The 55,172-nt window shown below is 70.8% G+C and carries 52 protein-coding genes and 2 pseudogenes (1 of these 54 only partly in view); 28 read left to right on the forward strand and 26 right to left on the reverse strand.

The features are described from left to right. Positions 1–314: pseudogene (locus ACFONC_RS07855) on the reverse strand (thymidine kinase); the annotation flags it as partial. Between the two features lie 323 nt (positions 315–637). Here ACFONC_RS07855 and ACFONC_RS07860 point away from each other — a divergent pair. Further along, positions 638–2,389: a YadA-like family protein gene (locus ACFONC_RS07860; RefSeq protein WP_386743180.1), complete on the forward strand. Its 1,752-nt coding sequence runs from the start codon at positions 638–640 to the stop codon at positions 2,387–2,389. 68 nt (positions 2,390–2,457) lie between these two features. Here ACFONC_RS07860 and ACFONC_RS07865 read toward each other — a convergent pair whose 3' ends face one another. Together ACFONC_RS07865 and ACFONC_RS07870 are read right to left on the reverse strand one after the other, a co-directional pair. Then, positions 2,458–3,273 (reverse strand): hypothetical protein, encoded by an 816-nt coding sequence (locus tag ACFONC_RS07865; RefSeq protein WP_386743181.1) that lies wholly within the window; start codon positions 3,271–3,273, stop codon positions 2,458–2,460. Between the two features lie 210 nt (positions 3,274–3,483). Further along, entirely contained in the window at positions 3,484–4,299 is an 816-nt protein-coding gene (locus ACFONC_RS07870) for a hypothetical protein (RefSeq protein WP_386743182.1), read from the reverse strand. Positions 4,300–4,421: 122 nt separating this feature from the next. On the opposite strand from ACFONC_RS07870, the gene ACFONC_RS07875 reads away from it, so the two are divergent. Continuing rightward, positions 4,422–6,401 carry a UvrD-helicase domain-containing protein gene (locus ACFONC_RS07875; RefSeq protein ID WP_386743183.1) on the forward strand — a complete coding sequence of 660 codons (1,980 nt, stop codon included), beginning with the start codon at positions 4,422–4,424 and terminating at the stop codon, positions 6,399–6,401. 106 nt (positions 6,402–6,507) lie between these two features. Beyond that, the gene (locus tag ACFONC_RS07880) at positions 6,508–7,422 is read left to right on the forward strand and encodes a 5'-nucleotidase, lipoprotein e(P4) family (protein ID WP_386743184.1); all 915 of its coding nucleotides are present in this window, start codon (positions 6,508–6,510) and stop codon (positions 7,420–7,422) included. Positions 7,423–7,864: 442 nt separating this feature from the next. Here ACFONC_RS07880 and ACFONC_RS07885 read toward each other — a convergent pair whose 3' ends face one another. Further along, complete coding sequence (locus ACFONC_RS07885) at positions 7,865–8,188, reverse strand: hypothetical protein (RefSeq protein WP_386743185.1); 324 nt, start codon at positions 8,186–8,188, stop codon at positions 7,865–7,867. Positions 8,189–8,197: 9 nt separating this feature from the next. Between ACFONC_RS07885 and ACFONC_RS07890 the strand changes: the two genes are divergently transcribed. Further along, positions 8,198–9,322, forward strand: coding sequence for a hypothetical protein (locus ACFONC_RS07890; protein WP_386743186.1), 1,125 nt, complete (start codon positions 8,198–8,200; stop codon positions 9,320–9,322). A 36-nt stretch (positions 9,323–9,358) separates the two neighbouring features. Here ACFONC_RS07890 and ACFONC_RS07895 read toward each other — a convergent pair whose 3' ends face one another. The 16 genes from ACFONC_RS07895 to ACFONC_RS07970 form a co-directional block, all read right to left on the reverse strand. After that, positions 9,359–10,237 carry a hypothetical protein gene (locus ACFONC_RS07895; RefSeq protein WP_386743187.1) on the reverse strand — a complete coding sequence of 293 codons (879 nt, stop codon included), beginning with the start codon at positions 10,235–10,237 and terminating at the stop codon, positions 9,359–9,361. A 121-nt stretch (positions 10,238–10,358) separates the two neighbouring features. After that, on the reverse strand, positions 10,359–10,667 hold the full coding sequence (locus ACFONC_RS07900; RefSeq protein WP_386743188.1) for a hypothetical protein: 309 nt from the start codon (positions 10,665–10,667) through the stop codon (positions 10,359–10,361). Positions 10,668–10,847: 180 nt separating this feature from the next. Then, complete coding sequence (locus ACFONC_RS07905; RefSeq protein ID WP_386743189.1) at positions 10,848–11,330, reverse strand: hypothetical protein; 483 nt, start codon at positions 11,328–11,330, stop codon at positions 10,848–10,850. A gap of 218 nt (positions 11,331–11,548) precedes the next feature. Next, complete coding sequence (locus tag ACFONC_RS07910) at positions 11,549–11,833, reverse strand: hypothetical protein (RefSeq protein WP_386743190.1); 285 nt, start codon at positions 11,831–11,833, stop codon at positions 11,549–11,551. A gap of 3 nt (positions 11,834–11,836) precedes the next feature. After that, positions 11,837–12,067: a hypothetical protein gene (locus ACFONC_RS07915; protein ID WP_386743191.1), complete on the reverse strand. Its 231-nt coding sequence runs from the start codon at positions 12,065–12,067 to the stop codon at positions 11,837–11,839. Between the two features lie 141 nt (positions 12,068–12,208). After that, positions 12,209–12,928 (reverse strand): hypothetical protein, encoded by a 720-nt coding sequence (locus ACFONC_RS07920; protein ID WP_386743192.1) that lies wholly within the window; start codon positions 12,926–12,928, stop codon positions 12,209–12,211. A gap of 11 nt (positions 12,929–12,939) precedes the next feature. Continuing rightward, positions 12,940–13,431, reverse strand: a complete 492-nt coding sequence (locus ACFONC_RS07925) for a hypothetical protein (protein ID WP_386743193.1) — start codon at positions 13,429–13,431, stop codon at positions 12,940–12,942. Then, on the reverse strand, positions 13,428–14,792 hold the full coding sequence (locus tag ACFONC_RS07930) for a FliI/YscN family ATPase (protein WP_386743194.1): 1,365 nt from the start codon (positions 14,790–14,792) through the stop codon (positions 13,428–13,430). The genes ACFONC_RS07925 and ACFONC_RS07930 overlap by 4 nt, the downstream gene beginning before the upstream one ends. After that, positions 14,789–15,457: a FliH/SctL family protein gene (locus ACFONC_RS07935; RefSeq protein ID WP_386743195.1), complete on the reverse strand. Its 669-nt coding sequence runs from the start codon at positions 15,455–15,457 to the stop codon at positions 14,789–14,791. Before ACFONC_RS07935 ends, ACFONC_RS07930 begins: the two co-directional genes overlap by 4 nt. A gap of 18 nt (positions 15,458–15,475) precedes the next feature. Further along, on the reverse strand, positions 15,476–16,117 hold the full coding sequence (locus ACFONC_RS07940) for a hypothetical protein (protein WP_386743196.1): 642 nt from the start codon (positions 16,115–16,117) through the stop codon (positions 15,476–15,478). Positions 16,118–16,130: 13 nt separating this feature from the next. Next, a complete protein-coding gene (locus tag ACFONC_RS07945) occupies positions 16,131–16,922 on the reverse strand; it encodes a hypothetical protein (protein WP_386743197.1) in 792 nt (263 codons plus the stop codon). Between the two features lie 11 nt (positions 16,923–16,933). After that, entirely contained in the window at positions 16,934–17,335 is a 402-nt protein-coding gene (locus ACFONC_RS07950) for a hypothetical protein (protein WP_386743198.1), read from the reverse strand. A gap of 99 nt (positions 17,336–17,434) precedes the next feature. Further along, on the reverse strand, positions 17,435–17,752 hold the full coding sequence (locus ACFONC_RS07955; RefSeq protein ID WP_386743199.1) for a hypothetical protein: 318 nt from the start codon (positions 17,750–17,752) through the stop codon (positions 17,435–17,437). A gap of 117 nt (positions 17,753–17,869) precedes the next feature. Further along, positions 17,870–19,156, reverse strand: a complete 1,287-nt coding sequence (locus tag ACFONC_RS07960) for an FHA domain-containing protein (RefSeq protein ID WP_386743200.1) — start codon at positions 19,154–19,156, stop codon at positions 17,870–17,872. A gap of 44 nt (positions 19,157–19,200) precedes the next feature. Next, entirely contained in the window at positions 19,201–21,255 is a 2,055-nt protein-coding gene (sctV, locus tag ACFONC_RS07965; protein ID WP_386743201.1) for a type III secretion system export apparatus subunit SctV, read from the reverse strand. A 312-nt stretch (positions 21,256–21,567) separates the two neighbouring features. After that, a complete protein-coding gene (locus tag ACFONC_RS07970) occupies positions 21,568–22,005 on the reverse strand; it encodes a FliO/MopB family protein (RefSeq protein WP_386743202.1) in 438 nt (145 codons plus the stop codon). Between the two features lie 93 nt (positions 22,006–22,098). Between ACFONC_RS07970 and ACFONC_RS07975 the strand changes: the two genes are divergently transcribed. From ACFONC_RS07975 to sctT, 6 genes are all read left to right on the forward strand, one after another. Beyond that, on the forward strand, positions 22,099–23,223 hold the full coding sequence (locus ACFONC_RS07975) for a sensor histidine kinase (RefSeq protein WP_386743203.1): 1,125 nt from the start codon (positions 22,099–22,101) through the stop codon (positions 23,221–23,223). Continuing rightward, entirely contained in the window at positions 23,220–23,846 is a 627-nt protein-coding gene (locus ACFONC_RS07980) for a response regulator transcription factor (protein WP_386743204.1), read from the forward strand. Before ACFONC_RS07975 ends, ACFONC_RS07980 begins: the two co-directional genes overlap by 4 nt. After that, positions 23,839–24,990, forward strand: a complete 1,152-nt coding sequence (sctQ, locus tag ACFONC_RS07985; RefSeq protein WP_386743205.1) for a type III secretion system cytoplasmic ring protein SctQ — start codon at positions 23,839–23,841, stop codon at positions 24,988–24,990. Before ACFONC_RS07980 ends, sctQ begins: the two co-directional genes overlap by 8 nt. 137 nt (positions 24,991–25,127) lie before the next feature. Continuing rightward, the gene (locus ACFONC_RS07990; protein WP_386743206.1) at positions 25,128–26,081 is read left to right on the forward strand and encodes an EscR/YscR/HrcR family type III secretion system export apparatus protein; all 954 of its coding nucleotides are present in this window, start codon (positions 25,128–25,130) and stop codon (positions 26,079–26,081) included. A 10-nt stretch (positions 26,082–26,091) separates the two neighbouring features. Further along, positions 26,092–26,358 (forward strand): type III secretion system export apparatus subunit SctS, encoded by a 267-nt coding sequence (sctS, locus tag ACFONC_RS07995; RefSeq protein WP_386743207.1) that lies wholly within the window; start codon positions 26,092–26,094, stop codon positions 26,356–26,358. Between the two features lie 30 nt (positions 26,359–26,388). Continuing rightward, positions 26,389–27,177 carry a type III secretion system export apparatus subunit SctT gene (sctT, locus tag ACFONC_RS08000; RefSeq protein ID WP_386743208.1) on the forward strand — a complete coding sequence of 263 codons (789 nt, stop codon included), beginning with the start codon at positions 26,389–26,391 and terminating at the stop codon, positions 27,175–27,177. Between the two features lie 596 nt (positions 27,178–27,773). Here the strand turns inward: sctT and sctU are convergent. After that, on the reverse strand, positions 27,774–28,862 hold the full coding sequence (sctU, locus tag ACFONC_RS08005) for a type III secretion system export apparatus subunit SctU (RefSeq protein WP_386743209.1): 1,089 nt from the start codon (positions 28,860–28,862) through the stop codon (positions 27,774–27,776). 222 nt (positions 28,863–29,084) lie between these two features. On the opposite strand from sctU, the gene ACFONC_RS08010 reads away from it, so the two are divergent. From ACFONC_RS08010 to plsB, 4 genes and pseudogenes are all read left to right on the forward strand, one after another. Next, positions 29,085–29,423: a hypothetical protein gene (locus tag ACFONC_RS08010; RefSeq protein ID WP_386743210.1), complete on the forward strand. Its 339-nt coding sequence runs from the start codon at positions 29,085–29,087 to the stop codon at positions 29,421–29,423. A 73-nt stretch (positions 29,424–29,496) separates the two neighbouring features. Further along, the gene (locus ACFONC_RS08015; RefSeq protein WP_386743211.1) at positions 29,497–30,192 is read left to right on the forward strand and encodes a hypothetical protein; all 696 of its coding nucleotides are present in this window, start codon (positions 29,497–29,499) and stop codon (positions 30,190–30,192) included. 125 nt (positions 30,193–30,317) lie between these two features. After that, positions 30,318–31,271 (forward strand): hypothetical protein, encoded by a 954-nt coding sequence (locus tag ACFONC_RS08020; protein WP_386743212.1) that lies wholly within the window; start codon positions 30,318–30,320, stop codon positions 31,269–31,271. Positions 31,272–31,492: 221 nt separating this feature from the next. Then, positions 31,493–34,015, forward strand: a pseudogene (gene plsB / locus ACFONC_RS08025) (glycerol-3-phosphate 1-O-acyltransferase PlsB); the annotation flags it as partial. A gap of 387 nt (positions 34,016–34,402) precedes the next feature. Here plsB and ACFONC_RS08030 read toward each other — a convergent pair. Further along, positions 34,403–34,585, reverse strand: a complete 183-nt coding sequence (locus tag ACFONC_RS08030) for a YdcH family protein (RefSeq protein ID WP_386743213.1) — start codon at positions 34,583–34,585, stop codon at positions 34,403–34,405. Positions 34,586–34,688: 103 nt separating this feature from the next. Between ACFONC_RS08030 and ttcA the strand changes: the two genes are divergently transcribed. From ttcA to ACFONC_RS08055, 5 genes are all read left to right on the forward strand, one after another. Then, on the forward strand, positions 34,689–35,606 hold the full coding sequence (gene ttcA / locus ACFONC_RS08035) for a tRNA 2-thiocytidine(32) synthetase TtcA (protein WP_386743214.1): 918 nt from the start codon (positions 34,689–34,691) through the stop codon (positions 35,604–35,606). A 165-nt stretch (positions 35,607–35,771) separates the two neighbouring features. After that, on the forward strand, positions 35,772–36,677 hold the full coding sequence (locus tag ACFONC_RS08040) for a recombination-associated protein RdgC (protein WP_386743215.1): 906 nt from the start codon (positions 35,772–35,774) through the stop codon (positions 36,675–36,677). Between the two features lie 80 nt (positions 36,678–36,757). Further along, positions 36,758–37,102, forward strand: a complete 345-nt coding sequence (locus tag ACFONC_RS08045) for a hypothetical protein (RefSeq protein ID WP_386743216.1) — start codon at positions 36,758–36,760, stop codon at positions 37,100–37,102. A gap of 102 nt (positions 37,103–37,204) precedes the next feature. Continuing rightward, complete coding sequence (locus ACFONC_RS08050) at positions 37,205–37,987, forward strand: M48 family metallopeptidase (RefSeq protein WP_386743217.1); 783 nt, start codon at positions 37,205–37,207, stop codon at positions 37,985–37,987. 61 nt (positions 37,988–38,048) lie between these two features. Further along, a complete protein-coding gene (locus ACFONC_RS08055) occupies positions 38,049–38,546 on the forward strand; it encodes a hypothetical protein (protein ID WP_386743218.1) in 498 nt (165 codons plus the stop codon). Between the two features lie 92 nt (positions 38,547–38,638). On the opposite strand, the gene ACFONC_RS08060 is transcribed toward ACFONC_RS08055, so the two are convergent. Then, positions 38,639–39,508, reverse strand: a complete 870-nt coding sequence (locus ACFONC_RS08060) for an alpha/beta fold hydrolase (RefSeq protein WP_386744609.1) — start codon at positions 39,506–39,508, stop codon at positions 38,639–38,641. Further along, entirely contained in the window at positions 39,508–40,530 is a 1,023-nt protein-coding gene (gene hemH, locus ACFONC_RS08065; RefSeq protein ID WP_386743219.1) for a ferrochelatase, read from the reverse strand. Before hemH ends, ACFONC_RS08060 begins: the two co-directional genes overlap by 1 nt. Positions 40,531–40,726: 196 nt before the next feature. Here hemH and ACFONC_RS08070 point away from each other — a divergent pair, with 196 nt between their 5' ends. From ACFONC_RS08070 to ACFONC_RS08090, 5 genes are all read left to right on the forward strand, one after another. Beyond that, complete coding sequence (locus ACFONC_RS08070) at positions 40,727–41,635, forward strand: YSC84-related protein (protein WP_386743220.1); 909 nt, start codon at positions 40,727–40,729, stop codon at positions 41,633–41,635. Between the two features lie 78 nt (positions 41,636–41,713). After that, the gene (gene tatA / locus ACFONC_RS08075; RefSeq protein ID WP_386743221.1) at positions 41,714–41,944 is read left to right on the forward strand and encodes a Sec-independent protein translocase subunit TatA; all 231 of its coding nucleotides are present in this window, start codon (positions 41,714–41,716) and stop codon (positions 41,942–41,944) included. Positions 41,945–41,968: 24 nt separating this feature from the next. Beyond that, on the forward strand, positions 41,969–42,394 hold the full coding sequence (gene tatB / locus ACFONC_RS08080) for a Sec-independent protein translocase protein TatB (protein ID WP_386743222.1): 426 nt from the start codon (positions 41,969–41,971) through the stop codon (positions 42,392–42,394). Continuing rightward, positions 42,381–43,148, forward strand: coding sequence for a twin-arginine translocase subunit TatC (tatC, locus tag ACFONC_RS08085; protein WP_386743223.1), 768 nt, complete (start codon positions 42,381–42,383; stop codon positions 43,146–43,148). The genes tatB and tatC overlap by 14 nt, the downstream gene beginning before the upstream one ends. After that, on the forward strand, positions 43,145–43,837 hold the full coding sequence (locus ACFONC_RS08090) for an RDD family protein (RefSeq protein ID WP_386743224.1): 693 nt from the start codon (positions 43,145–43,147) through the stop codon (positions 43,835–43,837). Before tatC ends, ACFONC_RS08090 begins: the two co-directional genes overlap by 4 nt. Before the next feature lie 102 nt (positions 43,838–43,939). Here the strand turns inward: ACFONC_RS08090 and ACFONC_RS08095 are convergent, their stop codons facing one another. After that, positions 43,940–44,854, reverse strand: coding sequence for a hypothetical protein (locus ACFONC_RS08095; RefSeq protein ID WP_386743225.1), 915 nt, complete (start codon positions 44,852–44,854; stop codon positions 43,940–43,942). Between the two features lie 310 nt (positions 44,855–45,164). Beyond that, positions 45,165–45,902 carry a glutamine amidotransferase gene (locus ACFONC_RS08100; protein WP_386743226.1) on the reverse strand — a complete coding sequence of 246 codons (738 nt, stop codon included), beginning with the start codon at positions 45,900–45,902 and terminating at the stop codon, positions 45,165–45,167. 103 nt (positions 45,903–46,005) lie between these two features. On the opposite strand from ACFONC_RS08100, the gene glyQ reads away from it, so the two are divergent. The 4 genes from glyQ to ACFONC_RS08120 form a co-directional block, all read left to right on the forward strand. Next, entirely contained in the window at positions 46,006–46,914 is a 909-nt protein-coding gene (glyQ, locus tag ACFONC_RS08105; protein WP_386743227.1) for a glycine--tRNA ligase subunit alpha, read from the forward strand. Positions 46,915–47,057: 143 nt separating this feature from the next. Beyond that, positions 47,058–49,208, forward strand: a complete 2,151-nt coding sequence (glyS, locus tag ACFONC_RS08110; protein ID WP_386743228.1) for a glycine--tRNA ligase subunit beta — start codon at positions 47,058–47,060, stop codon at positions 49,206–49,208. 183 nt (positions 49,209–49,391) lie between these two features. Continuing rightward, on the forward strand, positions 49,392–51,167 hold the full coding sequence (locus ACFONC_RS08115) for an autotransporter assembly complex protein TamA (RefSeq protein ID WP_386743229.1): 1,776 nt from the start codon (positions 49,392–49,394) through the stop codon (positions 51,165–51,167). Between the two features lies 1 nt (position 51,168). Beyond that, positions 51,169–55,172, forward strand: the 5' portion of a protein-coding gene (locus ACFONC_RS08120) for a translocation/assembly module TamB domain-containing protein (RefSeq protein WP_386743230.1). 262 nt of this gene lie beyond the right edge of the window; 4,004 of the gene's 4,266 nt are visible here — the first part of the coding sequence; it begins with the start codon at positions 51,169–51,171; the stop codon falls past the right edge of the window.

Here is a 55,172-nt window from a genome sequence, read left to right on the forward strand (position 1 = left end):
ACGACCTCGCTCAACTGCCACACCTGCGGCTTGCGCAGGAACTGCGCCTCGTCCACCAGCAGGCAGTCCAGGCGGCCGTGCGCGGCGATGTCGGCGTTGGTCCACGCCAGCAGGTCGTCGTCCACGCCGAAACCGGCCGCATCGGCGCTCAGGCCGATCCGCGAAGCGACCCGGCCGCTACCGGCGCGATCATCCAGGCGCGGCGACAGGATCGCCACCCGCATCCCGCGCTCGCGGTAATTGTGCGCGCTCTGCAGCAGCGTGGTGGTCTTTCCGGCGTTCATCGCCGAGTAGTAGAAATAGAGCTTGGCCATGCGCGCAGTTTATGCGCGAACCGTGCACTGCATCCGGATCTCGGACGGGCGCACGCGTCATAGTGCGCGGGCAGCGAGGCGATCGGCAGGTTCGGGGAGGAACGACAGACCAGTTCGGCGCGCGCACCCGCCACGGCGGGCCTCCACCCTTCGCGTCACCACGCGGCGTCGGCAATGCTTTCGGCCTCGGCGACGCAGCCGGGATTCCATCCCGCCCCCACGATCAAGCCGGTTCCCCGCCGCCTGCCCGATGTCGCTGCGCAATCCACGTGCAGGGACGCCACGTTGTGCTCCTTGCCTTTTCCAGACCAAGGAGCATCGCCATGCACAACCCGCGTTTCCCACGGATCCGTCCCCTCGCCCTGTCGCTGCTGCTCGCCTGCGGCGCCGGCGCCAGCCTGCCGGCGATGGCCGGCATCACCTGCATCGTGGAAGACAGCGAAACAGGAACCCAGGACAACGGAGGCGCCGACACCGGCACCGAGGACGAGAGAGCCACAGCCTGCGGAAAGGACGCCGTCGCAGGTCTCGTCGCCACCGCACTGGGCACGAACGCGGAGGCCACGGGCAGGGGAGCCGTGGCATTGGGTTACGACTCCCATGCCACTGGCAGCGACACGATCGCGATCGGGGTCGACTCGAACGCCAGCGGCTCCTGGGCGCTCGCCCTGGGCGGCGGCTCGCGGGGCAGCGCCTTCGGCGCGATCGCGCTGGGCGTCTACAGCAGCGCCTCGGGCCAGTTCAGCACCGCCAGCGGCGTGAACAGCCTGGCCAGCGGCGAGAACAGTCTGGCGCTGGGCGGCTTCCTCGGCCTGTCGAGCACCAACGTCGAGCCCGCCCGCTACACCCAGGCCACCGCGGCGCGCGCGATCGCCCTCGGCAACGCCGCGCAGGCCCATGCCGAGGAAGGCGTGGCGCTGGGCGTCAAGACCCGGGTGCTGGCCGGCGCCGACCGGGCGGTGGCCATCGGCAGCGATTCGGTCGCCTCGGAAGCCGACACCGTCTCCTTCGGCCACCTGGCCACGGACCTGGACGAGGTCAACGGCGACGTCTACGGCAGCGACCTGCAGCGGCGGCTGGTCAACATCGCCGACGGCATCGGCGACCACGACGCGGCCACCATGGGCCAGCTGGGCAGCGCCGTCGCCGCGCTCGGCGGCGGCGCCGCCTTCAGCGGCGGCGTGTTCACCGCGCCCAGCTACGTCATCCAGGGCAGCAGCTACGACAACGTCGGCGCCGCCTTTGCCGCGGTCGACGGCCGCCTGGACTCGCTGCAGGACAGCATCGACGCGATCCCGGCCGGGCCGCAGGGGCCGGCGGGGCCCGAGGGTCCGCAAGGGCCGGAAGGCCCAACGGGTCCGCAAGGGCCGCAAGGCCCCACGGGACCGCAGGGGCCGGACGGTCCGCAGGGTCCCGAGGGCCCCACGGGACCGCAAGGGCCGCAGGGCCCTGAAGGTCCCACGGGTCCACAGGGTCCCGAAGGTCCGCCCGGTTCGGGCAGCGAACTCGCGGTGGAATACGACGACGCCGGCAACGCGGCCATCACCCTGGGCGGCGACGACGGCACGGTGATCTCGAACGTGGCCGACGGCGTGGCCGCGGGCGACGCGGTCAACAGGGGCCAGCTTGACGCCACTGCGACTGCAACGCTGGATTCGGCCAATGCCCACGCCGACGCCGGCGACGCGGCCACCCTCGCCTCGGCCAACGGCTACACCGACACCGTCGCGGTGCAGACGCTGGACGCGGCCAACACCTACACCGACGCCGTATTCGCGCAGTTCAACACCGAGCTCGACACATTCCGCGACGAAGTGGACCAGCGCTTCCGCGAACAGGACCGCCGGATCGACAAGCTCGCGGCGATGAGCGGCGCCTATGCCGGCATGGCGATGAACACCGCCGGGCTGGCGGGCGCCAACCGCATCGGCGTGGGCGTGGGCGGCCAGAACGGCGAGTCGGCGCTGGCCGTGGGCTACCAGCGCGCGATCGGCAACCGCGCCAGCATCTCGATCGGCGCGGCCTTCGGCGGCGGCGAGTCGAGCGTGATGGGCGGCGCCGGCTTCAGCTGGTAACCGGCCGGGCTTGCACCGCGCGGTCGCCGGGCTCCGGCGGCCGCGCGGGCGGCATCCCGGTGCCGCGGCTAGTTCCCCGCGGCTTCGCCCGCCTTGACCGGGGCCACCTCGCCGACATGCACGGTGCCGTTCGGCGGCGGCACGCCCCAGGCCTCGGCCTGGCGCCGCCAGTAGGCGGTGACGTCCCAGTTCTGCGCGGCGTAGTAGTCGTCCGCCGATGCTTGGATGCCCGCGCTGGCCAACGGCCCGGTCCCCGGCGCCACGCCCTTGTTGCGGGCGAACAGGCCCGGGCGGTCGTTCTCGATGTGGCCGACGAAGCCCAGCCGGCTGCCGGTGGCCACGTGCTGGTTGCGTCGCATCACCTTGGCCAGGCGCAGCCGCGCCCGGACGTCGCCGTATTCGTCCATCAGCGGGCGGCCGATGTCGATGGCCCGTTCGCGCTCGCGCGCGTCGAGGCTGCTCCAGTAGCGTTCGCGCAGGATCAGGAAGTTCGGAAACCTGCGCTCGGCCGCGATATCCATCCACGCATAGCCGCGCGGCCGGTCGCGGGTGACGCCAATCCCCTTCCAGTACATCTCCGCCAGCATCGCCTGCGCCGGCTTGTCGCCGTAGCGCGCGGCGCGCAGGAACTGGTCGATCGCGATGTCGTACTCGCCGCGGCTGTACGAGTGCTGCCCCTCCCGCCGCCAGCGCACGTCCGGATGGCCGGCGAGGAAGCCGGCGGTCATCATTTCCGGCGGGATGCCGGGCTCGCCGACGAAATTGCCCCAGACCGGGCGTTCGACCGGTGGCTGCAGCTCCACCGCGGCGGTTGCCTGCTGTGCAAGCGCCGGGGCGGCGACCACGGCGACGGCCAGCAGCAGGGTGTGCGCGTGGATCTTCATGTCGTCCTCCGTCAGGCCCGGTGCAGCGGTTTCCGGATCGGTGTGCGGCCCCGCCACGTACCTGTTTCCTTCAATACGTTGCAGCCAGGCCATCCGTCGCAACCCCGGGCAAACGCGCACATGACCGCCGGCCCGCGTGCGCGCCCGACCAGGGATTGACGGCCCGGCGGCAGCGCCGGGCTGGCGGGCGCTGACCCGCCGGACCGGGGCCTATTCCTCCGGTGGCGGAAGCGTCGTTCCCGGAATGGCGTCTGCCGGGACGTCCGGCGCCTCCGGCGCGGCGGCATCCATGTCGGGAGCGGTCGCCGGCACCCGCGACTCCACGGCCGATCCCTCGGCCTGCTCGACCTCGCCGACGGTCACCCGCCCGATGCGCGGCTTGAGCCAGATCGCGTCGTGCCACTGCTGGTACTTCTCGGGTTCCCAGTAGCGCGGATCGTAGAACTTGCTGCCGTCGATCTGCTGGAAACCGCCGGGGCCGGGCACGTAGATCTTCAAGCTGCCGACCATGCCGGTGCGGCTGCCGGTCATCTGCCGCAGGCCGCGCCGCAGCTGGATGGCAATGCGTGGCTTGGCGGCGGCATCGCCGTAGTGCGCATAGACCTCCTGCCCCACTTCCAGTGCGCGTGCGCGCTCGGCCTCGTCGAGTGCGCTCCAGTAGCGCTCGCGCAGGCCGAGGAAACCGGCATAGCCGCGCTCGGCGGCCAAGTCCATCCACGCATAGGCCAGCGCGCGGTCCTGCGCGACACCGTCCCCGTTCCACAGCATCTCCGCCACCATGCCCTGCGACGGCTTGTCGGCGAAGTGCGCCGCGCGGCGGAAGAACTTGAACGCATCCTCATGCCGGTCCTCGCGCATCGCCTCCATGCCCAGCAGGCGATAGCGCAGGTCGGGGTGGCTGTTGAGGAATCCCGACGTCACCATGACCGGGTCCTCGGTCGGGTCGGGCGGCAGCGGCGGCTTGTCGGCCAGGCTCGCGAAAGCGGTCGACAGCAACACGGGCAGGCACCACCAGGTCTTTCGCATCGGTAATCCGGCTTCTTCCAGGGATGAGAACGACATCCTAGACAGGCCGCGCGGCGGTGTCTGCAAACCGATGGCATTCCATGCGCCGGGTAAGATGCGCGTCCGCCTACCCAGCTTTCCCGATGCACGGCCTCAACCCCCAACAATCCGCCGCGGTCGCCCACGTCGAGGGCCCGCTGCTGGTGCTCGCCGGCGCGGGCAGCGGCAAGACCCGGGTGATCGTGGAGAAGATCGCGCACCTGATCCAGTCCGGCCGCCATCCTGCCAGGCGCATCGCCGCGATCACCTTCACCAACAAGTCGGCGAAGGAAATGCGCGAGCGCGTCGCCAAGCGCATCCGCGGCGACGGCGCGGAGGGGCTGACGGTCTGCACCTTCCACGCGCTGGGCCTGAAGCTGCTGCAGATCGAGCACGCCAAGGCCGGGCTGCGGCGCGGCTTTTCGATCTTCGACGCCGACGACACCGCGAGCCAGCTCAAGGACCTGCTGCCCGGCGCCAAGCCCGACGCGGTGCAGGCCGCGCATGCGCTGATTTCTCGCGCCAAGAACGCCGGGCTGTCGCCGGAACAGGCGCTGGAGGCCGCGCGCTCGACGCGCGAACGCGAAGCCGCGGCGCTGTACGCGAAGTACCAGGCGCGCCTGTCGGCGTTCAACGCGGTGGACTTCGACGACCTGATCCGGCTGCCGGTGCAACTGCTGGAGAACGATGCCGACGTCGCCCTGGGTTGGCGCGAACGCATCGGCTACCTGCTGGTCGACGAGTGCCAGGACACCAACGACGCGCAGTACCGGATGCTCAAGGCGCTGGCCGGCGACAAGGGCCACTTCACCTGCGTGGGCGACGACGACCAGAGCATCTACGCCTGGCGCGGCGCCAATCCCGAGAACCTGTCGCAGCTGGCGCAGGACTACCCGGCGCTGAAGGTGGTCAAGCTCGAACAGAACTACCGCTGCAGCAACCGCGTGCTGCGCGCGGCCAACGCGCTGATCGCCAACAACCCGCACGAACACCCCAAGACGCTATGGAGCGCGCAGGCCGAAGGCGAGCGCATCCGCGTGTGGGAATGCCGCGACTCCGCGCACGAAGCCGAGCGCGTGGCCGGCGAGATCCACTTCATCAACCAGGCCCGCGGCGCGCCGTGGAGCGACTTCTGCATCCTGTTCCGCGGCAACCACCAGTCGCGCGCGCTGGAGAAGGCGCTGCAGCTGCTGCGGGTGCCGTACCACCTGTCCGGCGGCACCGCCTTCCTCGACCGCGGCGAGGTCAAGGACGCGCTGTCGTGGCTGCGGCTGGTGGCCAATCCCGAGGACGACGCGGCCTTCCTGCGCGCGGTGCAGTCGCCGACGCGCGGCGTTGGCGCGACCTCGCTGGCGAAGCTGGCCGAACTCGCGCAGCACGCGCACCTGCCGCTGTCGCGCGCGGCCGAATCGATCAGCCTGCTCAAGCAGCTGCCGCCGCGGGCGGCGAATGCACTGAGCGGCTTCGCCGACATCGTCCGCGGCCTGCGCGCCGACGCCATGCACCTGCCGCCGGCCGAGCTGGTGCGCAAGCTCAACGAACGATCCGGCCTGCTCGCCGCGCTGCGCGCGCAGTGCAAGACCGAACAACTGTTCAAGATCCGCCGCGGCAACCTGGACGAACTGGCCGACTGGTTCGACGGCGCGCGCGGCGGCGCCGGACCGGGCGAACTGGCCGCTTCGCTCGCCCTGCTCACCCACGCCGACAAGAACGAGGCCGGCAACCAGGTGCGGCTGATGAGCCTGCACGCGGCCAAGGGGCTGGAGTTCCGCTACGTGTTCATCGTCGGCGTCGAGGACGGCACTCTGCCGCACGAGGCGAGCCTCGACGAGGGTCGTCTGGACGAAGAGCGGCGCCTGCTCTACGTCGGCATCACCCGCGCCAAGGAGCAGCTGTGGCTGTCGCACTCGCGCGAGGCGCAGCGCTGGGGATCGAAGCTGCGGCTGGCGCCCAGCCGCTTCCTAGACGAATTGCCGGCCGCGGAGCTGCAGCGCGATGGCGCAGACCCGGTCGCCGACGCCGCGCGCAAGAAGGAACGCGCCGACGTCGGCTTCGCCGCGATCAAGGCGATGCTGGAAGGCTGAGCGGCGGCCGGACGCGCCCTGGTTCGCGCGCACCGGCGCCGGCCGGCGATTGCCGACCGCCTGACTTCGCTAGACTCGGCGACCTCTCCGCTGCCGGTCGCCCGCCATGCGCCACTCGCTCCTCGCCACCTCCCTGCTTGCCGCCGCGCTGTCGCTGGCGGGCTGCAAGTCCATGCCGCCGGAAGCGCCTCAAGCCGACGCGCGCGCTACGTCGGTGGAAGCAGGCGCGGCCGACAGCCCCGCCGACGACAACCTCAATGCCGTGCTCTGGGTGCAGACTTCGGCCGAGTACAGGGCGGCGGCCGAAACGGTCTACCGCGCCGCCGCCGACCAGCTCGATGCGGCGCTGGCCGACGTGCGCCGCGACGCGCTGGTGCCTTCCGAACGCGACAACGCCGGCGACACCGCGCACCTGAAGCCGGCGGTGATCATGGATATCGACGAAACCGTGCTCGACAACTCGCCCTACCAGGCGCGTCTGGTCCGCGACCAGGCCCAGTACAGCGATCCGAGCTGGGACCTGTGGGTGGCCGAGAAGAAAGCCAGGGCGGTCCCCGGCGTGATCGACTTCGCGAAGGCCGCTGCGGCGAAGGGGGTGACCATCCTCTACATTTCCAACCGCGCCGTGCACCTCAAGGACGCCACCCTGGCCAACCTGAAGGCGGTGGGGATGCCCGTGGCCAATGACGAGGTCTTCCTCGGCCTGGGCACGACGGTGCCGGGCTGCGAGCAGCACGGCAGCGAGAAGAACTGCCGTCGCCGCCTGGCCGGGCGCGAATACCGCGTACTGATGCAGTTCGGCGACCAGCTCGGCGATTTCGTCGAGGTCGCCGACAACACCCCGACCGCTCGCACCGCGCTGCTCGAGGAGTACGGCGACTGGTTCGGCGAGCGCTGGTGGATGCTGCCCAACCCCACCTACGGCGGCTGGGAGCCGGCCCTGTTCGACAACGACTGGGCCCTGCCCCGGTCCGAGCGCCGGGAGATCAAGCGCGAGGCCCTGGATTATGCGAATCAGTAATATCAATAAGTTACAGCATTTTATTTCAGGTGTTGCATTAACTTCTGGCGAACGTTAGCCTGTCTGCATCCGGCCCGCGCCGGAGCCATGCCACAACCGAGAGTCCACCGGCCCCGGCCGGACATTTCCAGGGGAAGGCCCAGCGCCTTCCCTTTTTTTTGGTTCTTCTCCCAACCGAGGGACGTGAAGATCCAGGTAGACCAAGAGCCGTCGGGGGCGTAACCCTGACCTACGTGGTTTCAACCGAAGCGACGAAGGTCACGTCAAGGTGAGCCATGTCCCTTGGATGAAGGGACTTCTTGCGCGTTTCGTGCCCGACCGCACACACGGTTCCGGAAGCCGGTCGCCAACCTGGGGTTTGCCCTAGGTGATGGGCCCCGCGCCCTTGCCATACGCTGGAATCGGGTGCCTGCGTCGGAAGTCCCGGGAGGGCCGCACAATGTCAGTTGGGCCAGTCAATAACGGACCGGGCTTCGTCCATCAGGGAACCCCGCCGGGGAACGAGGGCGAGCCGCAGGCTCCCCGCGGCGACGGTCCGCGCAACGACAGGGCAAACGGGAACGGCAACAACGGCAATGGCAACGGCGGCCATCACGGTGGCGTCCACGGCAATGAAGGCAACGGCCCACGCACCGGGGGAAACAACCCCGCGTCGGTTGAAGGCGGCAACCAGGGGAACCAGGGCACGCATGGGAACCATGGAAATCATGGCAACCAGGGCACGCAGGGCAGCAACGGGCACCACGGCGGCGGCGATTACGGCCATCCCGGCAACATGAACACCGGCGGCCCCGCGGCGCGCGGCCTCGTGGACGTCCCCGGCGTCGTCCACCAGCTTGGCAACAGCCTGTTCTCGGTGGCCAACGGCGTGCAGAACCTGCTGGGTGGCGATGGCCACGCAGAGCATCGCAACGCCTCGGGACCACCGGCCCACGCCAATGCCAATGCCAATGCGAACACAGCCGCAGGCACGCACGCACCCCCGGCGCACGCGAACGCCAACGCCAATGCACACCTGAACCCCGGCCACGAAGCCTCCCTGCGGGGGGACGCGCGTGCACAGATGGCGACGACGATGGCGCCGCCCGGAACCAACGCGCCGCAATCGGGCGTCCGTGCCGAAGGCGCGACTCCGAACAACGCCGCCACCGGAACGACGACGATGGCCCAGACGGCCAACGCCGTTCCGCAGCAGCGTGCGCTCGGCGATCCCGCGCTGCTGGCGCAGGGTCGGCCCGCGGACGCGGCTGCACTCGCGCAGGGCCGCGCCGCCGACGCCGCGCTCGCGGCCCGTCCCGACGCGGCCGCACTGGTCGCGGCCGCACGCAACGCAGCCGCCACCACGGCGCCGGCGCCGGCCACCACCGCGCCGCCCGCCCTGGCCAATACCGCGATGCCGCCCCCCGGCAACACCGCCGCGCTGGCCGCGGCCGGACTGACCGTGGCGACGATCGCCGGCAACCCGGCCGCGGATGCGCGCGGCGTCATCCTTCCGGCCAACGACGCGGCCGCGCTGCGCGGCGAACAGATGCTCAACCCGGCCGGGCACACGGTCGACGGCGCGCAGCGCCGCAGCCTGCGCAGCCGGATGGCGGGCATGCCCCAGGGCGGACTGGCACGACTGCTCTGGGCGATGGGCGCCACGGGCCACACCGGCGAGGCCGGCGAGGCGGGTTCGGAGCGCGAGATCCAGCGCGCCCTGCAGTGGCTGTTCTGGATGCTGGCGATCATCGCCTACGGCTGCGTGGCCGTGGCCATCGTCGCCTTCGTCGGCAGCGACGGACGCCTCATGGACTCGATCAACGACCGCAACTACACCGCCTGGCTGGCCGTGCTCGGAGTGGCCACCGGCGTGGGCGCCTGGGGCGTGGCGCGCTGGATGTCGCATCGCCGTCGCTGAGCTTCCCGCCTGCGATCGCGTACTGCCGGTGTCCGCTCAGCGCGACTCGAAACCGTCTTCCGTCAGCGTGACCGCCGCATAATCGATCCCGATGCGCCGCCCGAGCGCACTGACGCCGTTGGCCAGCACGATCTTCTCGCGCGCATCCGCGTCCGCCCAGGCCGACACCAGCAATGCGGTCAGCAGCGCGAAACTCTGCGCCTCCTCCTGCTTGCGCGCATCGCTGCGCGACAGCGTCCTGGGCGCGTCGGCGCCCGCCTGCAACTCGGCCAGCTCTTCGCGCACGGCGCCGAACGCGGCCTTGCTGTCGCGGGTCATGACGCCGTTGTTGGCGATCGCCCACGAATGCATGAGGAAGGCGGCGTGGACATCGAACAGGTTGCGGTCCGTGTACCCCATCGACGAGAGCCACTGTGCGTAGCCGTGCTGCAGTTCGCCGCGCTGCAGCGCTGCGCGCAGGGCGTCGCGGTCGCCGCCGCCCAGCCCGCCAGCGAGCAGGTCAAGGAAGGGTGAGCCGGCCGGGTTGTCCTCGGCCAGCGCGCGCAGCAGGCCGGGCGACGAGGCGTCCGGGCGCTGCCCGGCCAGGAAACCGGCGAAGGCATCGTCCAGCGTCGCTTCGACCTTGGCCGAAGGCACGTACGCGGCCTGCCGCAGGATCGTTTCGGCATCGGGGGCAGGCGGCTTCGCGGCCGCCTGCCTGTCGGGCTGTTCCACCTTGCGTTCCTCCTGCCTGTCCTTGCGCGACGTTTCCTCCGGGTCCCTGCCGCGTCGCTGCATGAGGTCAGCCATGAGCCAGGCGCCGGTGTAATCGGGAAGGTTGTTGATCATGTCCTGCGCGTGCGCCGCGCGGGCCGGGAACAGCGACGCTCCCAGTCCGGACACCAGCGCCGCGAGCACAAGCAGCAAACGCATCATCTGATGATCGCCTCGCATTGGACGGACGGCGGACGCCGTGCGTCCTCGCATCGCGTCCACCCCGGAAACAGGAAAGCCAGGCGCATGCGCCTGGCTTCCCCTTGACCGGCTTGCTTGCCGGTTACTGCTTGCGGGCCATGCCGGCGTTGGCTTCGCCCATCGCCTTGAGCGCGGTGCTCACGGCATTCATGAACATCTGGAACATCTGGGTCATGGCGGTGAGCTTGGTCGAATCCGACGGCGTCGGCTTGTCGCCGATGCTGTCGGCGAAGTCCTGGATCTTCTCGACCTGCTTCTGCATCAGCTTGCCCATCGCTTCGGCGAAGGCCATCAGCCAGCCGCCGTCGCCACCCTTTGCCTTGCCCTTGGCCTCACCGACGCCACTGTCGGTGACCTGGTACTGGACGCTGAAATCGAAACTTGCGGTCATGTTCGTTCTCCCGGAAATGTGAGTGATCGTCGCTTTGCTCGGATGCTTCCTGTCCGGAAGCGGGTGAAGTCCTACCGTGGGCATAGAGTGGACGATCCGGAACCTCGAAAACAGCTGGGGCGTACCCTAGTGGGGTGAACCCGGGGTTCCGGAACACCCCGGATGCACCGCCGGCAGCCCTCAGCGGAGCTTGCGCGGCTTGCCCGTGTCGAGCGCGCTGGCCACGTGCGCGGGAATCGATTGCGACGCCGGTGGCGCCGGCGATTGCGCACCGGCGGACTGCGCGGCAAGCCACTGGTTGGCGCTTTCCTGGCCGTCCTCGCGGACGCGCCGCGCGAACTCGGTGGCGCGCTGCAGGGTTTCGTCCTGCAGCGGCTGCAGGGCCTTGGCGAAGGCCTCGCCCATGTCCGCGCTGTCCTGCGAATCGATCAGCCCGTGCTGCTGCATCAGGTCCAGCGTCTGGGCGACGTCGGCCCGCATCTTGTCCACGTCCACCGGCTCGCTGGCCGCGGACTGTTCGTCGAGCGCGTCGCGGAAGTGGCGCAGCAGGCTGTCACGGTCGGCGGCATCGATGTTGCCCTGGCTGCCGAGCATTTCCTCGAAGTCCCCGAACAACTGCTTGCGCATCTGCTCCAGGTCGTCGGTTGCGGCATTCGATGACATGGCTGTACTCCTCTTGGTGAACTGCACCGGTCGCGTCGGCGACGGCGCTTGCATGGCCGTGAGTATGCTTGATAGCAGCTCGCGCCCCATCTGGGGTTAACCCGAGGTGATGGCATCACTCCGACGTCACGCGCGCCGCTTCGACGTGCCAGCGCGAATACGACGACACCCGCGAAGCGTGGCTTCGCGGGTGCCTGGTTGCCTGCGAGCGGGGCAGGTCAGGAGGACTGGTTTTCCACCGTGGACAGCGAATCGACCACGCGTCGCGTCTTGTCGCCATCGCGTTCGCCCAGCTCACGCGCCTTGGCGGCAAGCCATTCGTCGGCGCTGGACTGCCCGTCCCGCGTGATGCGCTCCTTGTACTCGGGCACGATCAGCGCGAGCTCTTCCTGCAACGAACGACGCTGATCCTCCACGTGGCGGATCAGCGTGTTCTGGTCGTCGCCGTCGATGAGGCCTTCCTGGTGGAGGCGCTCGACGTCTTCGACCCAACCCCGGTTCACGGCTCAGCCCCCGGCGTTGAGCGCGAGGTTGAAGGCGCCCTGGTAGTTGCCCTGGAACAGGTCGATCGCCGCCTCGGCCAGGCCGGAATCGCCCAGCAGGTCGATGGACTGTCCCTCGATCGCCTGGCCGATCATGTCGCCGATCATGCTGCCGATCATCGCGCCGGCCGGACCGCCGACCATGCCGCCAATGACTTGCCCTGCGAGTTTCGCGATATCTCCAAGATCAAACATTGTCGTTCTCCCTTCTGGATTGGATTCGGAATGCCGCGCCGTGGCGCACTGTTCCCTCAACGCAATGCCAGTTTCGGAGGATGTGGAGCCGGGCCCAAGCTAGGACGTGCCCGATCTGGGGTCGACCCTAGGCGCCGGCCGTCAGCCGTGGAAATGCGGGTCGATGCTGAGCGTGCCCAGGTTGCGCTCGGCGAAGCGGCGGGCGAGCGCAGGCGCGGCTTCGCGGATGGCATCGAAGCTGCTGCGCGAGCGCACGTCGGCGCGCAGCACCCAGCCCTCGGGCGTGCGGCTGAGCAGCAGGTCGGTGCCCGGCAGGGTGGCATCGGCCATGCGCAGCAGCACGCGGCCGTCGCCGGCACCGGCCGCGGCGCCGCGATCGGTGGCCATCTGCTTGAGGTGGCGTTCGACCATGTCGGCGAACGCGTTCGGGTTCAGCGGCGTCGGCGTGGTCGCCTGCGGCAGTCCGTCGCGCATCGCCATCTGCGCCTGGTACAGCGCGGCGGGGTCGAGGGTCTGCTGCGCCTGCGTGCCGCCGGCATCGTCGCGGTGGTGGCGCAGCATCGGGTCGTCGTCGTAACGCTCGGACGCCTGCTGGTGGCCGGCGATGGCCGCCTCGTCCTGCTGCCGCGTCGGCGCCTGCTGGCCTTCGCGCCGCGCGGCCTGCTGTGGCTGCCTGCCATCGTCGCCGGACTGCGCCGGCAGGCGCGGATCACGCTGCTCGCGCTTGCCCTGCAGCAGGCGCTGGAAATCGTCGACCTTCTCGCGCGGCGCCGGCTCGCGCGGGCGGATGTCGGCCTTGTCGCGGCCGACGTCCCGGGCCGGGTCCGCCTGGGTGGATGACTGGCTGCGTTCGATGCTCATGATCGTCCCTCTCAGTGCGGTGGCCGCGCGCCGTGGCTGCGCGCCATCAACAGGTCCGCGGTGATGTCCTCTTCCTGCCGTGCCTCGAGCGCGCGCTGTTCGCCGCGCCAGCTGTCGCGCCGCTTCTCCAGCGCCTCCTGCCGGGCCTTGGCGCGGAAGAATGCCTCGCGCGCCTGCGCCAGTTCGTTCTCGGCCGCCTGCAGCGCCTTGTGCGCCTGCGCCAGGCGCTGCTGCGCGGCCTGGATCTGCCCGCCCAGCCAGTCGATGTGCGATTCGCGCTGCGCAAGCACGCTCGACCAGTCCGCGCCCGGCGGCGGCGCGTCGAGCAGGCGCGCGCGCTGGCCGGCGCGCTCGTTGCCCAGGTCCACGATCTCCTGCTCGATCCGCGTGCACGCATCGCGGCAGGCCTGCACCGCGCGCTGCTTCTGCAGCACCACCTGCCGCGCCGCGTCGGTGCGGTGCTCGCGCAGGCGCAGCAGGGTGTGGAGGGGATAGCGCTTCATCCGAACAACTTCCGCAGCGCGTCGGCGGATTGCTCGAACGGCACCAGCTCGTCGGCCGACTGCTGCAGCAGCTTGCGCATCGGGCCGATCTTCTCGATCGCGACGTCGGCGTCGGGGTCGGTGCCGCGCTTGTACTCGCCCAGCTGCAGCAGCAGTTCGATGTCCTGGTACTTGGCCAGGTACTTGCGCAGCTGGCCGGCCGCGCGCTGGTGCGCCGGCTCGGCCACGCGCGGCATCACGCGGCTGAGGCTGGTGAGCACGTCGATGGCCGGATAGTGGTAGGCCGCGGCGAGCTTGCGCGACAGCACGATGTGGCCATCGAGGATCGAGCGCACTTCCTCGACGATCGGGTCGCCGCCGTCCTCGTCCTCGGCCAGCACGGTGTAGAACGCGGTGATCGAGCCCTTGTCGTTGTTGCCGGCGCGCTCGAACAGCCGCGGCAGCGCGCTGAACACCGACGGCGGGAAGCCGCGCCGCGCCGGCGGCTCGCCGACCGCAAGGCCCACGTCGCGCAGCGCGCGGGCGAAGCGCGTGACCGAGTCGAGCAGCAGCAGCACGCGCTTGCCCTTGTCGCGGAAGTGTTCGGCGATGGCGGTGCCGACCCACGCCGCGCGGCTGCGCTCAAGCGCGGGCCGGTCGGAAGTGGCGACCACGACCACCGACCTGGCCAGGCCGGCATCGCCGAGGTTGTCGTGGATGAATTCGTTGACCTCGCGCCCGCGCTCGCCGACCAGGACGATGACGTTGACGTCGGCGTCACCGCCGCGCGCGAGCATGCCCAGCAAGGTGCTCTTGCCGCCGCCGGCGACGGCGAAGATGCCGACGCGCTGGCCTTCGCCGGTGGTCATCGTCGCGTCGATGGCGCGCACGCCGGTGGCGAACGGACGCTCGATCAGGCTGCGCGCGAGCGGGTTGGGCGAGGCGGCGTAGATCGGCGCCTCGACGCTGTCGCCGATCGGACCCTTGCCGTCGATCGGCTCGCCGTGCGCGTCGAGGATGCGGCCGAGCAGGCCGTCGCCGGCGCGCACCGCGGCCTGGCGGCCGGTCGCATGCACGGCGGTGGTGGCCGAGATGCCGTCGAGCGCGCCCAGCGGCGTGAGCAGGGTCATCTGCCTGGAGACGCCGACCACTTCGGCCGACAGCCGGAAATTCGGATCGCCTTCGCCGGGCGGGTTGCGCAGCACGCACAGTTCGCCGATCGCGGCCTTCAGGCCGGTCGCGCGGATCAGGGTGCCGTGCGCTTCGGCGACACGGCCGACGCGCTCGATCGACTGCACCTTCGCCAGCGCGCCCAGCAACGGGTCGGGCGCGCCCGGCACGGTCCTGACCGCGTCGGCCGGCGAGGCGAACGGCAGGTTCATTCGCGCGCTCCCACGCCCGCGAGCGCGGTGCGGATCGCCTCGATCTGCTGGGCCACGCCGGCGCGCACTTCGCCGGCCTCGGACACCACCACGCAGCTCATCGGGTCGAGGCTGACGTCCTCGACCAACTCGATCACGCCCACCGCCGGATGCGCCTGGCGCACCGCGCCCAAGCCGGCGGCGACTTCCTCGCGCACCGACGGATGCACGCGCAGCATCAGGAACTGTTCGGCCTGCGCGGCCTCGACGGCCTGCATCACCAGCGGCGGCACCACGCTGCGCGCGTCGAAGTCCGGCGCGATGCGCGCGACGATGGCGCAGGCCAGGTCGGTGACCCGGGCGCTGGCCTCGGCCAGCACGCGGGCGCGGCGTTCGTTGAGCGCGGCCAGGTGCTCGGTCATCTGCTGCTGCACGCGCGCCAGGCCTTCGGCGAAGCCGGCCGAGTAACCCTGTTCGCGCGCCTGTTCGATTTCCTTGCCGGCCTGCGCGTACAGGGTGTTGATCTGCTCGAGCAGGGCGTCGAGCTCATCGATCCGCTGCCACTGCTTCGCCGGCACCACGCTGCCGGCCAGCGCGCGGTCGAACCGGCGCGCTTCGAACACCGCAACCGTCGCCGGCGTTGCGGAGGCCGTGGGAGCAGTTCGGGCGGCGGATTCGGCGGGCATGGCCTCGTGTTCCGGTTGTCAGTCCGCGCGGGCGCGGGCGAGGTGGTGGTCGTGCAGGAACCGCACCTGCGGCTGCGGCAGGTGGGCTTCGGCGGGCGTTTCCGGCGGGTATTGCAGGCGCAGCCATTCGGCGAGCGCGGGATCGGTCTGCATGGCCCAGGCCTGCAGCTCGCCGCGGCCGTGGCGGTCGAGCAGCGCGTGCAGCGCGGCGTCGTCCTGGTCGCCGGGCAGGGCGTCGGCCAGCGCCGCGCGCAGCCGCGCGACGACCGGCGGCGCCACATTGCCGTCCCAGACCTGCTTGTCCAGCGCCAGCAAGTAGCCGTTGCCGAGCGCGCGACGCAGCTGGCGCACCGGTTCGCGCCGGACTTCGGCGCGGATCGCCGGCGCGAACGCCAGCGCGCCGAGGTCGCGCAGCAGCCCGGCCAGGCGTGCGCGCGGCCAGCGCACGACGGGCGCCGCGGTCGCGCCGTCCGGGCGCGGCGCCAGCAGTTCGCCGCCGATGTCGCGCAGCAGCCAGCGCGCCAGCATCCGGCGCCCGAGCGCGCTGTCGCGCGCCTGCTGCAGCAGCGCATCGTCGAACGGCGCGGCCTCGCGCCCGTCCACCGACGCCCGACGGTACCAGTCGGGGTGGATCTCGGCGAACACCGCCTGCAGGCTCATCGCGACGCCCGGGTCATCCGTTCCACACGCGCGGCGGCTGCTTGGCCTGCGCCAGGCGCGCGCGGACGCGTCCGCCGAAGGCGATCGCCAGCGCAAGCAAGACCGCCACGGCAATGGTGATCGCGATCGCCAGCGGGCTGATCGACGCCAGCACCGCGGGCATCGTCTTCGACTGCCCCGCCACGGCCTTACCGGCCGGCAGTGCGCCGCCGACGGTGAAGAACTTGATCGTGACCTTGTTGACGTCGTCCAGGCCCTCGATGCTGTCCTTGACGCCCACCTTCAGGTCGGTCTCGCGGTCGCGCAGGTCGACGCCCGGTGCCTGGTAGATGAACACCGAGGCCGAGGAGTCGACGGTGTCGCCGCCGAGCGGGTCGCGATCGGGCAGCGCGATCGAGACCGCGGCGTCGACCACGCCGTCGATCTTGAGCAGCTTCTGCCGCATCGACTCCTCCAGGCCGAAGACGTACAGCGCCTTCTGCTGGGTGGCCGAAGTGGCGAAGCCCTCGCGCTTGAAGATCTCGCCCATCGTGAGCGATGCCCGGCGCGGAAGCCCGCGCGATTCCAGGATCGCCATCGCCCGCGGGAAGTCGTTCTCGGCGATCCGCACTTCCCAGCCCTTCTTGTCCGCCGACAGGTTCTTGTCGGCCTTGATCCCCGAGCCGAGCAACGCGGCCATCACCTGGTTGGCCTGCTGCTCCTCGAGGTGGCTGTACAACGCCGAACCGCTGCAGCCCGCCAGCGCAAGGCAGGCCAGCAACAGGGCCATGAACACCAGGCGCTTGTTTGCGTTCGACGCATTCATGCCGGTCACCGTCAGGACTGCTGCTTGAACAGCTGCTGGACGCCATCGGAGGTGCGGTTGGCGACGTTGGAGGTCAGTTCGGCCTTGAACAGGAACTTGTGCGCTTCCATCGTCACCTGCAGCAGCTGGCCGGGCGTTGGATCGCTGCCGCTGCTGGTGAGCGCCTGCGACATGGCGCTGATCTTGTCGGCGCCGGCGTTGAGGTTCTCGAACGTCGACATCAGCATGCGCATGCCTTCGGATGGCTGTGCCGGCGCCGCGACGGCGTCTGCGCCGCCCGTGCTGCTGCCTCCGCGTCCGTAGGCTTCCGCGAACTGGTTGACTTCGAACATGGTGGCTTGTGGCTGAGCCGCGGGCGATGCGGCCGGATTGGCTTGCGCGGCATCGACCGCGACCTGGATGGCTTCGATCATTTCCTTCGTCTCCTTGACCGGGCGAAACGCGGATCGCGCGGTGTCATGCCCGCGCGGCGGCACGATGCCGCCACGCGCGCAGGCAACGCGCGGCGTGCATTACTGGCGCTTGCCCAGCGTCTCGAGTGCCTGGCCGACGCTGTTCTGCGAGGTCGCGGCGTTGTTGGACAGGAACTGCATCTTCAGGCTCTCGGCGGTCAGCTTGACCATGTTCGAGGGCTGGTCGCCACCGGCGCCGATGGTGTCGGACAGGTTGGTGATCTGCGAAGCCTGGGCGTCGAGCGTCTGGCCCCAGGCCTTGGACATCGCCTCGTACCAGCTGCTGCTGTCCCCGGTCGATGCACCCGGGCGGACCGATGCACTGCCGACGCTGCTGCGGCCGACGAAGCTGAGAACCGGGCTCATGTTGTCGTTCATGGTCTTCTCTCCTCTGCGCGATCGTTGATCGCTTGATGATGGAACCGGATTGGTGATGGAACCTGACGCCATTGCGACGCCTCGTGAAAGCGGCCGTTGCCGGCCTGTATCGCATGCTTACTGCTTGTGCTGCGCGTCCCGCTTGGCGGGCACGCTGGCGCGCGCGACGCGGCGCTGTTCGCCGGCGGCCTCGTCCTGCACGGCCGCGATCCCCGCCGCTGCCGCGTCCGCCGCGGCCTGCTTCTCGGCGGCGGCTTCGAGCTCCGCCGCCGTCACCGGCCTGGGCACCACCTTGTGGAGCGCGCCGTCGGCACTGATGACGTGCGCGGACTGGCCGATCGACACCAGGCGCCCGTGCCCGGGGACCTCGCTGCCGACCGGGTATTCGGTGCCGTCGACGGCCACCAGGTGCGGCTGCTCGCCGCGCACCACCGACACGATCCGCGTCGGCGCGTTGCGGGCGGCGGCCTCGGTCGGACCGGCGGCCGTGCGCTTGAGCTGGTCGGCCGGCACGAAGTTCCTGACCAGCACCTTGGTCACGCCCGGGACGTCGTCCATCGCGCGCGAACTTGCCGCCGTGCGCATCGCGTCCATGTCCTCGAAACGGCCGCTGGCCTCGACGACGCCGTTGCCCAGGTAGCGGGTCTTGGCGTTGATGCCCTGCGTGCGCAGCACTTCGCTCACGTCGTCGGCGATCTTGTCGCCCGAGCGCAGGTCGATCGCGGCTTCGAAGCCGCCCTTGGCGATGCGCTTCTCGATGCTCTCGCGCACGCTGGCGTCGCGCACCGTGCCACGCAGCACCGGACGGCCTTCCGCATCCTCGGCGACCTGGCCGTCGACCACGTGGAACTCGCTGATCATCGCCTGCAGCTGGGAGCGCGGGTCGACCGGCTTCTCGTGCTGCGGCATCACCGCGGCGAAGATCGCCAGCGACGCCAGCGACAGCACCGCCAGCGCCGCGATCAGCGGCAGCTTGCGCACGCCGGCGCCCTGCGGGCGCGAGGCGTTCGCGATGGCCGCCGCATCGGGCAGCAGCGTCGCCCAGCCCGGGTCGTGCTCCTGGCCGTAGGCGATCGCCGCCTCGCCCAGCTCGATCCGCTGCAGGCCGCGCAGTTCGACCGGGTCGCCCGGGAGCAGCGGCAGGCCGTCGACGCGCAGCGGCGCATCGAGCGCGCGCAGCGACGACATCCCGCCGACGAGGTTGACCAGCGCGTGGTGGCGCGCGACGCCCTGGTCGGCCAGGACGATGTCGCAGTCGTCGCCGCTGCCGACCAGGATCATTTCCTGTTCGGCCAAGTCGCGGCTTGCGCCCGCGTGCAGGCCCGAGAGGATGCGCAGGACGTTGCCCGGCGCGGGCACGGCGGTTTCGTTGGCGACGTTGGATTCGGGCTGGTTGGATGACATGGCCTGGCTCCTTGCGGAAGTTTGCGCCGTCGTTGTTTCAGCGGTTATGCATTGATTTGACCGGCCTGCACGATGCGCAGGTCCGGAGCGAGTTCCTGGTACGACAGGACCGGCAGGTCGAAGAAGTCGACCTCCATCAGCTTGCGCAGGTGGCGGCGCACGTCGAGCGAGCACAGCAGCACCGGGCGCACGCCCTCTGGCTGGCGCGCCAGCTGCGCGCGCACCTCGTTGCCCAGGCGCGCGGCCAGCTCGGGCGAGATCGCCAGCTGGCTGGCGCCGCCGGCCACGCGCACCGACTGGCGCAGCTTGTCCTCGAGCTCCGGGTGGATCAGCAGCACGTGCAGGGTGCGGTCGGCGTCGGCATAGCGGTCGGCGATTTCGCGCTTCAGCGCCACGCGCACGTACTCGGTCAGCAGCACCACGTCCTTCTCGCGGCCGCCGACGTCGGTGATCGCCTCGAACGCGTCGCGCAGGTTGCGCACCGGCACGCCTTCCTCGGCCAGCCGGCGCAGCACGTCGGCCACGCGCTGCGGCGCGACCACGCGGAGCATTTCCTTGACCAGGTCCGGGTAATCGCGCTGCATCTTGCCGAACAGGTTCGAGGTTTCCTGGATGCCGATGAAACCGCCCATGCGCCGCTGCAGCGAGCTGCGCAGGTGCTCGCTGACCACGTCCAGCGGCCGTGGCGTGTCTTCGTTGGCCGCCTCGGCCCACTCGCCGTTGAGCGCAGGGAAGAAGCCGGGCAGCTTGGGTGCCGTCTCCGCGCCCGCGCGCGCCGGGCGGAAATGGGCGTCGCTGCGCATCCGCCCGGAGGCGATCCGCGCGCCGTGCGCGGTCAGGCGGTATTCGCCTTCGCCAAGCGCGCTGGAAACGCGCACCTGCGGCACCGGGATCGGCACGCCGTATTCCTCGCGCATGCCCTGCGCGAGCCCGGCCACGCGGCTGCGGGTCTCGACCTCGTCGCCGAGCAGGGCCGCCAGCGACGGCGCGATCTCCAGCTGCAGCGGCGCCGGCGGGGCGAGGTCGTCGGAGTCGACGGGCTTGCGCACCTGCACCATTTCGTCGTCCTGCACGCGGAACGCGCGGCGCAGCAGGTCGAACTGGTGGCGATAGCGCCACGCGCTCATCGTCAGCATCGCCACGCCGAGCACGGCGAACACCAGCTTCGGGAAGCCCGGCACCAGGGTCATCAGCAGCGCCAGCAGGCCGGTGATCAGCAGCACGCGCGGCTGGCCGGAGATCTGCCGGGTGATCGCCTCGCCCAGGTGCTTGTCGTCCTCCTCGCCCGCGGTGCGGGTGACCACCAGGCCGGCGGCGATCGTCGCCAGGATCGCCGGGATCTGCGACACCAGGCCGTCGCCGATGGTGAGGATGGAATAGGTGTGGGTCGCTTCGCCCAGCGGCATGTCGTGCTGCAGCACGCCGACCGCCAGGCCACCGAGCAGGTTGATGATGATGATCACGATGCCGGCGATGGCATCGCCCTTGACGAACTTCATCGCGCCGTCGAGCGAGCCGTGCAGCTGGCTCTCGACTTCCAGCAGCCGGCGCTTGCGTCGCGCCTCGTCCTTGTCGATCAGGCCCGAGCGCAGGTCCGAGTCGATCGACAGCTGCTTGCCGGGCATCGCGTCGAGGGTGAAGCGCGCGGCGACCTCGGCCACGCGCTCGGCGCCCTTGGCGACCACGATGAACTGCACCACGGTGATGATCAGGAACACCACCAGGCCGACGACGAGGTTGCCGCCGGCGACCATCGTGCCGAAGGTCTCGACGATGTGGCCGCCCTCGGCGTTGAGCAGGATCGATCGGGTGATCGCGATCGACAGCGCGAGCCGGAACAGCGTGGTCAGCAGCAGCACGCTGGGGAAACTGGAGAACGCCACCGGCGTGGGGATGTAGATCGCCAGCAGCAGCAGGCCGAAGCCGATCGAGATGTTGACCGCCACCAGGGTGTCGATCGCCATGATCGGCAGCGGCAGGATCATCACGCTGATGATCGTGACCGCGGCGAACGCCAGCACGACGTCACTGTAGCCGGTGCGCGCGCGCGGCGCGTTACCGGCGGGCGCGGCGAAGATCGAGTCGATCAACGCGCGCACGCCACGCCACCATTCGTGTGCGCATGCAGCGCGCCGGCACCGAGGCCCCGGACTGTCAGGGACGAGCCAGCAACGGGACACCGGACGCGGCCGTATGGCCTCTCGTCGGACATCAGGTACTCATGGAGGATGATTCGGACTTGCCGCATTTGCCCCTGACCTCATGCGTCACTTTGTGGCAAATTACGATACATTCCGGAAATCCACAAGGCGTAATCGCGATGTTCAAAACTGCATCGCCGATTTGCCCCGGGTTCATCCAGATGAATGCAAGTCCTTGTAATGAAACAGTAATTCCGCTCTCACGATGGTTTAACGTGAAGACGCGATATGAGTGGAGGCGGTGTCTGCGGGAACGTCCGGTGTCGAGGCCGGCTCGATATCCGACTGTTCCAGATTTGTGATCAAAGTCACTGTTTGAGCCCCCACACCGACCGCGAACACGCGACCGGCGCGGGACTTCACCACCACGATCCGTTCACGGGATCCCACCGGCAGGATCTGCACGATCGACAGCGGTGCGTCCTGGCCGGTGAGGCCGAAACGGCGACGGACCAGGTACAGCACGGCAACCAGGGCAATGATGACCAAGGCCAATGGCAGCAGGATCCCGATCACTTCGCCGGCAATCGAGCCCGGCGCGGCGGGCTGCGTGGCAGCAGGCGCGGCGGCGGCGAGCGCGGCCAGCGGCGCGCCGGCGGACAGGGCGCCGAGGCCGGCGGGAAGGAACAACGGGCGATGGGTCTTCATGGCGTTCCGGGAGGACGGCGGAAGGCGCCGCCGGGTCGCCGGTTACCGTAGCAGCCGGGTCGTGTCCGGCAACAGTCGCCGGTGGCGGGCGGCATGAGCCCGGCGCGCGCCAAGGTGGCGAAGGTGGCCAAGGCCGGCGCCGGCAAGCGGCCGCGCGCGACCGCCAGCCCCGCACGCGGCACGATCTCCCTGCTCGAGGCGGTGCCGTTCGCCTGCGCCGCCTATGCACGCGACGACGGCACCCTGGTCGCGGCCAACCGGCGCTTCGACGACGAATTCGCGGCGCTGCCCGAACACGGCCAGCGCGAGCAGCTGCTGGCGCGGTTGAGCGAGGGCGCGCTCGACGAAGCCGAATCCCCCGAAGTACGCGCCCCCCACAGCGGCCGCTGGTACTCGCTGCACTGGGGCCAGGCGCAGCACGACGGCCAGCCGCTGGCGCTGCTGACCGCGATCGACATCAGCGAACGCATCGAGGCGCTGGACTCGCGCAAGTCGCAGCAGGAGAAGCTGCTGTTCACCTCGCGGATGATGTCGGTCGGCGAGATGGCGGCCACGCTCGCGCACGAGCTCAACCAGCCGCTGGCGGCGATCGTCAACTACCTCAACGGCTCGCTGCGCCTGGTCGACCAGGCCGGCGGCCCGGCCCAGGTCGAGCGCGCGCTGCAGGCCGCGCGCACCCAGGCCGAGCACGCGGCGGCGGTGATCTCGCGGGTACGAGAGTTCGTCCGCGCGCGCGAGCCGCGGCGCGACGCGCAGGACGTGCACGCGATGGCCGCCACCGTGCTCGAACTGCTGCGGCTGGAGGCCGAGCGCCAGCAGCTGCGCATCGATGTCGCGCTGGCCGCGTCGCTGCCGCACGTGTACGCAGACCGGGTGATGGTCGAGCAGGTGCTGCTGAACCTGGTCAAGAACGCGATCGAGTCGATGCGCGGCATTCCCGCGGCCAAGCGCGAGCTGCGGGTGGAGGGGCGGGTGAACCTCGACGACGAAGTCGAGATCCGTGTCTGCGACCGCGGCACCGGCCTGAGCTCGGCCGAGCAGGACCAGCTGTTCTCGCCGTTCTTCACCACCAAGAACGACGGCCTGGGCATCGGCCTTGCGATCTGCCGCTCGATCATCGAATACCACAAGGGGCGGCTGTTCTTCGAACCGCACGAAGGTGGCGGCAGCGTGTTCGGATTCACCTTGCCGCGCTACGAGGCAGGGGGTGACCAATGAGCGACGCACGGACCGAGGCGCGGACGGAAGCGCGGGTGTACCTGGTCGACGACAACGACGGTTTCCGCGATTCCACCGCGTGGCTGCTGGAGACGGCGGGCTTCGAGGTGGCGGCGTTCGCGTCGGGGCCGGAGTTCGTCGAGGCCTACGGCGGCGACCGCCACGGCGCCGAGCCCGAATGCCTGGTCTCGGACATGCGCATGCCGCAGATGAGCGGGCTGCAGCTGCAGGAGGAACTTCGCCGGCGCGGCATCGTGCTGCCGCTGGTGTTCGTCACCGCGCACGGCGACGTGCCGCTGGCGGTGGAGGCGATGCGCAAGGGCGCGGCCAACTTCCTGGAAAAGCCCTTCGGCGAGGACGCGCTGGTCGATGCGATCCGCGCCGCGCTGGCCAGCGCACGCAACAACGGCGCGGTCGGCGCGGTCGGCGAATGCATGGCCAGGCTCAGCCCGCGCGAGCGCCAGGTACTGGACCTGGTGGTCGCCAGCAAGCCCAACAAGATCATCGCCGACATCCTCGGCATCAGCATCAAGACCGTCGAACTGCATCGCGCCAACATGATGAACAAACTCGGGGTGCGCTCGCTGCCCGAACTGATGAAGGTGGCCCTGGGACATGCCTGACAGCGCAGTACGCAAGCCCGAACCGGCCGCGAAAAAGCCGGTGGCGAAGAAATCGGCCGAAAAGAAGCCGGCGGAGAAGAAGCCCGTGGCAGGGAAGCCGCCCGCGCGCGCCCTGCGCGGGTCGATCCCCGAAGTCGCGCCCGCGCAGGCCGAGGCGCTGCGCGGGCTGTTCGCCGCGCACCGGAAGTGGCCGCTCGGCGACGGCGTCGCGCTGCGGTTCACACCGGGCATCGCCCCCGCACCGGACGAAACCTTCAGCGTCGATGCCCAGGGCACGCGCCTGCGCCTGCGGCTGGACGCCGATGCCGCCGTGCAGCCCGGCGCGGGCGGCCTGCACTGGAGCGACTACCGCGGGCGCGCCCGCCTGCTGGCCTGGAGCCTGGCCCACGAGCGCGCGCTGATGCGCCTGAGCGAAGTGCTCGGCACCTCGCTGGTGCCGCAGGAGGCCGACGACGACGACGCTGACGACGCCGCCGTCTGGCTCGCATTCGCCACCGACGGCGCCGCGGAAGCGGCCGTCGAACCGCTGCGCGGGGCGATGCGGTTCCCGGTCGACTGGCTGCCGCGCCTGCGCGAGCGCGCCGAACCTGTCTACGAAGACGACCCGCTGCCGCGCCTGGACGCGCTGCGCGACCTGCCGGTGCCACTGCGGATCGGATTCGAGGGCCCGCGCCTGGCCCTGGCCGACTGGCAGGGCATGCGCCCGGGAGACGTCATCCTGCTCGGCAACGGCCGCATGCCGGCGCTGCAGGCGCGCGCGGCGCGCACCGCCTGGCCGCTGGCGGCCGCCCCCGACGGCTGGCGCATCGCCGCCGCCGCGCAACCCCTGCCTTCCCCCACGGAGCCTTCCATGAGCAACGACGAAACCCCCAACGACGCCGAAGGCGCGCAGGACGCCGGCGCCGAGTCCGGCAGCGGCGACGCGCTCGCGCGCAACCTGCCGGTGCAGCTGGCGTTCGACATCGGGCGCCTCGAGGTGAGCGTCGGCGACCTGGCCTCGCTGCAGCCGGGCTACGTGTTCGCGCTGCCGGCGCAGCTGCAGGGCGCCAACGTCACCATCCGCGCCAACGGCCGCACCGCCGGCCGCGGCGAAGTGGTGGCGGTGGGCGACACGATCGGCGTGCGCCTGCTGGCGTGGGAGTGAAGCGGGGGCTGGGGGCTGGGGACTGGGGCTGAAAGGCAAAGAGCCGAAGCCCGCTGCAACCAGCCCCAGCCCCAGCCCCTAGCCCCTAGCCCCCAGACCCCGAATCCGGAATACCAGCCCCCAAACCCAAGGCTCCCATGGACTTCAACAACCTCGACCCGGCACTGGTCCTGATCACCGTCGTCAGCCTCGCGCTGGCGCCGTTCGTGGCGGTGATGGTGACCTCGTTCACCAAGATCGTGGTGGTGCTGAGCCTGCTGCGCAACGCGCTGGGGCTGCAGCAGGTGCCGCCGAACGTGGTCATCAACGGCCTGGCGATCGTGCTGTCGATCTACGTGATGTACCCGGTGATCCTCGACACCATGGCCGCGATCGAGGCGCGCAAGAACGGCCAGCCGCCGCCGGTGCCGTCGCTGCTGGCCAAGCCGCAGCCGCGGGCGACCGCGGCCACTACCGACCCTCCACCGGCGACGCCACCGCCGGCCACGTCGCCGGCGGCCGCTGATGGCGAAGCGGCGGCCGCCGCTGCCGCCGCTGCGCGTGCCGCTGCGCGTGCCGCCGCGCGCGGCGCATCGTTCGCCAACGTGCGCGACGGCCGCGACGAAGCCCCGGCCACGCCCACCGCCGCGGAGAATGCTGCTGCAGAGCAGGCCGCTACAGAGCAGGCCCAGGCGCTGCCGCCGCTGGCGGAAGATGGCGTGGCGCGGCTGCTCGGCCTGGCCAACGCCGCCAAGGAGCCGCTGCGCGCGTTCCTGCTGCAGCATTCGAGCAATGCCGAGCGCGCGTTCTTCCTGCGCAGCGCGCAGCGGCTGCTGCCGCCGTCGCAGCGCGGCGAGATCACCGCCGAGCATTTCCTGGTGGTGGTGCCGGCGTTCACCGTCAGCGAGCTCACCGCGGCGTTCCAGATCGGCTTCCTGATCTTCCTGCCGTTCCTGGTGATCGACATGGTGGTGGCCAACATCCTGCTGGCGCTGGGCATGATGATGCTCTCGCCGACCACCATCTCGCTGCCGTTCAAGCTGCTGCTGTTCGTGCTGATCGACGGCTGGGCCAAGCTGGTGCACGGCCTGGTGCTGACCTACGGCACCTGAGGAGGACCCGATGGGCGAAGTCATCGAACTGACCAAGCAGGCCCTGTGGCTGACCCTGGTCCTGTCCGGGCCGCCGGTGGGCGCGGCGGCGCTGGTGGGCCTGCTGGTGGCGTTCCTGCAGGCCGCCACCCAGCTGCAGGAGCAGACGTTCGCCTACGCGCTGAAGTTCTTCACCATCGTGGTGACGCTGTTCATCACCGCGGCGCTGATCGGCGGCACGCTGTACACCTTCGCCGACGGGATCTTCTCCGGCTTCCCCGGCATGGTCCGGCACTGACGCGACCGCAGCCGCACGCAGCCACGACCGATGCAGTTCGAACAACTCCTCGGCAACCCGATGCTGGCGCTGGGCCTGACCCTGCCGCGCATCGCCGGCGCCTTCATCATGCTGCCGCTGCTGACCCAGCAGAACATGCCGGCGATGGTGCGCAACAGCTTCCTGGTGAGCCTGGCGGTGGTGGCGCTGCCGGTCGCGCTGGCCGGGCTGCCGGACACCGGGATGGCGGTGTCCGACCTAGCGCCGATCGCGCTCAAGGAGCTGTTCATCGGCATCTCCATCGGCTTCTGCTTCGGCATCGTGTTCTGGGCGATCGGCGCGGCCGGCAACATCCTCGACACCCAGATCGGCATGAGCATGGCGTCGATCTTCGACCCGATCCAGGGCCACCAGACGTCGCTGCACGGGCAGTTCCTGTCGCAGTTCGCGGCCTACCTGTTCATGGCCAGCGGCGCGTTCCTGGTGTTCCTGGACCTGCTGCTGACCAGCTACACGGTGTGGCCGGTGATGTCGTTCTTCCCCGACATCAAGGTCGCCGGCATCCATCTGTTCGTCGGCCAGTTCAGCTACCTGATGACCGCCGCGCTGCTGCTGGCGGCGCCTGCGATCGTGATCATGCTGATCATCGACCTTTCGTTCGGCCTGGTGAACCGCTACGCGCCGTCGCTGAACGTGTTCGCGCTGACGCTGCCGATCAAGGCCTGGCTGGCCACGGCGGTGATCCTGCTGATGATCGGCGCGCTGATGGACTTCGTGCTGCAGCGCCTGGGCGACAGCAGCGGCTTCCTGGAGGTGCTGCAGAAGGCCTTCAGCGCGTAGGGCGGGCGTCGACCCGCTGTTTTTTGGATCTTCTCCCAATTGAAAGACGGGGACAGCCCACGCAGACGATTGCGGGCTTCGGAAACAGCGTCGTCCCGGCCGGGGCATGCTCCCCGGCTCGGTCAGGACGCCGCTGCGCGGCTCCCCCGGCCCGGCGCAGCGCGCCGGGCATTCGCACGGGCGCGCGGCAATGCCGCGCAAGCAGCCCGTGCTCATCCATGCCTGACTCGCCGCCGCAGGCCATCCATGGCCTGCTATCCGCATACCCCGGCCGGGACGCCACGCCGGCGATTCGCTGTCGTGACTTCTTCATCGGCAACCAAGATCAAGAGCCGTCGGGGACGTAACCCCGACCTACGCGGCTTCGACCGGAGTGCCGGTGCCTACGCCAGGGTGAGCCGTGTCCTGGCGGCCGGGGGCCGCGACAAGCGCGCCATGGATGGCGCGCGCCCTCGTCAGGACAGGATGTCCTGCCGAGGGAAAAGCGGCTCCCGGCCGACAGGACACGGCGACCCACCGAAGCCCTCGATTGACTTGGACCGCGTCACGCGGATCCGTAACCAGCGCCGAGCGGATTTGGCGGGTCGAGACCCGCACTACGCGTCGCTGCTGCCTTCGCCGCCGCCGGTCTCGCGGCGCATGCCTTCGGCCCAGTGCAGCACCTCGGCCACCGCATCGAAGAATTCGCTGCCGATGTAGTTGTCCAGCTCGACCTTTTCGTTGAGCCCGCGCGCCAGCTGCACGTTCTGCAGGATCGGCACGCCGGCTTCCTCGGCGGTCTGCCGGATCAGCGCGGCGACCCCGTCCTCGCCCTTGGCAACCACGACCGGCAGGTCGTCGACGCCATGTTCGTACTGCAGCGCGATGGCGATGTGGGTTGGATTGGTCACGACGACGTTCGATCCCCTGACGGCACTGAGCATGTTCTGCTGCGACCACTCCTGGTGCAACTGCCGGCGGCGCGACTTGATGTACGGGTCGCCCTCGTTCTCCTTGACCTCCTGGCGGATGTCGCGCCGGCTCATGCGCAGCTGCTTGGTGTAGGAGAACTTCTGGTACCAGGCATCGAGCACCGAGACGAAGAAGAACACGAAGATCGTCCAGATGCCGATGCGCAGCAGCGCGTACCAGACCGCCGATCCGATCGCCGCCGGCGGCGATGACGGCAGCAGCAGCAGCTGCGGCAGCATGCCCCACAGCACGTAGGCGCCGATGAAGATCAGCGCCGCGCTCTTGACGACCGACTTGACCAGTTCGACCAGGTTGTCCATCGAGAACATCTTCTTGATGCCCTCGACCGGGTTGAGCTTGTCGAGCTTGGGCGTGAGCTTCTTGCCGGTGATGATCGGCCCGACCTGCAGGAACTCCACCAGCACGCCCAGGAACAGGGCCAGCGCCAGCAGCGGCAGCGACAGCCACACCAGGGTATCGAAGGCCACGTGCCCGACTTCGCGCACGCCGACCTCGAACGGCTGGCCGACCGCCGCGATGCTGGCGTCGAACAACGCCTGCATCTTGCGGTACATGAAGCCCATCAGCAGCCAGCCGCCGACCAGCCAGCCGAGCACCAGCACCGTGCTGGTCAGCTCCTTGCTCTTGGCGACGTTGCCTTCCTTGCGCGCGTCCTTGATCTTTTTCGGGGTCGGCTTTTCGGTCTTGTCGGCGCCCTGGTCCTTCTCTGCCATGCCGGCCTCTGGCTGCAAGCGGTCTGATGCAAGGTATGCCGCGGCAGGCTAGCATGGCGATTGTCGACGGCCGGCATGCGCCGCAACGGTGGTCGGCGGCTGAACGCGAGCCGTCATGACCCTGTCATCTAGGGTTGCCCCCAGATGGCTGAACAGGCGCAGCGGCGCTATCTTTCCGCCATCGCCGCCCATGCGGCCCCCGCAGGTTCCAACGAGATTCCCATGAGCACCATCGGCAGTTCCGATCCGCACCTGAACCGAGCCGGCCTCGACCGCCTCGACGGGCAGGTGTCGCTGGAGGAACTGCGTGGTCGCGACCAGGGCACCGGCGCGCGCGAAAGCACCGGCCTCGAACTGCGCGGCACCGCACCGGCGTCCGAAGCGCGCGCCAACGGTACCGACAGCGGTGAAGACGTCCTCAACGCCGCCGCGTGGGACGGCGTGCCCGCCGGGATGCGCATGCTCGCCGGCGACCACGGCTTCGAGGCCCAACTCGGGGCGATGGAGCTTTCCGGCGCCGCCGACAGCGCCGCCGACGCGATCCTCTCGGCGATCGGCTGATCCGCCTCCGGCCGCTCGCCCGATCCGGGCACGGCGCCTAGACTGACGCGCATCGATCCTGCATCGCGATGCCATGACCGCCGACGCCGCTCCCCGCCAGGTGCCGTCCCCGACCGAACTGCGCGCCGCCGCCGACCGCCTGGTCTCGGCGCTGGCCGCGCACAGCGACCCCGAGTACCGCCTGACCGTGCTCAAGCGCCTGGTGCGGCGGCTGGGCGAGGAACGCTATCCGCTGTTCCTGCGCCTGCTGGGCGTGGTCGCCGAAAGCGACGACGCGCGCGCGCAGCGATTGCTGGCGGAAACCTTCGGTACCGCGCTGCGGCGCATGGACGTGCCCGGCGGCGCGCTGAGCTCCTGGGGCGCGGCGCGCCTGCCCGACAGCGCCGGGCCGCTGGAGGCGAGCGCGTTTTCCGGGCGCTTCTTCGGCGCGGCCCCGCAGCGCCTGCTCGGACCGGTGGAATACCTCACCGTCTGGCACCTGCAGCGCACCCAGCGTACCGCGCTGGGCGCGGACACCTTCCGCACCGCCCTGGCGCGGATGATCGCCCTGCTCAACCGCAGCGACGACGCCCGCTCGCTGTACCCGCAGAAACTCGCCGCCGACGCCCAGAACGAACTCGAGGGCGCCTACACCCGCGCCACCCGCGAGCGGCTGGCGGCGATCGCCGCGGCGTGGAAGGCCGGGCGTTCACCGGAAGAAGTCGCCCAGGCCGCGCTCGACGCGCAGGCCACCGACACGCCCGCCAACTGGGTGGTCCGCGACCTCTGAAGCAGGTCGGCCGACGCCGCAGGTCCGGCCCGCCAACCGCGCACCCGGTCACGCCTGCGCCAACCTGAACTTGCGGCACCCGGACCCGGCGGCCAAGATGCCGGCTGTCCAAGGGGGACGAGACCATGCGTCATCGCTGCTGGATCCTGCTGCTGGTGCTGGCCGGCCTGTGCACGCTGGCCGCCTGCCGCCCGGCCCCGGAGGACGCCGCGGCCACCGCTGCGCCCGCGCCCGGCGCCGAAAATCCGGCCGACGCGGTGCGCCTGCTGACCCGCCACCTCCACGACAACGCCCTGGACGCCTACGCCCGCGACGCGGTGCCGCCGGCCCTGTACGCGAAGCTCGAGACGGCCTGGCGCGAGGGCCGCACGCGCTGGCCGCTGGACGAACTGCCGCTGGGCGAGCACCTCCCGGCGATGCTGGCGGCGCTGGAAAAACCGGGCTCGGAGGCGCGCTGGGGCAAGGTCTTCGACCGCCAGTTCGCCAACGCCGACCGCGAGATCGACTCCACCGCGGCGACGCTGGGCCTGTTCGGCGTGCAGTACGTGCGCAACGAGGGCGACTTCAGCGACTCCGAGCGCGACCACTACACCCAGATCATCGCCGCGATCAGCCACTGGGCGCAGTCGGCGCCGCTGTCCGACCCGGGCCGCGCGCATGCCGCGATCCCGCGCCTTGCGGCCGCCGCGCGCGAGGCCGGACTGGCCTCGGAGGCAGATTTCGCCCGCTTCGGGATGGACGACAGCCTGCGCCGGATGGCGCCGTTCGCGGTCGCCGTCAAGCAGGCGCTGGCCGGCTACGGGCTGGACCTGGACGCCAGCCTGGCCGCGCTCGACGCCAGCCTGCAATCGCAGACCGGCGACACCGCGAAGGTGCGGATGCGCTACCTGCTGGGCGGGCAACCGGTCGATACCGTGGTCGAGGTCGAGCGCCATGACGGCCGCTGGTACCTGAGCGACGTGCTGCGCCACGCCCGGGCGGCGCTGGAGCGGCCTGCCACGGTCTCACCGACGCCCGCGCCGGCCTCCGGGCCGGCCGATCCGGCCCCGGCAGCGGCGGGGGGACCGCCTTCGGCATAATGCCGGCGATGCCGACCCAGCCCACCCAGCCGACCCTGTTCGAATCCGACCCGCCGCCGCCCGCCACCGCGGCGGCGACGCCTGAAGCGCCTGGACCCGCGCCGGCGGACAGCCCCGCCGACGACGACGCGCCCACGCACGCCGACGCCGACGCATCGGGCCGCCAACCCTCGCTGCTGCCCGACAACCCGCCGCCGTCAGTCGCCCAGCTGCGCGAACGCCGCCCGCTGTGGGCGCGCCTGCTCGGCCGCCTGCTGCGGCCGTGGATCTCGCTGCGGATCGAGCCCGACGCGCCGCAACAGTTCGTCGACCCGCGCCCGGTCTGCTACGTGCTCGAGGACTATGGCCTGTCCAACGCCCTGATCCTGGACCGCGCCTGCCGCGAGAACGGCATGCCCTCGCCGCTGCGCCCGCTGCCGGGCGACCCGCTGGGCCGCAAGCGCGCCTACGTGGCGCTGTCGCGGCGCAGCGCCAACAGCGCCCTGGCCGCGCTGGCCGCCGGCAAGCCGGCGCCGCCGCGCACCCATTCCGAATCGCTGGCGCGGCTGCTCGAAGCCCACCGCGAGGACCCGGCGCTGGACGTGCAACTGGTGCCGGTGTCGATCTTCGTCGGCCAGGCGCCGGACCGCGCCAGCGGCTGGTTCTCGGTACTGTTCTCGGAGAACTGGGCGCTGGTCGGCCGCTTCCGCCGGCTGCTGGCGATCCTGCTCAACGGCCGCAACACCCTGGTGCGCTTCGCCGCGCCCGTGAACCTGCGCGGGATCATCGCCGAGGACCTGCCGCCCGAGCGCACCGTGCGCAAGCTGTCGCGGGTGCTGCGCACGCACTTCAACCGCATCCGCGAGGCGATGATCGGGCCGGACCTGTCCACCCGCCGCCTGCTGATCGACAAGGTGCTGGCGTCCGAATCGGTCAAGGACGCGATCGCCGACCAGGCGCGCCGCGACAAGTCCACGCCCGCCGAGGCCTGGAAGAAGGCGCACGCCTTCGCCTACGAGATCGCCGCCGACTACTCGCACCCGGTGGTGCGTTCGGCCAGCTTCCTGCTGACCACGGTCTGGAACCGCATCTACCGCGGCGTGCTGGTGCACCACCTTGACCGCTTCAAGGCCGTGGCGCCGGGGCACGAGATCGTCTACGTGCCCAGCCACCGCAGCCACATGGACTACCTGCTGCTGTCGTACCTGCTGTACGACCGCGGCATCGTGCCGCCGCACATCGTCGCCGGGGTCAACCTCAACCTGCCGGTGATCGGCACCATCCTGCGCAAGGGCGGCGCGTTCTACATCCGCCGTTCGATCCGCGGCAGCATGCTGTATTCGGCGGTGCTCAGCGAGTACGTCGCACAGCTGGTCGCCGGCGGCTATTCGATCGAGTACTTCATCGAGGGCGGGCGCTCGCGCACCGGCCGCCTGTTGCAGCCCAAGGGCGGGATGATCTCGATGACCGTGCGTGCGTTCCTGCGCCAGCCCTCGCGGCCGGTGTTGTTCCAGCCGGTCTACATCGGCTACGAGAAGCTGATGGAAGGCAACAGCTACCTCGACGAGCTGACCGGCAAGCCCAAGGAGAAGGAATCGATCTGGGCGCTGCTATGGGGCATCCCCAAGGTGCTGCGGCAGAACTACGGCCAGGTGGTGGTGAACTACGGCGAGCCGATCGCGCTGGGCGACGTGCTGGCCGAGCAGGCGCCCGACTGGGACGGCCAGCCGGTGCCGGACGACGAGAAGCCCGCCTGGCTGTCGTCGACCGTCGACAACCTCGCGCAGCGCATCCAGGTCAACATCAACCGCGCCGCCGACGTGAACCCGATCAACCTGCTGGCGCTGGCGCTGCTGTCCACGCCCAAGCACGCGATGGGCGAGGGCGACCTGCGCGCGCAGATCCTGCTGTCCAAGCGGATGCTGGAGGAAGTTCCGTACAGCGAGCTGGTCACCGTGACCCCGCATTCGCCGGAAGAAATCATCGCCCACGGCGAGGAGATCGGCGTCCTGCGCCGCACCGCGCATCCGCTGGGCGACGTGCTCAGCGTGAGCAGCGCCGAAACCGCGGTGCTGCTGAGCTACTTCCGCAACAACGTGCTGCACCTGTTCACCGCCTCGGCGTGGATCGCCTGCTGCTTCCAGCACAACCGGCGCATGGCGCGGCGCAACCTGCTGGAAGTCGGGCGCACGGTGTATCCGTTCCTGCAGGGCGAGCTGTTCCTGCCGTGGGACCAGGACAGCTTCGCCGCGCGCGTCGACGCGACCATCGAGGTGTTCATCCGCGAGGGCCTGCTGGAGCAGGTCAGCGAGGACGACGGCGGCATCCTGGCGCGCAACGCCGGGCAGAGCGACGAGGTGTTCCGCCTGCGCGCGCTGGGGCATCCGCTGCAGCAGGCCTTCGAGCGCTACTACATCGCGATCTCGGTGCTGGCCAAGAACGGCCCGGGCACGCTCGGCGCCGGCGAGCTGGAAAGCCTGTGCCAGCTGGCCGCGCAGCGGCTGAGCTTGCTGTACGCGCCGGCCGCGCCGGAGTTCTTCGACAAGACGCTGTTCCGCGGCTTCATCCAGAAGCTGCGCGAGCTGGAACTGGTGTGGCTGGACGGCAACAGCAAGCTGGTCTTCGACCAGCGCCTGGACGCCTGGGCGCGCGATGCCAAGGTGATCCTGGGCCGCGAGCTGCGGCACACGATCGAGAAGGTGAGCCCGGAGGCGGTGCGGCCGGAGGTGGTGGTGGAGGCTGCGCCGGAGCCGCCGGCTGGGTAGTCGGAAAAGCGCGCGTCTGCGACTGACTGGGCGCCGGGTGCGAATGCCCTTGGGTGCGAAATAAAGGAGGAGGCGTCGCACCCAAGGGCATTCGCACCCGCGTTCGGGCTTGCACGGCGGTCAGCAGGCGAAAACACCTGGGAACTCGCTTTCCTCAGCGATGTAGACGTCGTTCGAAGGCCGCTTTTTCTCCTTCCCCTTCAAGGGGAAGGCCGGGATGGGGATGGGGTTTCGTGACGCTGCGGTTCTGCCAGCTACACCCTGGCCGCGGGAAACCCCATCCCCACCCAACCCGTCCGGCCCGGCGCAGCGCGCCGGTCGTTCGTTCGGTCCGCGCGGCAGTGCCGCGCAAGCAGACCGCCCTCACCCCCTTGAAGGGGAGGGCTCTTATGCGGGCTCGTCGGGGATCAAGTCCGACTCCAGCCGCGCGATCTGGTCCTTGAGCTGCAGCTTGCGTTTCTTCATCCGCTTGACCGTCAGTTCGTCGGCCTGGATGTCGGCCTGCAGGCGCGCGATCGCGAGGTCCAGGTCGCGGTGCTCGAGCTTGAGCTCGACCAGCTGCTGGTTCATGACGGCGTCGTTGGCGGGTTCCACGCCGGCGAGCTTACACGCGCCCCGGCGCGGCCGTCATTGCCGGTCCCGGGCGACGCGCGGCCGGTAGAATGGCCGGTTCATGAGCACGATCCTGCCCCTGCCCGAACCCGTCCGCCGCGCCGCGCCAAACCAGCGAGCCGCGCGCGAACAGGACAAGCTGGCCAAGCGCCTGCGCCACCAGGTGGGCCGCGCGATCGCCGACTTCGGCATGATCGAAGACGGCGACAAGGTCATGGTCTGCCTCTCGGGCGGCAAGGACAGCTACACCCTGCTCGACATCCTGCTGCAGCTGCAGAAAAAGGCGCCGGTGTCGTTCTCGCTGACCGCAGTGAACCTCGACCAGAAGCAACCGGGCTTCCCCGAACACGTGCTGCCCGAATACCTGGAATCGCTCGGCGTCGAGTACCGGATCCTCGAACAGGACACCTACTCGGTGGTCACGCGGGTGGTGCCGGAAGGCAAGACCATGTGCTCGCTGTGCTCGCGCCTGCGTCGCGGCGCGCTGTACACGTTCGCCGAAGAACAGGGCTTCAACAAGATCGCGCTGGGCCACCACCGCGACGACCTGGTGGCCACGTTCTTCCTCAACCTGTTCTTCCACGCAAAGATCTCCGGCATGCCGCCGAAGCTGCTGTCCGACGACGGCAAGCACGTCGTCATCCGGCCTCTGGCCTACGTGCGCGAGGACGACATCGTCGCCCATGCGGAGGCGAAGCGGTTCCCGATCATCCCGTGCAACCTGTGCGGCACGCAGGAAAACCTGCAGCGCAAGCAGGTCAAGCGGATGCTCGACCAGTGGGAGCGCGAATCGCCCGGCCGCATCGACCAGATCGCGCGCGCGCTGGGCGACATCCGCCCGTCGCAGCTGAGCGATCCGAAGCTGTTCGACTTCCTCGCGCTGGGCCGCCCAGGTGGCGATTCGATGTCGCGCGCAGCCGCGTGGCCAGCTGGCGAACTGCACGACGACGGCGTTCGCGACGAACGCGGCGAAGCCTGACAGCCGATGTCCTTCGATTCGTCACTCCCGCGAAAGCGGGAGCCCAGCGACTTTGACTCCGCCGCGATGGAAACCCGCAAAGTCGCTGGGTCCGCGCCTGCGCGGGGATGACGTCAAGGGCTGGCTCGTTTCCCCATTCCCCATTCCCCATCCCCGGATTTCCCGATGTTCTTCAGAAACCTCACGCTGTTCCGCTTCCCCACCTCCCTCGACCTGTCCGACCTCGACGAGCACCTCGCCGAATGCACGCTCAAGCCCGTCGGCGGGCTGGAGCTGTCGTCGCGCGGCTTCGTCTCGCCGTTCGGGCGCGACGCCGAGGCGCTGAGCCACCGCATCGACGACGCGATCTGGATCACCGTCGGCGGCGAGGACAAGATCCTGCCCGCGGCGGTGGTCAACGACCTGCTGGGCAAGAAGCTTGCCGAGATGGAGGAGCGCGAGGGCCGCAAGCCCGGCGGCCGCGCGCGCAAGCGGCTCAAGGAGGACCTGGTGCACGAACTGCTGCCCCGCGCCTTCGTCAAGCCCTCGCGCACCGACGCGATACTCGACCTCGAGCACGGCCTGTGCATCGTCGACAGCTCTTCGCGCAAGAGCGCCGAGGGCGTGGTGTCCGAGATCCGCAACGCGCTGGGCAGCTTCCCGGCGCTGCCGCTCAACGCCGAGGTCGCGCCGCGCGCGGTGCTGACCGGCTGGATCGCCGGCGAGCCGCTGCCGGACGGGTTCTCGCTCGGCGAGGAGTGCGAGCTCAAGGACGCCGCCGAGCACGGCGCGGTGGTCAAGTGCCAGAACCAGGAGCTGCAGTCGGACGAGATCGCCAAGCACCTGGAATCCGGCAAGCAGGTGACGAAGCTCGCGCTGGTGCTCGACGACCACGTTTCGTTCGTGCTCGGCGAGGACCTGGTCATCCGCAAGCTGAAGTTCCTCGACGGCGCCGTCGACCAGCTCGAAGGCACCGAAACCGAGGACATCCGGGCCGAACTCGACGCCCGCTTCGCGCTGATGGCCGGCGAGCTGCGGCGCCTGTTCGCGCTGCTGGAGCCGGCGCTGAAACTGTCGAAGGCGGAGGGATGAGGCGCCTGCGACGCTTTGGCGCCCTTGCGCGTATGGCCTGATACAGTCCAATTCCTGGGCCAACAGAGGAGATTGTCGCGATGAAACGAGATCTTTCCGTATTCATGGGCGCACTGGCCGTCGCCGCCGCGCTGGCCGCGCCTGCGCTGGCCGTTGCCGCGGAACCGGCGACATCGCCCGACGTCATCGCGCAGTTCCCGGACACGCTCACCGATTCGGGCAAGCAGTTCCTCGAGCGCTGCTCGGACGAGCAGCTCGCCGCGGCCGCCGATCCGGTGCTCGAGTCCAGCCGCTGCCAGGCGCTGTACAGGCAATGGTTCGCGGAGACCGGCGAACCCATGCCGCGCCAGGAGCGCAGCCGCACGCTGCAGCCCAACATCCCATTCCGCAGCGTAGTGAGGATGACGCCCACGCGCGCGCTCTGACGCCGGCAATGCATCGATGATCAAGACGGCGGCCCCCCCGGGGCCGCCGTTTTTCTTTATCCTGCGCACGCCGTTCCCCGCATTCCCCCGCACGCCGCACGCATGTCCTCCCTGTTTCGCCTGCCGAAGCCGAAGCCGCGCACGCTCGAGCGCGACAGCTTCGACTTCACGCTCGATGATGGCCGCAGCATCCGCATCAACCGCGTGCGCGACCCGCGCGCGCGCCGGCTGCGGTTGTCGGTGGACGAGCGCGGTGCACGCCTGACGCTGCCACCGCGCGCGAGCCTGGTCTCGGGCGAACGCTTCGTGCGCGAGCACGGCGACTGGCTGGCACGGCAGCTGGCGATGCACGACGACGACGACGGCATCGAACCGCTGCAGCGCGGGGTGACTGCGCAACTGCCGCTGCGCGGGCGGATGCTGCCGCTGTCCTGGCACGAGGGCCGCTTCACTTTGCTGCGGCTCGATGGCGACGCGCTGGCCATGCAAGCACCCGCACGCGCCGGGCAGGCGGCGCTGGTGCGCGCGCTGCGCGACTTCTACGAGGCGCAGGCGCGCGCCGACCTCGGCCGCTGGCTGCCGCGCCACCTGCCAACGCTGCCGCGCGCGCCATCGCGGGTCCGCTTCAAGGTGATGTCGTCGCAGTGGGGTTCGCTGGCGCCGGACGACGCGATGTCACTGGACCTGTCGCTGGTGCTGGGCGAACCGGCGGCGTTCGAGTACGTGCTGGTGCACGAGCTGTGCCACCTGGTCCACCGCGACCACTCGCCGGCGTTCTGGCGCGAGGTCGAGGCGCGGTGCCCCGGCTGGGGTGCGCAGCGCGAGTATTTCCACGCCGAGGGACGCCGGCTCAAGGCCGGGCTGCGGCGCCTGCTGGCCTGCTGACCGCGGAGATCGCGTTTTCAACTGTGTCCCCGGCTGTCGCCGGACCACAGCGAATGCCTTCGTGCCGATCCGCCTGCCCGCCATCGTCGTCCTGGCCGCGCTTGCCCTGTCCGTGGTTGCCCTGGCCGGCTGCCCGCAGTCGCGCGACGCGTTCGTCGAGTCCGCGCGCGAACCGGCGGTGCGCGCGCTGCCCGCGTACACCGGCCAGTCCGCGCACGCGACCGCATACGGCACGCACGGCGGCGGTACGCTCGACCTTCCCGACGACTTCCCCGCCGACATCTACCTGCCGGCGGACTACCGCATCAACAGCCTGATGGACCGCGGCGCGCTGCGGGTGGTGAGCCTGCAGGCGCCGGGACAGGTCTCGGCCCTGTTCGGCGACGCCCGCGCCAGCATGGACCACCGCGGCTGGAAGCAGACCATGGCAATGCACGACGCCACCGACAGCGCGCTGCTGAGCTACGAAAAGGGCGACCGCGCCGCGGTGCTGTCGTTCAACGACGATCGCGGCGGCGGCGTGACGATCAACGTGCAGCTGCGCGAGGGTGTGCACTGACGCCGTCGGCGCTGCGATCGGACGAGGGCGTAGCCCCGGCCTGCGTGCGTTGATGGTTGCGCCGGCGGAGCCGTCGGGGGCGTAGCCCCGACCTACGGCGCGAAGAAGTCGCCGATCGCCGCGGCCACCGCGCGCGGGTCTTCCATGTGCATGTGGTGGCCGCCGGGCAGGACGAGCAGCTCGCCGTCCGGCAGCAGCCGCGCGTGCTCGCTGCGCAGCGGCTCGGGCAGGTAGGGCTGCGGCGGGTCGGCGTAGACCACGCGCGTGGGGCATTCGATGCCGGCGACCAGGTCGCGCACCTGGGCTTCGGTCATGCGCACCATCGTCGGCAGGGTCAGGCGCGGGTCGCTGCTCCACTCGAAGCCGTCCGTTCCGCCGTCGCCCTGCACGGCGCGCACGCCGCGCTCGACCAGCAGCCGCGCGGCGGCCTCGCCCAGGCCGTTGGCCTGCATGCGCGCGCGGATCGCGGGCTCGAGGTCCGGGAACACCCGCAGCCGCTTGCCCGGCAGCGCGCGCGTGGCGGCCACGGCCTCGCGCAGCCGTCGCGCAGTGTTTTCCGGCGCCTCGGGCAGCGCGCCCAGCGCCTCGATCGCCAGCAGCCGCTCGACGCGCCCGGGCGCGCCGGCCGCGACCAGGCTGGCGATGCCGGCGCCCATCGAATGCCCGAGCAGGGCGAAGCGCTCCCAGCCCAGGGCGTCGGCGATGTCGAGCACCGAATGCAGCGCGCCGGCGAACGAGTAGTCCGCGCCCGGGGGCAGGTGCGCGCTGCGGCCGTGGCCGGGCAGGTCGGGCGCGACCAGCTCGACGCGCGTGCCGATGCGTTCGAACTCCGCCGCCAGCGGCACGAAGCTGGCGGCGTTGTCGAGCCAGCCGTGCAGCGCCAGCACCCGCGGCGCCCCGGATTCGCCCCAGCGCAGGCCGGCGATGCGCCCGGCCGGGATGTGCAGTTCCAGTTCGCGCATCAGCGCCACGCGTCGAGTTCGCGCTGCGCCAGCGCCGCCAGCGCGTCGGCGTGCGCCGGCGCGTCGTTGAGGCTCGGGATGTAGGACAGCGCCTGGCCGCCGGCGGCGCGGAAGATCTCCGCGTTCTGCAGCGCGATCTCTTCCAGCGTCTCCAGGCAGTCGGCGGGGAAGCCGGGGCAGACCACGTCGACGTGGCCGACCCCGGCGCCGGCCAGCACGCGCAGGGTGGCGTCGGTCGCCGGCTGCAGCCACTGCTCGCGCCCGAAGCGCGACTGGAACGTGACCAGCCACTGTCCGTGCCCGAGCCCCAGCGCCGCCGCCAGCGCCTCGGCGGTGGCGTGGCATTGCGCGGAATACGGATCGCCCTCGTCGACCAGCCGCTGCGGGATGCCGTGGAACGACATCAGCAGGCGCTCGCCGCGGCCGTGTACCTGCCAGTGCGCGCGCACGCTGGCGGCGAGTGCGTCGACCACGCCCGGGTCGGTCGCGTACTGCTCGACCATGCGCAGCGCGGGCGCGTCGGTACCATCGCGGCCGATGTGCTCGAGCACGTCGGCCACCGACGCGGTGGTGGTGGTCGAATACTGCGGATACAGCGGCAGCACCAGCACCCGCGCGCAACCCTGCGCCTGCAGCTCGCGCAGTGCGTCGGCGATCGACGGACCGCCGTAGCGCATCGCGTGCGCCACCGGGACGCCGGGCAGGCGCTCGCCGATGGCGGCCGCCAGCCGCCGGGTATGCACCGCCAGCGGCGAGCCTTCGTCCATCCAGACCAGCGCGTACTTCTTCGCCACCCGCGGCGAGCGCAGCGGCAGGATCACCGCGTGCAGCAGCGGCCACCACAGCAGCCGCGGCACCTGCACCACGCGGCGGTCGGACAGGAACTCGGCCAGGTAGCGGCGCACCGCCGCGGCGGTCGGCGCTGCGGGCGTGCCGAGGTTGACGACGAGCACGCCCTGCGTGGGCGCGGTGGCGCCGGCGTCGGCGCTGCGGGCGGGAATGCGGGCATGTTCGGCTGGCATCCGCATAGGATGGCAGGCCTGCCCGCGCTTGGCACCGTCGGATGGCAGAATCGATGCGGACGAGCGCTGCGCGCCCCGCGGAACGGAACCCCGGCGCGCCGCGGCGGTCCTCAGAGTGGATTCATCCCCCGATGACTAGCCTGAGCCACTGCGTCGCGACCTCGCGGCGCGCCACGCACTGCTGCCGGAGCCTGCCATGTCCCTGTCGAACCCGTTTTCGTCCAAACGCACCACGCCGCGCCTGGCGACGCTCGCCATCGCGATGCTGCTGGCCGTGGGCACCGCAACGTCGGCCCATGCCGGCGCCGAGGAGGACGCGCGCTCGGCCAACGCGGTGCGCGTGCTGACCGACATCCAGGCGATCCCGGAATCGGCGATCCCGGACAAGCTGCTCGACGAGGCGCGCGCGATCGTGGTCGTGCCCGACACGCTCAAGGTCGGCCTGGTGCTCGGCGGCCGCCGCGGCCACGGGCTGATGTCGGTGAAGACGCCCGAAGGCGTCTGGTCGAACCCGGTGTTCGTCAAGCTCACCGGCGGCAGCATCGGCTTCCAGGCCGGCGTGCAGTCGGCCGACGTGGTGCTGGTGTTCCGCAACGACCGCAGCCTGGAGTCGATCGTCAACGGCAAGATCACCCTCGGCGCGGACGCCGGCGTGGCCGCCGGCCCGGTTGGGCGCAGCGCGGCGCTGGCCACCGACGGCCAGCTCAAGGCGGAGATCTGGTCGTGGTCGCGCGCGCGCGGGCTGTTCGCCGGCGTCGCGCTCGACGGCGCGGTGCTGTCGATCGACGACGAGGCCAACCAGGCCGTCTACGGCCCGGGCACCACGCCGCGCATGATCTTCGAGGACCGCGCGGCCAACGCACCGTCGACGGCGATCGTCGACTTCCGCGACGAGCTCGAGGAAGCCACCGCGGCGGCCCGTGCCGCGCGCGGCACGGACGCGGCCCCACAGCCGGTCGCGGCGCAACCGTCGGCGCCCCAGCCGGCGCAACCGGCCGCGACGGCCATCGGGACGCAGCCCGCCGATCCGCAGCCGCAGCCGCAGCCGTTCGAGACCGTCGAGGACAACCCGGCGACCACCGAGCCGCTGCCGCCGGTGCAGTAAGCCCCGGCGCGCAGCACCGCCGGGCGCTGCGCGCTGCGCTATCCTTCGCACTCCTCCTACGTACATGCGAGACAAGCCATGGGCGGTTTCAGCATCTGGCACTGGCTGATCGTGCTCGCGGTCGTGCTGCTGGTCTTCGGCACCAAGCGCCTGACCAGCGGCGCCAAGGACCTGGGCAGCGCGGTCAAGGAATTCAAGAAAGGCATGCGCGACGACGACAAGCCCGCCGGGCAGCTCGGCGACCAGTCGCGCCAGGCCGACGACAGCGCGTCCGAAAAGCAGCGCGACGACGACCACGTCCAGCGCTGACGCCGCGGTTCGCGGCGCCCGGCCATGTTCGACATCGGCTTTACCGAACTCCTCGTCATCGCGGTGGTTGCGCTGCTCGTCCTCGGCCCGGAACGGCTGCCGAAGGCGGCGCGCTTCGCCGGGCTGTGGGTACGGCGCGGGCGCGCGCAATGGGCGTCGGTGCGCAGCGAACTGGAGCGCGAACTGGCCGCCGACGAGCTCAAGCGCAGCCTGCGCGAAACGCAGGACGCGATGCGCGACATCGACGCCTCGGTGCGCGAGGCGGATGCGCAGGCGCGGCGCGAATTCGACGCCATGCGCAGCGCGACGAAAGCCCTGGATGCGGAAGCTGCGACCGGCGAGGCCGGCGAGGCGCCGCCCGCGGTGACGCCGACCGACCGCCGCGACACGCCCGGCTACGAGCCGGAGCCCGACGACGCTTCCGGCGAGGCGCCCGATGAGCGCGCCTGACGACGCCGGCGCCGGCAGCCTGCTCGACCACCTGGTCGAACTGCGCTCGCGGCTGCTGCGCGGCATCGTCGGCGTGGTGGTGGTGCTGCTGGCGCTGCTGCCGTTCACCAGCCAGCTGTACACGTGGCTGGCGCTGCCGCTGGTGTCACGGCTGCCGGCCGGCCAGCAGATGATCGCGCTGAACCCGGCAGGCGCGTTCTTCGCGCCGATCAAGCTGACCTTCTTCGTCGCCGTGTTCGCCGCCGCGCCGTGGCTGCTGTACCAGGCCTGGGCGTTCATCGCGCCGGGGCTGTACCGGCGCGAGAAGAAGCTGGCGGTGCCGCTGCTGGGCTCGTCGGTGGCGCTGTTCTACGCCGGCTGCGCGTTCGCGTACTTCCTCGTGCTGCCGATGGTGTTCAACTTCCTGCTGCACTTCAAGCCGGACATCGTCGCGATCACGCCGGACATCAACGCGTACCTGGAGTTCGTGCTGGTGATCTTCCTGGCCTTCGGCATCAGTTTCGAGCTGCCGGTGGCGCTGGTGATCCTGGTGCTGCTGGGCTGGGTGACGCCGGCGCAGCTGAAGGAATGGCGCGGATACGCGATCGTCGGCATCTTCGTCGTCGCCGCCGTGATCACCCCGCCCGACGTGGTCTCGCAGCTGCTGCTGGCGATCCCGATGATGCTGCTGTACGAGGCCGGCATCTTCGCCGCGCGCGCGGTGGCGCCGGACACGCCGGCGGATGCATCCGCCGACGACCGCACGCGCGAATGACCGGCGCGGGATTCTGGCGCCGCTACGCGGGCTGGTCGCTGGACGCGATGCTGCTCGCCGTGCCGTCGGTGCTGCTGTGCTGGCCGCTGGCACGGCCGGCGGCCGCTGCGCTCGCGAGCGACTACCCCGCCGTCCTCTGGATCGCCGGGCACGGCATGGGGCAGGCGCTGCGGGACGGCACCCCGATGACCGCACTCGCGGCGCAGTGGCTCGCCGACCCCGCGCTGCGCGCCGGGACCGAAGCGCTGGCGCAGTCGCTGCTGGCACTGCTGTGGCCGCCGCTGCTGGTGTTCGCGGTGCTCGGCGCGATCTGGCACGTCGCTTTCGAAACGTCCGCGCGGCAGGCGACGCCGGGCCAGCGCCTGCTCGGCCTGCGCGTGGCCGACACGGCCGGCGCGCGTATCGACCGCGGCCGCGCACTGCTGCGCCACGCCGCCGGCGCGCTGTCCTGGCTCACCCTCAACATCGGCCATGCGCTGGTGCTGCTGCGCCCGGACCGGCGCGCGCTTCACGACCTGGTCGCCGGCACCGTCGTCATGCAGGACGCCGACCCGCGCGCGAAGCTGCCGCCGCTGGCGCAGGCCTGGCTGGGCCTGCAGCTGCTGGCACTGTGGTGGGCGGTGGTGGTGTGGTTCGGCATCACCAGCGACGCGCTGCAGCGCGGCCTGGATGCGGCCTTCGGACTCTGAAGCTGTTGCTGTTGTCTTTCGTAGGAGCGGCGGAAGCCGCGAGCTTTTGATCTTCCGGGGCAAACCTCGCGGCTTCCGCCGCTCCTACGGGAGCTGCAAGGGTCAGAGCTCCACCCGATCCGGCGGCAGCAGCGGTGCTTCCCCTTCCTCGGCGCACACATCGCGCCACATGAAGTACATGACGCCGAACATCACCACGTACAGCACCAGCAACGCACCGAAGTAGACCGGCGCGGCCAGCAGCATTGCCAGCACCGGGTGCACCAGCCCCCCGATGGTCGCCAGCACCAGGATCACCAGCGCGGCAACCAGCGCGAACGCGAAAAACCCGACGAACGCCACCACCGCCAGCACCCCGATCGGCAGCACGTTCTTGAGCGTGCCGGCGACGCCGTCGACCAACGCGCTGCCCACGCTGCGCCCGCGCAGCGCCACCTGGCCGAAGCCGATTGCGTAGACGCCGCTGAAGAACAGCCCGGCCAGCGTGCCCAGCGCCATCAGCGTGCCGAAGCCTTCCGGAACATCCTGCAGCACCTTCGCCTGCGCGTCCGCGTCGTTCTGCGTGCCGGCGGCGAGCAGTTCCATGTACCAGGCGAAGAAATCCTGCCCGAACAGCCCGACCACGACGACGAACACCGCGAGGTAGGCGACGAACATCGCCACGCCGAAGCCGATCAGGCGGCCGGCATCGTTGCCGGCGCGGAAGGTGTCGAACAGCGCCGTGGCGTGGGTCGGCCGGCCATGTTCGGCGGCATCGATCACCCGCAGCAAGCCACCGACCAGCAGCGGATAGACCACCACCATCACCAGCGTGCATACGGCCATGACCGACAGCATGCCGGTCTGGCCGAGCGACAGCGCGCCCTGCACCGTCGCCTGCACCAGGCTCGGCACCATCGCGACCAGCGCCAGCAGCGCGACCCCGCCGAACACCGCCCGCGGGTTGCGGCGCCCGAGGTTGACCGCCTGCTTCAGCCAGGACCAGCCCGCGGCGGGGCTTCTTGCGTGGGTGGACATGTTCCGGGCGCCTCGCGGATCAGGGGAAATGCAGGGTCGCCATCGTACGCGACATGCCCCCGGCAGGCCTGCAGGAGCGGCGGAAGCCGCGAGCTCCTGCCTTGGCCCCTCCCCCTGCGAAGGCAGGGGGAGGCTGGGAGGGGGTGCTCACAGTTCACGGCGATGCCGACGGCACCCCTCCCCGGCCCGTCCGGCCCGCCAGCACAGCTGGCGTGCGTTCGTCGGCGCGCGAGCCAATGGCTCGCAAACGCACCTCCTCACCCCCTGCCTTCGCAGGGGAGGGAGCGGAAGCTCGCGGCTTCCGCCGCTCCTACAGAGCCTGGCGCCGGCGCGCGTGGCGCACGAACCGCCGCAGCACGTTTCGCGCGTGCGGCGCGGCGGCGACTTCGGCGGCGATGCGCTTCGGGTCGAACCCGTCCCGGGCCAGTGCCTCGGCGCGCGCATGCACGTAGCCGCGCATGTGCACGGTGCCGAACTCGGGGTGGAACTGCACCCCCCAGGCCGCCTCGCCCCAGCGGAAGGCGTGGCAGTCGTCGTGGTCCGAGCGCGCCAGCACCGTGGCGCCGTCGGGTGCGCGCAGCACGCTCTGCTGGTGGGTGGCCTGGGCGAGGAAGCGGTCGGGCAGCCCGGCGAACAGCGGGTCGTCGGCGGCCGCCGGCAGCAGGTCGACGGCCACCGTGCCCATCTTGCGACCCTTCGGGTTGTCGCCGACCTCGCCGCCCAGCGCGTGCGCCAGCAGCTGGTGGCCGTAGCAGATGCCGAACACCGGCACCCCGGCGTGCGCAGCGTCGCGCAGCCAGGCGGCGCTGGCTTCGCTCCAGTCGCGGCGCTCGGTGACCATCGCGCCGGAGCCGGTGACGATCACGCCGGCCAGGCCCTCGTGCGGCGGCAGCGTTTCGCCGGCCTCGACGTCCACGGCGTCGACCTTGCCGCGCGCCAGCCCGGCAGCGCTGCGGATCCAGTGCGGGAAGCCGCCGTGGCGACGCATCGAAGGCACCGGCTGACCGGTCTCGACGATCAGGAAAGGCTTGTCGGAAGACGTCTGCATGGCCGCGATTATCGCCGTCCGCACACGCGGCGTCGCCTGCCCCGGGGCCGGGCGCCGGACCCCGCCCGCTATACTGACCGGCCTTTTCTTGCGACCCGTGGCGATGCAGGGACCGACCTTCCAGCAGCTCATCCAGAAGCTCAACGCCTACTGGGCCGCGCAGGGCTGCGTGCTGGTGCAGCCGCTCGACCTCGAAGTCGGCGCCGGCACCTTCCACCCGGCCACCTTCCTGCGTTCGCTCGGCCCGGAGCCGTGGAACGCCGCCTACGTGCAGCCCTGCCGCCGCCCCACCGACGGCCGCTACGGCGAGAACCCCAACCGCCTGCAGCGCTACTACCAGTACCAGGTGGTGATGAAGCCCTCGCCCGACGACATCGTCGAGCTGTACTTCGACTCGCTGAAGGAACTGGGCATCGACCCGCTGGTGCACGACCTGCGCCTGGTCGAGGACAACTGGGAGTCGCCCACGCTCGGCGCCTGGGGCCTGGGCTGGGAGGTGTGGTTGAACGGGATGGAAGTCACCCAGTTCACCTACTTCCAGCAGGCCGGCGGGCTGGAGTGCCGGCCGGTGCTGGGCGAGATCACCTACGGCCTGGAACGGCTGTGCATGTACCTGCAGAACGTCGACGACGTGTTCGACCTGGTCTGGACGCACGGCCCGGACGGCACGCCGGTGACCTATCGCGACGTCTACCACCAGAACGAAGTCGAGCAGAGCGCGTACAACTTCGAGCACGCCGACGTGGCCGAGCTGTTCCACCGCTTCGACGCGTGCGAGACCGAGGCGCTGCGCCTGGTCGAACTCGACCTACCGCTGCCGGCCTACGAGCAGGTGATGAAGGCTTCGCACAGCTTCAACCTGCTCGACGCGCGCCGCGCGATCTCCGTCACCGAGCGCCAGCGCACCATCCTGCGCGTGCGCAAGCTGTCGCAGGCGGTGGCCGAGAGTTACCTGGCGCAGCGCGAGAAGCTCGGGTTTCCGGGGTTGAAGAAGACCGCACAGGCGGCGTGAGATCACACCCCCTCCCCTTCAAGGGGAGGGCTGGGGTAGGGATGGGGTTCCGCAACGCAGCGGCAAGCTTTCAAGCAACCCCATCCCCACCTAAATCCTCCCCTTGAAGGGGAGGACTTCAAGGCAAAGGCAAGAGGCTTTCGATGTCCGACACCACATCCCTGCTCATCGAACTGGGCACCGAGGAACTCCCGGTCAATGCATTGCCCGGGCTGGCGCAGGCGCTGTTCGATGGCGTGACCGACGCGCTCGGCAAGCGCGGCATCGCGGTCGAGCGCGGCGAAGCGAAGCCGCTGTATTCACCGCGGCGGCTGGCGGTGCTGCTGCCGTCCGTCGCGGTCGAGCAGCCCGAGCAGGCCTCGGAAGTCCTCGGCCCCTACGTCAATATCGCGCTGGACGCCGATGGCCAGCCCACGCGCGCGCTGCAGGGCTTCGCGGCCAAGGCCGGCGTGGAGTGGACGGCGCTCGAACGCACCACCGACAACAAGGGTGAGCGCTTCGTGCACCGCTCGGTGAAACCCGGCGTGGCCACCCGCGCGCTGCTGCCGGAGATCGTGCGCGAGGCGGTCGCGGTGATGCCGATCCCCAAGCCGATGCGCTGGGGCGACCACGACCACGCCTTCGCGCGGCCGCTGCACTGGCTGGTGCTGCTGCTTGGCGAAGACGTCGTCGAAGGCGAACTGCTGGGCATCCGCGCCGACCGCATGAGCCGCGGCCACCGCTTCATGCACGACAAGCCGGTGTGGATCGGGCGCGCCGAGGATTACGTCGACGCGCTGCGCGGGGCGAAGGTGCTGGTCGACCCCGACGAGCGCCGCGCGCGCATCGTGGCCGAGGTCGAGGCCGCGGCGAAGCGGGCCGGCGGCCACGGCCGCATCGATGCCGACAACCTGGCACAGGTGAATTGCCTGGTCGAATGGCCGGTGGCGGTGACATGCTCGTTCGAGCCGGCGTTCCTCGCCGTGCCGCACGAGGCGCTGATCACCACGATGGAGGCCAACCAGAAATTCTTCCCGGTGCTCGGCGACGGCGGCCGCCTGACCGAGCACTTCATCGGCATCGCCAACATCGCATCGAAGGACGAGAGCGAGATCCGCAAGGGCTACGAGCGCGTGATCCGCCCGCGCTTCGCCGACGCGCAGTTCTTCTTCGTCGAGGACATGAAGCAGGGGCTGGCGTCGATGAACGACGGTCTCAAGACCGTGACCTACCAGGCGAAGCTGGGCACGGTGGCCGACAAGGTCGCGCGCGTGGCGGCGCTGGCCGAGGCGATCGCGCCGCAGGTCGGCGTCGACCCGGCGCTGGCGAAGCGCGCGGCAGGGCTGTCGAAGGCCGACCTGCAGTCGCGGATGGTCAACGAATTCCCCGAGCTGCAGGGCATCGCCGGCCGCTATTACGCGATGCAGGACGCCGCGCTCGACGACCTGTCGCACGACGACCGCAACGCGCTGGCCAACGCCATCGACGAAGCCTGGCAGCCGCGGTTCTCCTCGGACGACATCGCGCTGTCGCCGCTGGGCAAGGTGCTGGCGATCGCCGAGCGCCTGGACACGCTGGCCGGCGGCTTCGCCGCGGGACTGAAACCGACCGGCAACAAGGACCCGTTCGCGCTGCGGCGCAATGCGTTGGGGTTAGCGCGGACGATTATTGAGAGCGGATTTGATCTGCCGTTGCGGGAAATGCTGAGAAGTGCACGCGGCATGTGCGGCATAAGCGCAGTGGGCGATGCAACGACCGACTTCTCGGATACAAGTACCCGTTTGAGATACGAGTATGAAGCGGCGGATGAAATCTACGACTTCATCCTCGACCGCCTCCGCGGCTACTACGCCGACAAGGGCGTGCCCGTGCAGCACTTCAACGCCGTCGCCGAGCTGCGCCCGGCCTCGCTGTACGACTTCGACCGCCGCATCGACGCCATCGGCACCTTCGCCCGGCTGCCCGAGGCCGAGGCGCTGGCCGCGGCCAACAAGCGCATCAACAACATCCTGAAGAAGGCCGGCGACGACGTGCCCGCCACGGTCGATCCGTCGCTGCTCAGGGAGCCGGCCGAAGCCGCGCTGGCCGAAGCGGTCGAGGCGGTCTACGCCGAGACCGGCCACGCGCTGGCGCACGGCGACTACGTCGACGCGCTCGCGCACCTGGCGCGGCTGCGGCCGCGGGTCGACGCGTTCTTCGACGACGTGATGGTCAACGTCGACGACGTGCCCCTGCGCAACAACCGGCTCGCACTGCTGCGGCGGCTGTCCGAACGCCTCGGCAGCGTGGCGGCGATCGAGCACCTGTCGACCTGAGCACAACCCTCGTTGCCATTGTTTCGTAGGAGCGGGGAAGCCGCGAGGCTTCACCGGCAAAACCATCGCGGCTTCCGCCGCGCCTGCGAACACACCCGACCATCCCAGGCGCGACTCCCGAAGACCGTCGCCTGTGATCCAGCCGTTAATCGGTTCTTGACCGACGCCGGTTATGCTCCCCGCATGCCCCCGGCCCTCCCCCGAACCGCCGCCGCAGCACTGCTCCTGTTCGCCTGCGGCGCGGCCGATGCGGCGACGGTGCGTTCGGTCGAGATCCTCGGCCTGGACGAGGCCATGACCGAGAACGTGCGCACCTCGCTGTCGCTGGTCGACGCGATCGGCAAGGACGTGCGCGGGCGGCGCCTGGGTTACCTGGTGCGCGAGGCGGACGACGAGACCCGCGAGGCGCTGGAGCCGTTCGGCTACTACTCGCCGGAGATCACCGTCGAGCGCAACCGCAGCGACGGTGGCACCGACGTGGTGATCACGGTCGATCCCGGCGAGCCGGTGCGCGTGCGCGACGCCGACATCGCGATCATCGGTGAGGGCGGCCGCGACCGGTATCTCAAGCAGGACCTGGGCAAGTTCCAGCCCGACACCGGCGACGTCTTCAACCACGCCCTGTACGAGGCCAGCAAGACCCGCATCACCCGGCGCCTGGCCGAGCGCGGCTACTTCGACGCCGACTTCGCGTCGCACCGGGTGGAGGTGACGCGCGCGGACCACGCCGCCGACATCGACCTGGTCTGGACCAGCGGCGACCGCTACGACATGGGCCGCGTGGACTTCGAGCAGACGCCCAAGCGCGTGGTGCGCGAGCGCCTGCTGCGCAAGCTGATCTACTGGGAAGAAGGCCAGTACTACCACCAGGGACGACTGGACCGGCTGCGCGAGTCGCTGGTGGCGCTGGACTACTTCAGCCGCATCGACATCCAGCCGCATCCGGAACAAGCGGTGGAAGGCCGGGTGCCGGTGCACGTCGCGCTCACGCCGGCCAAGCGCGACGTCTACACCGCGGGCCTGAGCTACGGCACCGAAAGCGGCGCCGGCGTGCGCCTCGGGCTGGAGCGGCGTTACGTCAACATGCGCGGGCACAAGGCGCTGGCGCAGCTGGACTACGCGCAGAAGCGCAAGACGCTGACGCTGCAGTACCGCATCCCCGCGTTCGCCTGGCTCGACGGCTGGTATACCGCCAGCCTGCAGTTCGCCGACGAGCAGACCGACTACATCGATTCGCGCCGGGTGGAATTCGTCGCCAGCCGCAGCGGCCAGCTGAACCGGCACCTGAACCTGGTCGCCTCGCTGCACGTGCTGCGCGAGCGCTGGGCCTACGCGGCCGAGGACGACGACGATCCCGACACGCCGACCGCCTACCGCTACGCCACGTTCACCTTCCCCGCGCTGCGGGCCGAGTACGTGGACGTGGACGACAAGCTGTTCCCGCGCCGCGGCATCGGCGGCTCGCTGACCCTGCGCGGCGGCGTGGAAGGCGCCGGCTCCGACGCGTCCTTCGCCCAGGTGCACGCGCGCGCGAGCTGGTTCAAGGGCCTGGGTGAACGCAACCGGCTGATCGTGCGCGGCGAGATCGGCCACACCTTCACCGACGCGCTGACCGCGATGCCGCCCTCCCTGCGCTTCTACGCCGGTGGCGACCGCAGCATCCGCGGCTACGAGTGGCGCGAGGTCGGCCCGCGCATCGGCGACTTCTCGATCGGCGCCAAGAACGTGGTCACCGCCAGCGGCGAGTTCGAGCACTATTTCACCGAGAGCTGGGGCGGCGCGGTGTTCGTCGACAGCGGCAGCGCGTTCGACGGCACCGACGTCGACTGGCATACCGGCGTGGGCGTGGGCGTGCGCTGGAAGTCGCCGGTGGGGCCGCTGCGCTTCGACATCGCGCGCGGGCTCGACCACCCCGACTCGCCGTTCACGATCGGCCTGAGCATCGGGGCGGAGTTCTGACATGGCGCCGAGCTTCCGCCGCCGCCGACGCATCGATCCCGACCTCACGCCCGAGCAGCGCGAGGCGCGCATCGCCGAATTGCGCGCGCGCCGCCGCGCGCGGGCGAAGGTGCTGGCGCGGCGCAGCGCGTTCACCGCGTTCGGCCTGGCGCTGCTGGTGGCGGTGCTGGCGTGGTGGCTGCTGGGCACGCTGGGCGGGCGCGACTTCCTGCTGGCGCAGGTCAAGTCGCGGCTGCCGGCCGGCACCGAGCTGTCGTGGAGCCGCGCCGAAGGCCCGGCGCGCGGTCCGCTGGTGATGCACGACGTGCGCTTCGTGCAGAAGACCTGCCCGCAGGAAGGCGGCGAGCCGGTGCCGTACGGGCAGTGCCCGAAGCCCGGCACACTGACCTTCACCGCGCGCCGGATCGTGATCGACCCCGCGATCCGCCCGCTGCTGGGCAAGCTGCTGCGGCTGGACACGATGATCGTCGAGGACGCCACGCTCGACCTGCCGGTGACCGACTCGCCGTTCGAGCTGCCGACCTGGCCGGAGGTGCTGCCCGACATCAATCCGCCGCTGGGACTGCAGGCCGACGCGATCCAGGTCGACGGCTTCAGGATTTCGCGCGAGGGCGAGCCCGTGATCGACATCCGTCGCGTGCGCGGCGGACTCGACGCGCGCGAAGGCCGGCTGCACCTGGAGCACGTCGTGGTCGACAGCGACCGCGGCCGCTTCACCGCGCACGGCGACTACGTGCCGGACGACGACTACCGCATGGACCTGGCCGCGACCGCGGTGATCCCGGTGACCGCCGGTGCGTCGCCGCTGCGGCGCGCGCCGCTGCAGCTCGGGCTGATCGCACGCGGCGACCTGCGCGACATGCAGGTCGGCATCGGCGGCGCGCTGCCCGGCCCGGTGCGCGCCACCCTGCGGCTGCAGGGCGGCGACCGGCCCACGTGGCAACTGCGCGCGCGCGCCGACAAGGTCGACACCGCGCTGCTCGCAGGCGCGGACGAGCCCAGTCCCGCGCCGCTGTCGCTGCAGCTCGATGCCGACGGCACCGGCGGCACCGCGACGGTGCAGGGCCACGTCGAACAGGGCGAACTGCGCGCGGTCGTACGGCCGTCGAAGCTGATGCTGGAGGACAAGGTGCTGGCGTTCGAACCGCTGGTGCTGGAGATCTTCGACGGCACGGTCACCGCGCGCGGGCGCGGCGATTTCAGCGAGCCGAAGCAGGCGACGTTCCGCTACGCGCTCAACGCGCGCGGGCTGCGCTTCGGCGGTGCGCCGGCCGACCCGGCTGCCGGCACCGACGCCACGCCGCTGATCGCGCTCGACGCCGACCTCGGCCTGGCCGGTACCACCGCCGCCTGGGCCGCGGTGGGCACGGCCGACGTGACGCGCGACGGCGAGCACGCCAATGTGCAGCTCGACGGCCGCGGCCGCGAAGGCGGCATGGTGCTCAAGACGCTGCGTGCGACCACGCCCAGCGGCACCCTCGACGCACGCGGCGACATCGACTGGCAACCGGCGACCGGCTGGAAGCTCGACGCGACGCTCGATGGCTTCGACCCGGGCTATTTCGCCGCCGGCTGGGACGGCGACATCGACGGCACCATCGCCACGCAGGGGCGCGCACTCGACTCGGGCGGCTTCGACGCAACGCTGTCCGTGCCCACGCTCACCGGCACGCTGCGCGGGCGCGCGCTCGACGGCAAGGCGGAGCTCGCCGCACGGGGCGAAACCTACACCGGCACCGTGAACCTCGCCCTCGGCCGCGGCCGCATCGACATCGAAGGCGACGCCGGCACCGCGCCACGGCTGCACTGGGACGCGCGCGCGACGCTCGACGGTTTCGACCCGGGCTTCTTCGTCGAAGGCTGGACGGGCGCGGTGGACGCCGACATCGCCAGCAAGGGCGGCGCGCGCGAGGACGGCGGCTACGACGCCACCGTCGACATCCCGCACATCGGCGGCCAGCTGCGCGGACGCGCGCTCGACGGCCACGCCCACGCCGAACTGGAAGCGCTGGCCAGCAGCACGGTGCAACCTGTGTATTCGGGCGAGGTCGCGCTGCGCGCCGGCAACAGCCGCATCGACGCCGAGGGCCGCGTCGACAAGGTGATGGCGATCGACGCGCGGCTCTCGCCGCTGCACCTGGACGACCTGCTGCCCGACGCGGCCGGCACGCTGCGCGGCACCCTGCGCCTGGCGGGCCCGCGCAATGCGCCAGACGTGGAGGCCGACCTCGTCGGCAGCGACCTGGCGTACGGCGACTACACCGCCGCGTCGCTGGTCGCCAAGGGGCGCCTGCCCTGGCATCGCGGCAACGGCGCACTGGCGCTGTCGGCGCAGGGCGTCAATGCCGGCGTCGCGCTCGACAGCGTGCAGGTCGACGCGCGTGGCGCGGTCGAGGACCTGCAGCTCGACGCCACCGCACGCGGCGAGATCGGCGCGCTCGACCTGTCCGGCAGCGCACGCAGGAACGGCGCCAACTGGCAGGGCACGCTGGCCTCGCTGAACCTTGCGCCGGCGAAAGGTGCGACGTGGCGGCTGCAGTCGCCGGCGCGCTACGCGCAGCGCGGCGGCAGCTGGACGCTCTCGCAAAGCTGCTTCGCCGCCAGCGACGGCGGCGCGCTGTGCGCCAGCGCCGACTGGCCGCGCGGCGGGCTGGCGGTCGAGGGCCACGGCCTGCCGCTGTCGCTCGCCGCGCCCTACCTGCCCGACCGCGGCGACGGCCGCCCGTGGGTGCTGCGCGGCGAGATCGCGCTCGACGGCCGCCTGCGCCCCGCCGGCAACGCCTGGCAGGGCGACGTGACCGTCACCTCGGCCGACGGCGGCCTGCGCATGAGCCAGCGCGCGCGCCGCGACGTGATCGGCTATTCCAACCTCAGCCTCGCCGCCAACTTCAATCCGCAGCGCATCGAAGCCACGCTCGCCAGCGCCTTCAACGGCGACGGCCGCATCGACGCGCGCCTGTCCACGGGCTGGAATCCCGGCTCCCCGCTCAGCGGCGCGGTCGACCTGGCCACCGACCAGCTGACCTGGCTGGAACTGTTCTCGCAGGACATCACCGAGCCGGCCGGCAAGCTCGAAGGCCACATCACCCTGGCAGGGACGCGCGCCGAACCCGCGCTGGGCGGGCAGGCGCAGCTCAGCGACTTCAGCACCGAGCTGCCGGCGCTGGGCATCGCGCTTGAGAGCGGCAACGTGCGCCTGGACGCGCTGGCCGACGGCAGCGCGCGGATCACCGGCAGCGTGCGTTCGGCCTCGCCCGACAGCGCCACCGAGGCCGGGATCCTGCACGTCGACGGCAGCCTGGGCTGGCGCGGCGAACAGACCCCGCTGGTGCTGCGCCTGCACGGCGACCAGGTGCTGGTCTCCAACACCCGCGACCTTCGCGCAGTCGCCAGCCCGGACCTCACCGTGCGCTACGCCGCCGGCCAGCCGCTCAACGTCACCGGCGAGGTGACAGTGCCCAGCGCGCTGATCGACCTGGAGCGCCTGGACAGCGGCGTCTCGGCGTCGCCGGACGTGGTGGTGCTCGACCCGGTCGACCCCGAGGAAGGCCCTGCCGCGCCGCTGGAACTCGACCTGACCCTGGTGATGGGCGACGACGTCAAGCTCAAGGGTTTCGGCCTCGACGGCACGCTTGGCGGCGACCTGCGCGTGCGCGCCGTGCCCGGGCGCGAGATGACCGCGGTCGGCAACCTCGAGGTCGGCGGCAGGTACGAAGCCTACGGGCAGAAGCTGCGGATCGAACGCGGCCACCTGGTGTGGTCGAACGGTCCGGTGTCCGACCCGATCCTCGACATCCGCGCGGTCCGCAGGATCGAGGCGAAGGAGATCACCGCCGGCATCGACGTCACCGGCCGCGCGTCGTCGCCGCAGGCCGAAGTGTGGACGGACCCGGCGACCAACGACTCGGACGCGCTGTCCTACCTCGCGCTCGGCCGCCCCACCTCCAACCTGTCGAGCGACGAAAGCGACCAGCTCAACGCCGCCACCGCCGCGCTCAACGCTGG

The sequence above is a fragment of the Luteimonas soli genome, assembly GCF_042648865.1.
GTDB classification, from domain to species: Bacteria; Pseudomonadota; Gammaproteobacteria; order Xanthomonadales; family Xanthomonadaceae; genus Luteimonas; species Luteimonas soli.

What these genes read in the sequence shown, in the direction of transcription:
- ACFONC_RS07860 (WP_386743180.1), top strand. Translation starts at nt 638, where the DNA reads ATGCACAACCCGCGTTTCCCACGGATCCGTCCCCTCGCCCTGTCGCTG.
- ACFONC_RS07865 (WP_386743181.1), bottom strand. Translation starts at nt 3,273, where the DNA reads ATGAAGATCCACGCGCACACCCTGCTGCTGGCCGTCGCCGTGGTCGCC.
- ACFONC_RS07870 (WP_386743182.1), bottom strand. Translation starts at nt 4,299, where the DNA reads ATGCGAAAGACCTGGTGGTGCCTGCCCGTGTTGCTGTCGACCGCTTTC.
- ACFONC_RS07875 (WP_386743183.1), top strand. Translation starts at nt 4,422, where the DNA reads ATGCACGGCCTCAACCCCCAACAATCCGCCGCGGTCGCCCACGTCGAG.
- ACFONC_RS07880 (WP_386743184.1), top strand. Translation starts at nt 6,508, where the DNA reads ATGCGCCACTCGCTCCTCGCCACCTCCCTGCTTGCCGCCGCGCTGTCG.
- ACFONC_RS07885 (WP_386743185.1), bottom strand. Translation starts at nt 8,188, where the DNA reads ATGGCCGTAATCGCCGCCGCCGTGGTGCCCGTTGCTGCCCTGCGTGCC.
- ACFONC_RS07890 (WP_386743186.1), top strand. Translation starts at nt 8,198, where the DNA reads ATGAACACCGGCGGCCCCGCGGCGCGCGGCCTCGTGGACGTCCCCGGC.
- ACFONC_RS07895 (WP_386743187.1), bottom strand. Translation starts at nt 10,237, where the DNA reads ATGATGCGTTTGCTGCTTGTGCTCGCGGCGCTGGTGTCCGGACTGGGA.
- ACFONC_RS07900 (WP_386743188.1), bottom strand. Translation starts at nt 10,667, where the DNA reads ATGACCGCAAGTTTCGATTTCAGCGTCCAGTACCAGGTCACCGACAGT.
- ACFONC_RS07905 (WP_386743189.1), bottom strand. Translation starts at nt 11,330, where the DNA reads ATGTCATCGAATGCCGCAACCGACGACCTGGAGCAGATGCGCAAGCAG.
- ACFONC_RS07915 (WP_386743191.1), bottom strand. Translation starts at nt 12,067, where the DNA reads ATGTTTGATCTTGGAGATATCGCGAAACTCGCAGGGCAAGTCATTGGC.
- ACFONC_RS07920 (WP_386743192.1), bottom strand. Translation starts at nt 12,928, where the DNA reads ATGAGCATCGAACGCAGCCAGTCATCCACCCAGGCGGACCCGGCCCGG.
- ACFONC_RS07925 (WP_386743193.1), bottom strand. Translation starts at nt 13,431, where the DNA reads ATGAAGCGCTATCCCCTCCACACCCTGCTGCGCCTGCGCGAGCACCGC.
- ACFONC_RS07930 (WP_386743194.1), bottom strand. Translation starts at nt 14,792, where the DNA reads ATGAACCTGCCGTTCGCCTCGCCGGCCGACGCGGTCAGGACCGTGCCG.
- ACFONC_RS07935 (WP_386743195.1), bottom strand. Translation starts at nt 15,457, where the DNA reads ATGCCCGCCGAATCCGCCGCCCGAACTGCTCCCACGGCCTCCGCAACG.
- ACFONC_RS07940 (WP_386743196.1), bottom strand. Translation starts at nt 16,117, where the DNA reads ATGAGCCTGCAGGCGGTGTTCGCCGAGATCCACCCCGACTGGTACCGT.
- ACFONC_RS07945 (WP_386743197.1), bottom strand. Translation starts at nt 16,922, where the DNA reads ATGAATGCGTCGAACGCAAACAAGCGCCTGGTGTTCATGGCCCTGTTG.
- ACFONC_RS07950 (WP_386743198.1), bottom strand. Translation starts at nt 17,335, where the DNA reads ATGATCGAAGCCATCCAGGTCGCGGTCGATGCCGCGCAAGCCAATCCG.
- ACFONC_RS07955 (WP_386743199.1), bottom strand. Translation starts at nt 17,752, where the DNA reads ATGAACGACAACATGAGCCCGGTTCTCAGCTTCGTCGGCCGCAGCAGC.
- ACFONC_RS07960 (WP_386743200.1), bottom strand. Translation starts at nt 19,156, where the DNA reads ATGTCATCCAACCAGCCCGAATCCAACGTCGCCAACGAAACCGCCGTG.
- ACFONC_RS07970 (WP_386743202.1), bottom strand. Translation starts at nt 22,005, where the DNA reads ATGAAGACCCATCGCCCGTTGTTCCTTCCCGCCGGCCTCGGCGCCCTG.
- ACFONC_RS07975 (WP_386743203.1), top strand. Translation starts at nt 22,099, where the DNA reads ATGAGCCCGGCGCGCGCCAAGGTGGCGAAGGTGGCCAAGGCCGGCGCC.
- ACFONC_RS07980 (WP_386743204.1), top strand. Translation starts at nt 23,220, where the DNA reads ATGAGCGACGCACGGACCGAGGCGCGGACGGAAGCGCGGGTGTACCTG.
- sctQ (WP_386743205.1), top strand. Translation starts at nt 23,839, where the DNA reads ATGCCTGACAGCGCAGTACGCAAGCCCGAACCGGCCGCGAAAAAGCCG.
- ACFONC_RS07990 (WP_386743206.1), top strand. Translation starts at nt 25,128, where the DNA reads ATGGACTTCAACAACCTCGACCCGGCACTGGTCCTGATCACCGTCGTC.
- sctS (WP_386743207.1), top strand. Translation starts at nt 26,092, where the DNA reads ATGGGCGAAGTCATCGAACTGACCAAGCAGGCCCTGTGGCTGACCCTG.
- sctT (WP_386743208.1), top strand. Translation starts at nt 26,389, where the DNA reads ATGCAGTTCGAACAACTCCTCGGCAACCCGATGCTGGCGCTGGGCCTG.
- sctU (WP_386743209.1), bottom strand. Translation starts at nt 28,862, where the DNA reads ATGGCAGAGAAGGACCAGGGCGCCGACAAGACCGAAAAGCCGACCCCG.
- ACFONC_RS08010 (WP_386743210.1), top strand. Translation starts at nt 29,085, where the DNA reads ATGAGCACCATCGGCAGTTCCGATCCGCACCTGAACCGAGCCGGCCTC.
- ACFONC_RS08015 (WP_386743211.1), top strand. Translation starts at nt 29,497, where the DNA reads ATGACCGCCGACGCCGCTCCCCGCCAGGTGCCGTCCCCGACCGAACTG.
- ACFONC_RS08020 (WP_386743212.1), top strand. Translation starts at nt 30,318, where the DNA reads ATGCGTCATCGCTGCTGGATCCTGCTGCTGGTGCTGGCCGGCCTGTGC.
- ACFONC_RS08030 (WP_386743213.1), bottom strand. Translation starts at nt 34,585, where the DNA reads ATGAACCAGCAGCTGGTCGAGCTCAAGCTCGAGCACCGCGACCTGGAC.
- ttcA (WP_386743214.1), top strand. Translation starts at nt 34,689, where the DNA reads ATGAGCACGATCCTGCCCCTGCCCGAACCCGTCCGCCGCGCCGCGCCA.
- ACFONC_RS08040 (WP_386743215.1), top strand. Translation starts at nt 35,772, where the DNA reads ATGTTCTTCAGAAACCTCACGCTGTTCCGCTTCCCCACCTCCCTCGAC.
- ACFONC_RS08045 (WP_386743216.1), top strand. Translation starts at nt 36,758, where the DNA reads ATGAAACGAGATCTTTCCGTATTCATGGGCGCACTGGCCGTCGCCGCC.
- ACFONC_RS08050 (WP_386743217.1), top strand. Translation starts at nt 37,205, where the DNA reads ATGTCCTCCCTGTTTCGCCTGCCGAAGCCGAAGCCGCGCACGCTCGAG.
- ACFONC_RS08060 (WP_386744609.1), bottom strand. Translation starts at nt 39,508, where the DNA reads ATGCGCGAACTGGAACTGCACATCCCGGCCGGGCGCATCGCCGGCCTG.
- hemH (WP_386743219.1), bottom strand. Translation starts at nt 40,530, where the DNA reads ATGCCAGCCGAACATGCCCGCATTCCCGCCCGCAGCGCCGACGCCGGC.
- ACFONC_RS08070 (WP_386743220.1), top strand. Translation starts at nt 40,727, where the DNA reads ATGTCCCTGTCGAACCCGTTTTCGTCCAAACGCACCACGCCGCGCCTG.
- tatA (WP_386743221.1), top strand. Translation starts at nt 41,714, where the DNA reads ATGGGCGGTTTCAGCATCTGGCACTGGCTGATCGTGCTCGCGGTCGTG.
- tatB (WP_386743222.1), top strand. Translation starts at nt 41,969, where the DNA reads ATGTTCGACATCGGCTTTACCGAACTCCTCGTCATCGCGGTGGTTGCG.
- tatC (WP_386743223.1), top strand. Translation starts at nt 42,381, where the DNA reads ATGAGCGCGCCTGACGACGCCGGCGCCGGCAGCCTGCTCGACCACCTG.
- ACFONC_RS08090 (WP_386743224.1), top strand. Translation starts at nt 43,145, where the DNA reads ATGACCGGCGCGGGATTCTGGCGCCGCTACGCGGGCTGGTCGCTGGAC.
- ACFONC_RS08095 (WP_386743225.1), bottom strand. Translation starts at nt 44,854, where the DNA reads ATGTCCACCCACGCAAGAAGCCCCGCCGCGGGCTGGTCCTGGCTGAAG.
- ACFONC_RS08100 (WP_386743226.1), bottom strand. Translation starts at nt 45,902, where the DNA reads ATGCAGACGTCTTCCGACAAGCCTTTCCTGATCGTCGAGACCGGTCAG.
- glyQ (WP_386743227.1), top strand. Translation starts at nt 46,006, where the DNA reads ATGCAGGGACCGACCTTCCAGCAGCTCATCCAGAAGCTCAACGCCTAC.
- glyS (WP_386743228.1), top strand. Translation starts at nt 47,058, where the DNA reads ATGTCCGACACCACATCCCTGCTCATCGAACTGGGCACCGAGGAACTC.
- ACFONC_RS08115 (WP_386743229.1), top strand. Translation starts at nt 49,392, where the DNA reads ATGCCCCCGGCCCTCCCCCGAACCGCCGCCGCAGCACTGCTCCTGTTC.